Source organism: Pseudomonas sp. CFBP 8771 (genome assembly GCF_014841695.1).
GTDB classification, from domain to species: domain Bacteria; phylum Pseudomonadota; class Gammaproteobacteria; order Pseudomonadales; family Pseudomonadaceae; genus Aquipseudomonas; species Aquipseudomonas baltica.
On record NZ_JACYUJ010000006.1, the window covers coordinates 57,672 to 113,610 of the forward strand.

Sequence of the window (55,939 nt, forward strand, 5' to 3'; positions counted from 1 at the left end):
CGCGGCAAAATGCCGCCCTGACGGTTCAGCCGATAAATGTATCCATTTGTGACGGCAAATGAAACCGGTTTCAGCCTACCTGTGCTCAGTCTTCACCTCTGTCGTTGCTCGAACGACTCACGTCTTGATGCCCAGATCGAGCAACAGCGCTTCGATACCCGCCTCGCTGCCAGCGAAGCTCTCGACCAGTTCCGCAAAAGGTCGCGTCCCTCCCGATGCCAGAATCAAGCGTTCGAAATCCCCGCCGACCTGACTCGAGAACAGCCCCTCACGCTTGAAGCGGGCGAACAGATGAGCGGCCAGCACCTGCGCCCAGACATAGCTGTAGTACCCGGCGGCGTAGTCGGCACCGGTGAACAGATGGGCGAAAGTGTTGAGCCAACGAACATAGGGCGGATGACGGACGATCTGCGTCTGCTCCAGCACCTGTTCGCCAATCTGCCGCGCCGACAGCGTGTCGCTGTGGCTGTGCAGGCGATAGTCGACCAGAGCGTATTCGAGTTGCCACAGCAGGGCCTGGCCACGAAAGCGGGCCTGGGCCGCGAGCGCCCGCTCGACGAAGGCGGTACCGATGGCTTCGCCGGTCCGGTGATGTCGCGACATCGATTGCAGAACTTCAGGCTGCATGGCCCAGTGCTCGAACACGCCGCTGGGCAATTCCACCGCATCTTCGGCCACGCCCTTGATGCCAGAGACGCTGCCATGGTCGATGCGGGTCAGTACATGGTGCAGCGCATGCCCCAGCTCGTGGAAGAACGTCTGGATGTCGCCCAGGCTCAGCAGGCAGGGAAACGCTGGCGTGTCGGCGGCGAAATCACACCCCACGTGGGCGATGGGCAGCTGCAGCCGACCATCGGCGAAACGGTGGCGGTCACGCAGGGCTTCCATCCAGGCACCCGCGCGTTTCTTCGGCCGAGTGTGCAGGTCCAGGTAGATATGGCCCAAGACCTGTCCCTGCTCGCTGAGTTGAATCAGGTGCACCGATGCAGGCTGGCGCGGTGCTGGCGGGCATTGCAGCCACTGCACGTCGAACAGCTGCTCGAGCAGACGCTGCAGCCCATCGAGCACCGCCTGCACGGGAAAGTACTCACGCACCTTGAGCTCTGTCACCCCATGATGGATCTGCAGGTATTTCTCCTGATAGTAATTGCAGTCCCAGGGCTGCAGCGCCGGCACTCCGAACAGCGCGGCCAGTTCCTGCAGCGGGGCGAACTCCGCCTGCGCCGCAGGGCGGACCTTGTCGATCAATTGCAGCAAGAGCTGCTCCACGTCCGCGGCCTCGTCGAACATGCGCGTGGCCTGGGCCAGCGAGGCATAGCTGCGATAGCCACCCGCTTCGGCCAGCTCGGCGCGGGCGGCAAGGATGCGTTGCAGCACCGGTCCATTGTCATAGGTTCCGGCCTGCGGGCCTTGCTCCGAAGCCTGGGTGTAGAAGGCGCGGTACACCTGCTCGCGCAGCGCGCGGTCATGAGCCTGGCTCAATACCGCCAGCACCAGCGGCAGCTCCAGTGGCAGCCGCCAGCCCGACTGGCCGGCCTCGCGCGCGCATAGCGCCATGCTGGCAAGTACCGCGGGAGCAATGCCTGCCAGAGCGGTTTCGTTGTCGAACGCCAAGGCCCCGGCTTCGCTGGCTGCACTCAGGTTGTCGGCAAAGGTTTGGTACAACCCGGCCAGCTCCATCTGCAGACGCCCAATGCGCTTCTGGATCGACGGCTGTGTGCCTACCCCGGCCAGGCGCGAAGCACGCAACGCATGGTTCAATGCAGCCTGCTGGGTCGGATCGAAATCGAGCGCCTGCGGGCTCTGCTGCAACAGCTGCAGCACGGCATGCACGGTACGGTTGTGCTTGATGGCCAATTCATAGGCCTGCACCCGATCGCGGCAGCGCGCATAGGCGTCGATCACCGCCAAGTGCTGATGACGACTGAGCAACTGCTCGGGCTGCAGCACCGCCAGCAGGCGCTGGTGCATGTCTTCCAATGGCTTGACCAAGCCTTCCCATGTAGGTGCCGCGAGCTGCTCGGGGAGCAATTGCGCCAGCTGCCGGAGGTTGGTCTGGATCACATGCTCGATCGCCGGCTCGACGTGTTCGGCCCTGATCAAGTGGTAGGGGATCACATCGTGATGGCCCAGCAGGGGGTTTTCGGCAAGCAGGGCGGGGAGTGCAGCGAGGTGCGCAGCGGTCATGTTCGATTCCTTGAATGACGCCTGAGTGGCGCGCCAGTCTAGGAACGGGAACGAAGCATGACGTGGTAGCCGGCTATTGCCGTCGGCCTGCCCTTGCGGCAAGTCGGCGGCACGCCTGGCTCAAGGCTTCTTGAGCTTGGGGTTGGGAAAGAACTGCACCGGTTGCGACGTGGGCCGGGCAACCTTGACGGCGACCTTGTTGACCCGCGTGCCCAGCTCGCTGGGCACCGACTGGCCCTGCGCGTTCAGCGTGTCGCTGTAGCCACAGGCCACGCACTCGCGATGCGGGACTTCGTCGACGCTCCACATCATCAGCTTGTCCGGCTCGCTGCAGGCCGGGCAGACGGCCCCGGCGATGAAGCGTTTCTTGGTGATCATGCTGCCGCTTCCTCGCTCAACCCGCTGTGGCGCAGCAGCGCATCGATGGAGGGCTCGCGACCGCGAAAGTCGACGAACAGCACCATCGGTGCCTGCGACCCACCACGGGCCAGAATGGCTTCGCGGAACGCGCGGCCAGTGTCGGCGTTGAGCACGCCGTCTTCCTCGAACTTGCTGAACGCGTCGGCCGACAGCACTTCGGCCCACTTGTAGCTGTAGTAACCGGCCGCGTAGCCGCCGGCGAAGATGTGCGCGAAGCTGTTGGGAAAGCGGTTGTAGGCCGGTGGACGCATGACCGAAACCTCGTCGCGGACACCGTCGAGCACTTCCATCACGCTGCGGCCGTCGCCGTGGGACGCATGCAACTCGAAGTCGAACAGCGAGAACTCGATCTGCCGGACCATCATCAAGCCGGACTGGAAGTTCTTCGCCGCCAGCATCTTCTCCAGCAGGTCCTGGGGCAAAGGCTCGCCGGTTTCGTAGTGACCCGAAATCAGGGCCAGGCCTTCGGGTTCCCAGCACCAGTTTTCCATGAACTGGCTGGGCAACTCGACTGCGTCCCACGCCACGCCGTTGATACCCGAGACGCCCACATGCTCGACCCGCGTCAGCAGGTGGTGCAGGCCATGGCCGAACTCGTGGAACAGGGTGGTGACTTCATCGTGGGTCAACAGCGCGGGCTTGCCGGCATCGGCCGGGGTGAAATTGCACACCAGATTGGCCACCGGGCTCTGCAACTCGCCGGCCTCGGTGCGACGCCGGTCGCGCGCGCCGTCCATCCAGGCGCCGCCGCGCTTGTTGGCGCGCGCATAGAGATCGAAGAAGAAGCGGCCTACGTGCTGGCCGTTTTCCTTGATCTCGAACAGGCGTACATCGGGGTGCCAGGTGTCGAAGCCTTTCTGCTCGGCGATCTCGATGCCGTACAGGCGCTGCACGATGGCGAACAGGCCGCCCAGCACCTTGTCGATGGGGAAGTAGGCGCGCAGCGCCTCTTGGGAAACGCTGTAGCGCTGTTCGCGCAGCTTTTCGCCATAGAAGCCGCTGTCCCAGCTTTGCAGGTCGGCACAACCCTGTTCGGCGGCGTAGGCTTTGAGCTGTTCCAGATCCTGGGCTGCGAACGGCTTGCTGCGCTGAGCCAGATCACGCAGGAAGGTCAACACCTGATCGGTCGATTCGGCCATCTTGGTGGCCAGGCTCAACTCCGAATAGCTGACGTAGCCCAGCAGCTGCGCCAGCTCCTGGCGCAGGTCGAGGATCTCGCGCATCACCGGCGTGTTGTCGTTCTGGCCAGCATTGGGGCCTTGGTCCGACGCGCGGGTGCAGTAGGCCGCGTAGAGTTCTTCACGCAGGGCACGGTCGTGAGCGTAGGTCATGACCGCGTAGTAGCTGGGGAACTCGAGGCTGATCAGCCAGCCGTCCAGGCCCTTGGCCTGCGCCGCTGCAGCCATCTGCGCCTTGGCCGAATCGGTCAGGCCAGCCAGGACCGCTTCGTCGGTGACGTGCTTGGTCCAGGCCTGGGTGGCATCGAGCAGCTGGTTGGAGAAACGGCTGCCCAGTTCCGAGAGCTTGCTCTGTACCTGTGCGTAGCGCTGCTGCTGATCCACCGGCAGATCGATACCGGACAGGCGGAAATCGCGCAGCGAATGCTCCAGAATGGTTTTCTGGGCAACGTCGAAGCTCGCAGCTTCAGGGCTGTTGGCCAGGGTTTCGAAAGCCTGGAACAGTTCGCGGTTCTGGCCCAGCTCGGTGGAGTAGGCACTGAGCGCTGGCAGGCACGCTTCATAGGCCTGGCGCAGTTCGGCACTGTTGCACACGGCATTGAGGTGGCTGACCGGGCTCCAGGCGGCGCCCAGGCGGTCGTTCAGCTCGTCCATGGCCAGCACCAGGCCGGCCCAGGTAGGCTGGCTGCCCTGGGTTTGCAGAATGTGGGCAATGGCCGCGCGGTTGTCGGCCAGGATCTGTTCAATCGCCGGTTGTACGTGCTCGGCACGGATCGCCGAGAACGGCGGCAGGTCGTAGGACTGCAGAAGGGGATTCGCGCTCACGGTTAAACACCTTGGCTATTGAAGAAACACTGGGACATCTTAATTACAATTGCGATTCACCGCAGCTATCGACAACACAGAGGATGCCTATCGTGGCTATTCGCACATTCCAGCAGCATACGCCGCGCCTTGGCGAACGCGCCTTCGTCGACCGCTCGGCGGTGGTCATCGGCGACGTCGAGATCGGCGCCGACAGTTCGATCTGGCCGCTGACCGTGGTGCGCGCAGACATGCACCGCATCCGCATCGGCAAGCGCACCAGCGTGCAGGATGCCAGTGTGCTGCACATCACCCATGCCGGCCCGTTCAATCCGGACGGTTTTCCATTGCTGATCGGCGATGATGTCACCATTGGACACAAAGTCATGCTCCACGGCTGCACCCTGGGCAATCGCATTCTGGTCGGCATGGGCAGTACCGTCATGGACGGCGCGGTGGTGGAAGACGACGTGATCATCGGCGCCGGCAGCCTGGTGCCGCCGGGCAAGCGCCTGCTCAGCAGCTTCCTGTACGTGGGCAGCCCGGCTCGGCAGGCGCGGCCGCTGACCGACAAGGAACGCGCGTTCTTCACCTACACCGCTGGCAACTACGTGAAGCTCAAGGACCAACACCTGGCCGAAGGCTTCGACAAGGACTGATTCCGTGCACTATCAAAATATCCTGTTCGACCTCGACGGCACCCTGACCGACCCGCGCGAGGGCATCACCCGCTCCATCCAGTATGCCTTGGCCAAACTGGGCATCGACGAACCCGACCTGCGCAACCTGGAGCATTTCATTGGCCCACCCCTGCTGGAGCAGTTCATGCACGCCTATGGTTTCGACGAAGCCCGTGCCTGGCAGGCAGTGAATTACTACCGCGAGCGTTTCCGCGTCACGGGCCTGTACGAAAACCAGATCTTCGCCGGTGTCATCGCGTTGCTCGAAACATTGCAGGCGCAGGGTCGGCATTTGTACATCGCCACGTCCAAACCCTGGGAGTTCGCCCGGGAAATCGCCCGCCATTTCGATTTCGCCAGGCACTTCAAGGTCATCTACGGCAGCGAGCTCGACGGCACGCGAACCGACAAGGTGCAACTGATCGCTCATATCCTCGAGCAGGAAGGGCTGCAGCCGACGCAGACCTTGATGGTCGGCGACCGCAAGCATGACCTGATCGGCGCCCGCCTCAATGGCCTGGATTGCGCGGCGGTGGGCTATGGGTTCGGCTCGCGGGAAGAGCTGGTCCTGGAAAATCCGACGTATCATTTCGATACGTTGCAGGCGCTGCATGAGGCGTTCTTGCAAGGCGCGGGATGATGCGGTGAAGGCGCGGGCCTCTTCGCGGCCACTGGCCGCTCCTACGGGGATTCGTGCAGCGGTACAGATACCGGGTTACGCAAGGCCTCGTGTAGGAGCGGCCAGTGGCCGCTCCTACGGGGATTCGTGCAGCGGTATAGATACCGGGTTACGCAAGGCTTCGTGTAGGAGCGGCCAGTGGCCGCGAAAGGGCCCGAGAAACCACTGCAACCTTCATCTGCCCAACCGATTCAACTCGGTCCTGCGCTGGTCCATCGGCAACTTGCCCAGCTTTTCCGCTTGGGCATAGAACGCCTGCCAATCACCATTGACCTGCCGGAACAGGCCGGCGAACGCCGGCACCCATTGGTCGTACAATCCGAACGGCAGCAGCTTGGCATTGTTCATCGGCCCGTTCATCCAGGCATCGAAACGCCGGTCGCCACCCCAGCGTCCATCGCGCAACTGGCGATACTCGCGGCGCAGGTGCTCGAACTCGGCAGCCTTGCCTGCGCGCATGGCCTCCGCCGACAGCGGCTGTGCGTACAGCGCACCCAGGCGTTCGCGGGTCTCGAGCACCAGCCGGGTGAACTGCTCACGTTGTAGTGCAGGTGTGCCTGCCGCCTTTGCCAAACCGCGCCAGGCCCGCCACTGCCGAGTGCCCTCCTGCTCGACGAAGGTGGCGAAGGACTCGTTGAACTCGGTGTCGTCCTGCACATACACGCGCTGATGCGCCAGCTCATGGAAGATCAGCGTGGCCAGGCGCTCGTCGCCCCAGCCCAGCATGGTGTTGAGAATCGGATCATCGAACCAGCCCAAGGTCGAGTAGGCTTCGACGCCGCCGATGTACACATCCCGGCCCGCCAGCTTCTGCAGCGCCGCTTCGCCCCGCGCGCCGGACTGGCTGTAGTAGCCGCGGTAGGCAACGCACCCCGCGATGGGAAAGCAGTGGGTCAACGGGGCGAGGGAAAACTCGGGCGTGGCGAACACGTTCCACACCACCAGCGGCCGACCGATGTCGGCATACAGCCGATAGCTGCGGTTGTCCGGCAGGTGCAGATGCACGCTGGCGAAATCGCGAGCGGCCTGGGCACGCTGCAACTGCTCGCGCAGGCGCGGGTCGCGCGCGGGGTCTGCGATGATCCGCGTGACCGGCTCGCGTGCCTGCAACAGCTGCCACTGGCCCTGCATCAGCTGGCCGTAATAGCCGACGCTGGTGCAACCGCTGAGCAGGAACAGCAGGCACAGGGGAACAAAAGCGCGCAAACCGCGGTCGAGTGCGGCAAGAATGGAACGACGAACAACAACGAATTCATGCATGTGGTTTTCCATGGCCAGGCCCGCCAGCGAGCAGGTGTTATCGGCGCTGACCCTGCATCTTACGATCCCATCAGGAGAATTCCATGCGCGCATTGATCATTGCTGGCGGCATGCTGGCCCTTGCCGGCTGCGCCGGTCTGCCCGACCCGGACCCCAACCAGGCCTGGATCGATCTGCAGGCCAACGGGCACAACGCCCTGCAGGCGACGCAAGTCGACGAGCGGGAATGGGGCGACACCCGTTATTTCGAAGTCGAACCCGGCAGCCATGAGCTGACCGTGCGCTTGCAGTTCCCCGTGCAGCCGACCAACATCGGCCCAGTCCCCGCGCCGCTGTGGCGCAACTGCGAACTGAACCTCACCTATGCCGGCTTCGACGCGGGGCAGCGGTATTTCCTGGAAGCCGGCAGCGTCGGCTTTCGCCCGTGGGCCAGGCTCTACGACGAGCAGCGCAAACTGGTAGGCCAGGCGCAACCTGCGGGCTGCCAGAGCGCCTGAGCACTGGCCTGAACATGGCCACCGTCGGCGGCGACTCGCAGCGCCGACGCAAAGCTTCTAGACTCGACCTTTGTCCTGCTCACTTTCTTCCTGCAGCCAAGGAGCTTCCATGCGCGCCGTGCTCGCCCTGTTGACCCTCGCCACGCTTGCTGGCTGCGCCAATCCGCCGTTGCCGGCCGTTGACCCTGGCAAGGCCTGGATCGAGATGTTCACCACGACCGGTCGCCTGGTCATGGCAGAAAGTCTGGATGGTCGCAAACTCAATGACGGCCGCTACTTCCAGGTAGATCCCGGCAGCCATGAGCTGGAAGTGCGTTTTGACTACGAAATGTACGCCGGTGGCGGGCTGGTCAACGACCCGTTCGACCGTACCTGCTACTTGACCGTGCGCTATGACGGTTTCAAGGCAGGTCAGCGCTACCGCCTGGAGGGCAGGGCGATTGCCATGCAGGCCAGTGCGCGTTTGTACGATTCGAGCCGGGAGATTGTTGCCGAAGACCGGGCGATTCACTGCATTCCCTGAATCCAGGCGCAACGGTGCACCACTGAATCACAGCAGCGGATGCTGCGGGATCAGGTGTCGTTCTTTTGATAGATGATCTTGCGCATGCCATTGTCGCAGGAACCCACCACCATGCTCGGGTCCTTGGCGTCCAGATTGTCGACAATTTCCAGGGTGTAGGACGCAACGCCTGCCGCCTGGATCTTTTTTTCGATCTCGGCCTTCAATTCTTCGCACGACACGGGTGCAGCCGACGCCGAGGTTGCCAGGACACTGCATGTCATCGCCAAAATGAATCGTTTCATGGGCAATTCTCCAGGTGAGTGAGCAGTGTACGGCAACCGGGCGCAACCCTACCTCAAGATTCCAGCTTAGCGTCCAGGGTGATCTGGGCGTTCAGCACTTTCGACACTGGGCAGCCTTCTTTGGCCTTGTTGGCCAGTTCTTCGAACTTGGCCTGGTCGATGTTGGGGATCTTCGCCGACATGGTCAGTTTGATGGCGGTGATCGCGAAGCCTTCGCCTTCCTTGTCCAGCGTGACCTCGGCCGTTGTGTTGATCTGGTCTGGCGTGAAGCCTTCGCCACCCAGGATCATCGAGAAGGCCATGGAGAAGCAGCCGGCGTGGGCCGCGCCGATCAATTCTTCCGGGTTGGTGCCTGGCTGGCCTTCGAAGCGGGTGTTGAAACCATAGGGGTTGCTTTTCAGGGCGCCGCTTTGCGTCGAGATCTCGCCCTTGCCGGTTTTCAGATCGCCTTTCCAGACAGCCGATGCGGTTTTCTTGATGCTCATAAAGCCTCCTTGATGGGCGCGACGGGTTCGCGCGGTGACAAGTGTTCAGAGGCCACGGCGCGAGGCAAGTTCAGCGCCGTTCTGACCGCTGGCTATTGAATCCGAACCATAAGCCCATATTGATTACACACTCGGTAGCAAAGATGCGCGGGGCATCCCACCTGCCACATACCCACAGGATGCCAATGATCATGACTGGTTTGACCGATACGAAATACTCCGTCCTCGACCTTGTACCGGTGCGTGCCGACCACGGCCCGGCGCGGTCGCTGCACAACGCGCTGGACCTGGCACGCCACGCCGAAGGCTGGGGCTACAACCGTTTCTGGGTGGCCGAGCATCACAACATGGACGGGATCGCCAGCTCGGCGACCTCGGTGCTGCTGGGCTATCTGGCGGGGGGCACTTCGTCGATCCGCGTCGGCTCGGGCGGGGTGATGCTGCCCAACCATGCGCCGCTGGTGATCGCCGAGCAGTTCGGAACCTTGGAAAGCCTGTATCCGGGGCGCATCGACCTGGGCCTGGGCCGCGCGCCGGGGTCGGACCAGATGACGGCGCGCGCGTTGCGCCGTGAGCGCTCCGGCAGTGCCGACGATTTCCCCGACGACGTCCGCGAGTTGATGGCCTACCTGGGGCCACGCACTCCGGATCAGAAGGTGATTGCGGTGCCGGGCAGCGGCACCAACGTGCCGGTCTGGTTGCTGGGCTCCAGCTTGTTCAGCGCGCAGCTGGCCGGCATGTACGGCCTGCCGTACGCCTTCGCTTCGCATTTCGCGCCGCGCTACATGCATGAGGCAATCCGGGTCTATCGCGCCCACTTCCAGCCCTCCGAGGTGCTCGACAAGCCTTATGTGATGCTCGGCGTGCCCTTGGTGGCAGCCGACAGCGACGAGCACGCCGACTACCTGGCAACCTCGGTCTACCGCCGCATCCTCAACCTGATGCGTGGCCAGACCCTGGTGCAGCAACCACCCGTGAAAAGCATGGAAGGGTTGTGGTTGCCCCATGAAAAGGCCGCGGTCGGGGACTTTCTGGGCTTGGCGATGGTGGGAGGACCGGCGAAGATCCGCGCCAAGCTGGACGTGCTGAAGGAACAGACTCAGGCAGATGAGCTGATCTTTACCTGCGATCTGTACGAGCATGCCGACCGGTTGCGGTCGTATGAGCTATTGGCGCAGGTGATGCGGGGCTGAGCCTTGCACCGACCTGGTGTATTGCGGGGTTCGTTTCGCGGCCGCTGACCGCTCCTACAGGGGATTTCGTTTTCTGTGGGAGCGGGTGGCGGCTGCAATCTTCAGCGCTTGTAGACGATAGCCTTGGTACCGCCTTCACACGAACCGACTACCTGGAAACCGGCATCCGGAGTGACGTTGTCGACCACTTCCAGCGTGTAGCCCGACACGCCATTGGCGTCGATCTTCGCGGCGATTTCGCCCTTGAGTTCTTCACACGACTTGCCCGCAGCGAACGCGCCGCTTGCCAGGCTCAACAAACCCACAGCCAATAAAACTCGCTTCATCGCTTACATCCTTGGTCTGATAGTGCCGGTTTAAAGACAAACGGCGGGCCGCCTGGATTCAGGTCGACACGCCGGTAATGTGTTGTAACTCAACCTATGGCATTCGGCCAGTCGGAAGATTCCGTGTTTTCTGTCAGCTGTTCTGGATACGGAAGCCGACTTTGAGTGTGACCTGGAAATGCGCCACGCGACCGTCTTCGATATGGCCACGGGTTTCGGTCACTTCGAACCATTCCATTTTCTCGATGCTTTTGCTCGCTTCGGCCAACGCATTGTTGATGGCGTCTTCGATGGTAGTGGTCGAGGAACCTACCAGTTCAACCTTCTTGTACGTGTGGTGATCGCTCATGATGCTCTCCGTTAGGGTGGCTACTGAAGTGGTTGTCTACCTGTGTGGGGATTTCTGCGCTAAAAGTTCACACGCACTGCACTTTCATCTTGCAGCGCAGTCGGAATCTACACACGCTATTCACCACAATGAAGGAGAGTTACCCATGGCAATTTCGTCACGCAAAGCTTCGCTGCAGAGCATGGAAGCAGAAATCGAAAGCCTGCTCCGCTCCCTGGAAAGCCTGAAAGAAGATTCCACCGAGGAATCGCGCAAGGTGCTCAAGGCGCTGAAAGCCAACGCAGAATCCGCGCTGAGCCATTCGCGCAGCCTGATCAGCGACGCGTATGAAGAAGTGAAGGTCAAGACCAAGGAAACCGGTATTGCCACCCGTGACTACGCTCAGGAGCACCCTTGGGCCGCCGCTGGCGTAGCCGTTGGCGCGCTGGGCCTGATCGCCGCCTACCTGATGTGCAATCGCAGCAACTAATCGACCTGGCGTTCGAGCTCTTGCGCAAGCCATAGCGCCAGTTGTCGGGCGCGCCCGTCTGCGGCGCGTCGCGGGACCCAAAGTGCCAGCCGCGCCGGGGTTTGCGTAAACCCCCAGGGCGCGGCCAGGCGCCCGGCACGCAGGTCATCGACCACCAGCGGCTCGGGCGCGATGGCAATGCCCAGCCCGGCCACCGCTGCCTCCAGCAAATAATACAAATGCTCGAACCCCTGTCCCATGGTCAACGCCTCGGGATCCAGGCCGTTGCGCCGTGCCCAGCTGGGCCAGGCCTGTGGCCGCGATGTGGTGTGCAGCAACGAGTGCCCGAGCAAGTCGCTGGCCGTACGGCTCTGCAAGGCTTCGAACCCTTGGAAGCGCGGGCTGAGTACCGGGCCGATACGCTCTTCGGCCAGCTCGAACACGTCCATGTCGGCGGGCCAGGGCGGCTCGGCGAACATCAGCAAGGCGTCCAGCCCGGGACGGCGGGGGTCCAGGTCGCCTTCGCCGGCCGAGAGGTGCAGGCGCAAATCCGGCAGCTCGCTGTTCAGCCGACCCAATCGAGGTATGAACCAGCGCGCCAGCAAGCTTCCCGAGCACCCCAGAACGAACGGTGCCTGGGCCTGGGCCTGGCTGAGCTCCGTACAGACCAGACGCAAACGCTCGAAGGCCTCGGCGCTGGCATCGCGCAGTCGAATGCCGGCATCTGTGAGTTTCAAGCCACGCCCCTGCTTGACGAACAACGCGATGCCCAGATGCTCTTCAAGCACTTTCAACTGTCTGCTCACGGCACCGTGGGTAACGCTCAGGTAGTCAGCCGCCTTGCTGACGCTGTTCAGCCGGGCAGTGGCTTCGAACGCTTTGAGGGCATTCAGCGGGGGCAGGTCACGGCTCATGGTATTGTGAGAAATCCTGACAGGTTGTCGAGATCTTATCGGTTTTCTTCGATCGTTGTCGTGGGTACAGTGGCTACATCGTCATTCAATTCCCCTGGAGCTTCGCATGACCCAGACCAATCTTCGCAGTGGCCCTGACAGCAACGGCCTGTTCGGCGCCTTCGGTGGCCGCTACGTCGCCGAAACCCTGATGCCGCTGGTGCTGGAGCTGGCTCGCGAATACGAAGCCGCCAAGGCCGATCCCGAATTTCTCGAGCAGCTCGCCTACTTTCAACGCGACTACATCGGCCGGCCCAATCCGCTGTATTTCGCCGAGCGCCTGACCGAACACTGCGGCGGGGCGAAAATCTACTTCAAGCGCGAAGAGCTCAACCACACCGGCGCGCACAAGGTGAACAACTGCATCGGCCAGGTGCTGCTGGCCAAGCGCATGGGCAAGAAGCGCCTGATCGCCGAGACCGGCGCCGGCATGCACGGCGTGGCCACGGCCACGGTGGCGGCTCGGTTCGGCTTGCCTTGCGTGATCTACATGGGTGCCACGGATATCGAGCGCCAGCAGGCCAACGTGTTCCGCATGAAGCTGCTGGGCGCTGAGATCGTGCCGGTCACTTCCGGTACCGGCACCTTGAAAGATGCCATGAACGACGCCTTGCGCGATTGGGTCACCAATGTCGACGACACCTTTTACCTGATTGGCACGGTGGCCGGCCCGCACCCTTACCCGGCCATGGTTCGCGACTTCCAGTCGATCATCGGCAAGGAAACCCGCGAGCAGTTGCAGGAGAAGGAAGGGCGCCTGCCCGACAGCCTGGTGGCTTGCGTAGGTGGCGGTTCCAATGCCATGGGCCTGTTCCATCCTTTCCTGGATGACAGCAGCGTGGAAATCATCGGTGTCGAAGCCGCCGGCCATGGCGTGGATTCCGGCAAGCATGCCGCCAGCCTCAACGGCGGCGTGCCCGGCGTACTGCACGGCAACCGTACCTATCTGCTGCAGGACGACGATGGGCAGATCACCGACGCGCACTCCATCTCGGCCGGCCTGGACTACCCCGGTATCGGCCCTGAACACGCTTTTCTGCATGAAATCAAGCGCGTGAACTACACCAGCATCACCGATGAAGAGGCGCTGGCCGCGTTCCACGCCACCTGCCGCCTGGAAGGCATCATCCCGGCGCTGGAAACCGCCCACGCCCTGGCCGAGGCCATGAAGCGCGCGCCAACATTGCCCGCCGACCATCTGATGGTGGTGTGCCTGTCCGGCCGCGGCGACAAGGACATGCAAACCGTCATGAGCCATATGGGCGCCCACCCGCAGGAGACACTGGCATGAGCCGCCTCGAACAACGCTTCGCCGACCTCAAGGCCGAAGGCCGCGCCGCGCTGGTGACGTTCGTCACGGCGGGCGACCCAGGCTACGATGCTTCGCTGTCCATCCTCAAAGGCTTGCCGGCTGCCGGCGCCGATGTGATCGAACTGGGCATGCCCTTCACCGATCCGATGGCCGACGGCTTGGCCATCCAGCTGGCGACCCTGCGCGCGCTCAACGCCGGGCAGACGCTGGCGAAAACCTTGCAGATGGTCCGCGAATTCCGCGTCGACGACAGCACCACGCCGATCGTGCTGATGGGTTACTACAACCCGATCCACCGCTTCGGCGTCGAAGCCTTCGTGGCCCAGGCCAAGGAAGCCGGCGTCGACGGCCTGATCATCGTCGACCTGCCGCCCGAGCACGACGGCGAACTCGCCACCCCGGCGCAAGCCTCGGGTATCGACTTCATTCGCCTGACCACCCCCACCACCGATGATGCGCGCCTGCCACGGGTGCTGGAGCGCAGCTCCGGCTTCGTCTACTACGTGTCGGTGGCCGGCGTGACCGGTGCAGGCTCGGCCACCACCGAGCATGTCGGCGCTGCCATCGAGCGACTGCGCCGGCACACCCACCTGCCGATCAGCGTCGGCTTCGGCATCCGCACCCCTGACCAGGCCGCCGCCATCGCCCGGCTCGCGGACGGCGTAGTGGTCGGCTCGGCCCTGGTCGACAAGATCGCCAACGCCCAGCATCACGGCCAGGCCGTAGAGGATGTGTTGTCGCTGTGCAGTGCCCTGGCCCAAGGCGTACGCAGTGCTCGTGTGCAGTGAATCCGAGAGTATTGACCCAGGGCACACTCCTGGCCCGTGCAAAGCCAGCGGCCAGAGCGACATAGAAGGGTGAAAGGAACAGGCAGCTATCGCCCGCCTTGTTCCTCCATCACCCAATCCAGAAAGCGCTGCACCATCTGCCCGCGGCGCTTGCGTTGCGGGACGACCACGTAATAGCCCAACGCCGATGTTGCGCTGCCCTGAAGAGGGCGGCACAGCAGCTCTTGATCCAGCAGCGCATCCACCAAGTGCCGCCAACCGATGGCGACGCCCTGACCAGCGATGGCCGCCTGGATCAGCAAGGTGTAGTTATCGAAACGCAACTGGCCGGGGGCAGGCACACCTGGAATGTGCAGCGCGCGAAACACGTCGTTCCAGTCGAACCACTGGCTGCTGTGCTCGCCGCGCAGGTGCAGCAACGGCAACTCGATCCAGGCATCCAGCGCCAACGGCTGACGGTAACCGGCCAGCAGGCGCGGGCTGCACACTGGATACACCTCTTCGTTGAACAACCAATGGCTTTCGCCCTGGCGAAACCGACCATCGCCAAACAGCACCGCGACGTCGATATCGGGCCGGAGCAGGGCGTGACTGCGCTCGCTGGTGACCAGGCTGACATCGACCTGTGGATAACGTTGATGGAAGCGGTGCAGCCGCGGCATCAACCAGTACGCCGCAAAGGCGAAGTCAGTCGACACCTGCAGCACCTCGTGCTGAGTCTGCGCGGTGATTGCCTGCAAGCCGTCGTCGATGCGTTGCAGCCCCGCCTGGACCGCCTCGAACAGCGCAAGGCCGGCGTCCGTCAGGACGATGCCACGGTAGATGCGATCGAACAGGCGAGTGCCCAGCTGTTCCTCCAGACGCTTGATCTGCTGGCTGATGGCTGGCTGAGTGGTGCCCAATTCGACAGCCGCTGCCGTGAAGCCATGCAGACGCGCCGCTGACTCGAAGGCACGCAACAGGTCGAGGGACAAACCGCCGATACTTTCATACATAAGCTGCGCTTATCCTAGGCATTGTCGACAGCAGGCTTTACCGGGCTGGGCAGGGGCCGCATTCTGAATCGAAGCAAATTCGCATTACTCCCGACTATGGAATGCCCTGAGCCGATGAAGCGCAAGAACATTCTTTTCATCATGGCCGATCAGATGGCCGCACCCATGCTGCCGATCTACGCGCCATCACCGATCAAGCTGCCGAACATCAGCCGTTTGGCCGAGACCGGGGTGGTCTTCGATGCGGCCTACTGCAACAGCCCGCTGTGCGCGCCTTCGCGCTTCACATTGGTCAGCGGCCAGTTGCCGAGCAAGATCGGCGCCTACGACAACGCTGCCGACTTTGCCGCCGACGTGCCGACCTATGCCCACTACCTGCGGCGCCTGGGTTACCGCACCGCACTGTCGGGCAAGATGCATTTCTGTGGCCCGGACCAGCTGCACGGCTACGAGGAACGCCTGACCAGCGATATCTACCCGGCCGACTACGGCTGGGCGGTCAATTGGGACGAACCCGACGTTCGCCCCAGCTGGTACCACAATATGTCCTCGGTGTTGCAGGCTGGCCCGTGCGTGCGCACCAACCAGCTGGATTTCGATGAAGAGGTGGTCTTCAAAGCCCAGCAGTACCTGTTCGATCACATTCGCGAAGACGGCGATCGGCCATTCTGTCTGACGGTTTCGATGACCCATCCGCACGACCCTTACACCATTCCCAAGCCGTTCTGGGACCTGTATCGCGACGAAGACATCCCACTGCCTCAGGATGTACCGGACCAGGCCGCGCTGGACCCCCACTCGCAACGCCTGCTCAAGGTCTATGACCTGTGGGACAAGCCCCTGCCCGTGAACAAGATCCGCGATGCACGCCGCGCCTACTTCGGTGCGTGCAGCTACATCGATCACAACGTCGGCAAACTGCTGCAGACCCTGGAAGAAACCGGGTTGGCCGACGACACCATCATCGTCTTCTCCGGCGATCACGGTGACATGCTCGGCGAGCGTGGGCTCTGGTACAAGATGCACTGGTTCGAGATGGCCGCGCGGGTGCCGCTGCTGGTTTGCGCGCCCGGGCAGTTCAAGCCAGGGCGAGTGCAGGCCGCAGTGTCTACCGCCGACCTGCTGCCGACCTTCGTCGAGCTGGCCGGTGGCGAACTGGAACCCGGCCTGCCGCTGGACGGACGTTCGCTAGTGGCCCATCTGCAGGGTGAAAAGGGGCATGACGAAGCGTTCGGTGAATACATGGCCGAAGGTACCCACAGCCCGTTGATGATGATCCGCCGTGGCGCGATGAAATTTATCTACAGCGAGGTCGACCCTTGCCTACTCTATGACGTGGATAACGACCCACGCGAACGTGAAGACCTGAGCCAGTCACCCCCGCACCGGGCACTGTTCGAGGCTTTCCTGAGTGAAGCCCGCCGCAAATGGGACATGCCGGCGATACACCAACAGGTGCTCGCCAGCCAGCGCCGGCGCCGCTTCGTGGCCGGCGCACTGGCCCAAGGCAAGCTGAAGAGCTGGGACCACCAGCCGCTGGTGGACGCCAGCCAGCAGTACATGCGCAACCATATCGACCTGGACGACCTGGAGCGCAAGGCACGTTATCCACAACCCTGCCCATAACATTCGAAGCTCTGAGGGGAAGTCGCATGAAGGTCACCATGAAGATATCCACAGCCCTGGCCGCCGGTTGGCTGGCCGTTGCCGGAACCACGGCGGTCGCCGACGAACAACGGTGCGAGACGGTGAAGATGGCCGACCCGGGCTGGAGCGACATTGCCGCCACCAACGCGCTCACCAGCCTGGTGCTGGAAGGCATGGGTTACCGGCCCAAGATCGACACGCTGGCGGTGCCGATCATCTTTGGCGGTCTCAAGGATGGCCAGGTGGATGTCTTCCTCGGCAACTGGATGCCGGCCCAGCAGGGTTTCTACGACAAGTTCGTGGCCAATGGTGACGTGGTGCAGTTCGCCAAGAACCTGGACGGCACCGAGTTCACCCTGGCCGTCCCCGACTACGTGTATGACGCGGGTGTAAAGGATTTCGCCGACCTGGACAAGCACGCCGACAAGTTCGGCAAGAAGATCTACGGGATCGGTTCAGGGGCACCGGCCAACCTATCGCTGGCCGAGATCATCAAGAAGGACGAATTCGGCCTGGGTGACTGGAAACTGGTCGAGTCCAGCGAGCAGGCGATGCTGACCGAGGTCAATCGCAACGTGAAGAAGAAGTCGTTCGTGGTCTTCCTCGGCTGGACGCCGCACCCGATGAACGTGCAGATCAAGCTCAAGTACCTCACCGGCGGCGAGAAGTATTTCGGCTCGACCGGCACCGTGCACACCCTGACCCGCAAGGGCTATGCCGAGAGTTGCCCGAACACCGGCAAGCTGCTCAGCAATCTGGTGTTCACCCAGGACATGGAGAACAGCATCATGGCCGATGTGGCCAATAGCAAGAAAACCAGCGCACAGGCGGCGCAGGCCTGGCTGAAAGCCAATCCGGCGGTGTTGGAGAAGTGGCTGGAAGGTGTGAAAACGCTGGATGGCAAGGACGCGCTGCCGGCGGTACGCGCGAAGCTTTGATTTGACGGGCTTTGATTTGATGGGTGTCAGTCATGGCCCCTTCGCGGGCAGAGAGCTCGCCGCCCGCGAAGAGGCCTTCACTGACACCCTTCAATCAACTCAACCCGCCGCCATTTCCCGGCGCAGCTGGCTCAGCACCGGTGCCGTATCCACCGCCACACCACGCCAGTAGGTGAACGCTTCGGCTGCCTGCTCGACCAGCATCCCGAAACCGTCCAGCGACAGCCGTGCGCCGTGTTCGCTGGCCCAGCGGCAAAACGGCGTTGGCTCCTTGCCATACATCATGTCGTAGCAGACCGTCACACCGGGCTCGATCAGGCTGGCGGCGATCGGTGGCAGATCGCCCGCCAGGCTCGCCGAAGTGGCGTTGATGATGATATCCACCGGTTCTTCCAGCCAATCGAAGCCACTGGCCGCCACCGGCCCCAGGTCAGCGAACAGCTGCGCCAGCTGTTCGGCTTTCTCGACCGTGCGGTTGGCGATCACCAGTGACAGTGGCTGCTGTTCGAGCAACGGCTCGACCACTCCACGCACCGCGCCGCCGGCACCCAACAGCAGAATGCGCTTGCCCTGCAAGGTCACGCCGGCGTTGTTGACCAGGTCGCGCACCAGCCCCACGCCGTCGGTATTGTCGCCACGCAGGCTGCCATCGGGCAGCCGACTGAGCATGTTCACCGCGCCGGCGCGCTGCGCGCGCGGGGTCAGTACGCTGCACAGGCCGAACGCCTGCTCCTTGAACGGTACGGTGACGTTGGCGCCCAGCCCTTCTTCGAAAAAACCCAAGGCACTGCGGGTGAAGTCGTCGATGGGCGCCAGCCGTGTGTCGTATACCAGCGCCTGGCCCGTCTGCTCGGCAAACAAACGGTGAATGGCGGGTGATTTGCTGTGCCCCACCGGGTTGCCGAAAACCACGTAACTGTCCATGCGAATCGGTTCCTGAATCATAGGGGAGGGGTCTGCGCCAGCCAGTCGCGATCCTGCAGAAAGTAGTCGGTGAGCCGCGCTTCTTCGCTGCCAGGTACGGCTTTCCAGTCATAACCCCAACGCACCTGCGGCGGCAGCGACATAAGGATCGACTCGGTACGGCCACCCGACTGCAGGCCGAACAGCGTACCGCGGTCGTAGACCAGGTTGAACTCGACGTAGCGCCCGCGGCGAAACTCCTGGAATTCACGCTGCTGCGCGGTGTACGCCATGGCCTTGCGCCGCTGCACGATGGGCAGGTAGGCGTCGATGAAGGCATCGCCGATGGCGCGCATGAAGGCGAAGCTGGTGTCGAAATCCCATTCGTTCAGGTCATCGAAGAACAGGCCGCCCACGCCCCGCGGCTCGCCCCGGTGCTTGAGGTGGAAATAGCGGTCGCACCAGGCCTTGTAGCGTGGATAGACATCGGCGCCAAAAGGCTCGCAGGCTTGTTGCGCAACACGATGCCAGTGGATGCAATCTTCCTCGTGAGCGTAGTAGGGCGTCAGGTCGAAGCCGCCGCCGAACCACCAGACGGCCTCTTCGCCTTCCTTTTCGGCAATGAAGAACCGCACGTTGGCGTGGGAGGTGGGCACGTGCGGGTTGTGCGGGTGGATCACCAGCGACACGCCCAGTGCCTCGAAGCCGCGGCCGGCCAGCTCCGGTCGATGGGCGCTGGCCGAAGGTGGCAGGCCGGTGCCGAATACATGGGAAAAGTTGACCCCGCCTTTCTCGATCAACTCACCGTCTGCAATCACCCGGGTGCGCCCGCCGCCGCCCGCTGCGCGCGTCCAGGCATCTTCGACGAAGTGCGCGCCGCCGTCTTCGGCCTGCATGGCGTGGCAGATTCGATCCTGCAGATCGAGCAGATAGGCCTTTACGGCCTCTGTGCGGGTAGTCATGGCATCACCTTGAAAAAGGGCAAATACCGCCAGCGGCCTGGGAACACGCCTGACCGGCGATCAAGTCGGCGCGTAGCATAGCATCGCTCACCGCGTGCGGCAGTTGACGTCGATCAAGCAAAGGCGTCCGATAGGCCCTCGCCCAACGACAGCAGGAGTGAGCAGATGGCAAAGCGTATCCAGTTCGGTTCCACCGGCGGCCCGGAAGTCCTCGAGTTCGTCGACTTCGAGCCCAGGCAACCGGGCCCGCAAGACATTCGCGTACGCAATCACGCCGTGGGCGTGAACTACATCGACAACTACTTCCGCAGCGGCCTGTACCCGACGCCACTGCCTTCGGGCCTGGGCACCGAGGCCGCTGGCGTGGTCGAGGCGGTCGGCAGCGAGGTGGACCGGTTCAAGGTCGGCGACCGTGTGGCCTACGCAGGTGGCCCCCTGGGCGCCTACAGCGATCTGCACGTGCTGCCAGCGGCCATGGCTGTACGCCTGCCCTCGAGCATCAGCTTCGAACAGGCCGCTGCGGTGATGCTCAAGGGCCTGACCGTGCAATACCTGCTGCGTCAGACCTACAAGGTCGAGGCTGGCGAAACCATCCTGTTCCATGCCGCCGCCGGTGGTGTGGGCTCGCTGGCCTGCCAATGGGCGGCAGCACTGGGCGTGAAGCTGATCGGCACCGTCAGCTCGCCCGCCAAGGCCGAACGGGCCAAGGCCCTGGGTGTCTGGGAGGTGATCGACTACAGCCACGAAGACGTGGCCAAGCGAGTGCTCGAATTGACCGACGGCAAGAAATGCCCGGTGGTGTACGACGGTGTCGGCAAGGACACTTGGGAAACCTCGCTGGACTGTCTCCAGCCGCGCGGCTTGATGGTCAGCTTCGGCAATGCGTCGGGTGCGGTCAGTGGGGTCAACCTGGGCATCCTGTCGCAGAAGGGCTCGCTGTACGTGACTCGCCCGACCCTGGCCAGCTACGCCGTGCCCGGCGCAGTACAGGGCATGGCCGACGAGCTGTTCGAGATGATCGCCAGCGGCAAGCTCAAGGTCGACGTCAGCCAGCAGTACGCACTGAGCGATGCCGCCAAGGCGCAGACCGCACTCGCCGCGCGCGAAACGGTGGGCTCGACCATCCTGCTGCCATGAAACCAGGCAGGGAGCCCCGTGAACGCGGCGCCCTGCCTGGCCTCAGGGCCTGATCACTTCACCGGTGATCAGGTCGCGAATCACGCTCGGGCTCTTGCGCCCGCCCAGCGCGCCGCCCAGCACGACGTCCACTTCGCCACGAAAGTATTGCTCGACGCGCAGGCGGCTGCGCGCGGCCGGGCGGCCTTGGCGATTGGCAGAGGTCGACACCAGCGGCCCGACCAGCGCGCACAGCTCCCGCACCTGCGGGTGATCGCTCACGCGCAGGGCCACGGAATCGTGGATACCGGTGATCCATTCGGGTAGCAGGCCCTGGTGAGGCACCAGCCAGGTGTTCGGGCCGGGCCAGGTACTGGCCATGCGATCGATCCACTCTTCGGGAAAATCCTCGAACAGAAAGTCGAACTGCCGGATGTTGTCGGCGATCAGGATCAGGCCCTTGTCGACCGAGCGCTCCTTGATGGCCAGCAAGCGATACACCGCTTCTTCGTCCCATGGATCGCAACCCAATCCCCAGACAGCTTCGGTAGGGTAGGCGATCACCGCGCCCGCTCGGATCTCGCGCGCCGCTTGCTGCACACGCCAACTGCTCACCATCTGCTGTCACTCCCATTGAAGACTGCCGCCAGTGTACTTAGCTGGCCCGTGCAAACCAACGCCCCGCCTGGCTGACCACGCGCCCCTGCATCTCCAGCTCGGTAAGTTGCGCCATCACCCGCGGCAACGGCCATCCCAACGCCGTGGCCAAGCCTTCGGTGGTGTGCGCGGCGGCCACCAGTACCTCGAGCAGCGGATCGGCGGGCTGGGCTGGCGCCGCCGGCAGGACCGGTGGCAGACGCTGCCAGCCCTGCAACCCTTCAAGAATATGATTGATAGTCTCGACCAGTTGCGCGCCATCGCGGATCAACTGATGACAACCGCGTGCGCCGGGGTGATGAATGGAGCCGGGCAGCGCCCACACCTCGCGGCCATGCTCGGCGGCCAGCCTTGCGGTGATCAGCGAACCGCTGGCCGGGCTGGCCTCGATGACCAGCACACCCAGCGACAGACCGCTGATGATCCGATTGCGTCGAGGAAAGTTGCCCGGCTGCGCCTGCGCGTCGAGGGGAAACTCGGAAACCAGCGCACCCTTGCGCTCGACGATTGCCTGGGCGAGCGCGCGATGCTTCTGTGGATAAAGTTTTTCCAGACCGGTGCCCAATACCCCGATGGTGTGCCCACCCACCTCCAGCGCACCTTGATGCGCCGCCCCGTCCACACCCAGGGCCAGGCCACTGGTGATGGCAAATCCCGCCGCTGCCAGGCTGCGGGCGAAAGCCCGGGCGTTGTCCAGGCCGGGCGGCGAAGCGCGGCGACTGCCGACCACGGCGATCTGCGGCCGCTCCAGCACACCGGGGTCGCCGCGTACGAACAACAGCGGCGGTGGATCGGCGATTTCCTTGAGCAGGGCGGGGTAGTCGGCGTGGTCCCACATCAGCAAATGCTGATGCGGACGCTCTAGCCAGGCCATTGCAGCCGCCGCGTTGCGATGGATGCAGGGGTCGCGGCGGGCCTGGGCACTGGCGTCGCTGCCGCCGGCCCCGCGCCATTGCCCGACTGGCGCAGCAAGCGCCGAACGCGCGCTGCCGAAGTGCGCAACGAGCTTGTGGAAGCGTTGCGGGCCGATTTCCGGCAGCACGTGCAAGCGCAGGCGCGCCTCGAGTTCGGAAAGGGTCTGAGCAGTGGTATCGAAAAGCGGCATCCGATCATCCTTGAATCGGCAGGCTCGCAGACAGCTGGACAAGCTGTGGATAACTCTGTGCACAAAAGTATCGGAAAGCGCCCGGGCGTGACCTCGTCATGCCCGGTGCCCTATGCGCTACGGGTTGCCTACCTTGTCCATCACTGCCAACGAGCGGTTGGCGTTGAGGATCAAACCATAGCTCAGCTTTTCATAAGTGCGGAACACCATAAGCAGCCCGGAGCGCTCGTCGGGGACCTTGACCTGCTCGCCGGTGATACGATCGCGCACTGTCTCGCCGGTCTTGTACACCGCGAGAACGTTGCCCTCGCGCAGTCCGTCGCGCGTTCCGCGGTTCAAGGTGACCACGTCGTACTTGCCGATCTGTGTAACACCTCGTGGCACATCAATGATCACACCACGAATGTCAGTCTCTGGCGCGCTGGGGAAAAACGTCGAATTGACCGCGCGTTGTTCATCGCTGAACAGCCGGTCGCCCAGGCGGACCTCTTCGCGCGAGCGTTGCAGTACCAGGGTAGAGATATCCCCCTCGGTCGCGACGATCTCGCCGCCGCCGATGTTGTCGGCGTTGATACCCAGAAATTCCTGGGTGTCGGGGTCGATGTAGGTCTTGCCCTGGCGGAAGATGCCGTACACCGACTGCGCCGGGTCGAAGGCGCCACGTGCGTAGATGCGGTCGCCCATGCCACTGAGCACGCGCTCGGCATTGCCGGCCACGATGTAGGGGGCGGCGTTGAATTGCTCGACCGAATCCATGATGCGGTTGGTCAGCAGGAAGCTGTTGATCGATTCCAGCGGGATGCTGGGTATGGCCTCGGCCACGGGCGTGGTGCGCACCCTGGGCGAAAGCTTGATGGTGCCGCGCGAGGCGCCACGTTCGAGCATCAGCTGCGGCTGGCCGTTGACGAAGCCCAGCACCAGCGAATCGCCAGGGTAGATCAGGTCCGGGTTGGCGATCTGTGGGTTGGCGTGCCAGAGGTGTGGCCACTGCCACGGCTGGCTGAGAAACTTCCCGGAAATGTCCCACAATGTATCGCCACGCACCACCGTGTAGCGCTGTGGATAGCCGTCCCTGAGCTGCACTTGCGCCTGCGCCAGGCCGGCCATTGCCAGCATCAGCAGGGCGAGTAGTGATTTCCTCATGCCGTGAATCCCTTTATCATGTCTGCTCACGCGAAATAACGACTTTACCTCACAGTGCAGCACATACGCATATGGCTATTTTAAACATCCTCGAATTTCCAGACCCGCGCCTGCGTACCGTCGCCAAGCCGGTCACGGTGGTGGACGACAGCGTTCGCCAGCTTGTCGATGACATGTTTGAAACCATGTACGACGCCCCTGGCATCGGTTTGGCCGCCACCCAGATCAACGTGCACAAGCGCATCGTGGTCATGGACCTGTCCGAAGATCGCAGCGAACCACGGGTGTTCATCAACCCCGAGTTCGAGTCGCTGACCGACGAGATGGACCAGTACCAGGAAGGTTGCCTGTCGGTGCCCGGCTTCTACGAGAACGTCGATCGCCCGCAGAAGGTCAAGGTCACCGCGCTGGACCGCGACGGCAAATCCTACGAACTGATCGCCGAAGGCCTGCTGGCCGTGTGCATCCAGCACGAGTGCGATCACCTCAACGGCAAGCTGTTCGTCGACTACCTGTCCAACCTCAAGCGCGACCGCATCAAGAAAAAGCTGGAAAAACTGCACAAGCAGCAGGCCTGATTCCGGTGCCCTTGTAGGAGCGGCTAGTAGCCGCGAACAACGCACCTCGGTGCGTCAGGAAGGGCCCCTTCGCGGCTGCTAGCCGCTCCTACAAAGGGTTGCGGCCCACCCCCAACAGCGAGAACTCCATGCGCATCGTCTTCGCGGGCACTCCCGAGTTTGCCGCCGAACACCTCAAGGCCCTGCTGGCCACTTCGCACGACATCGTTGCCGTATACACCCAGCCCGATCGCCCCGCCGGGCGGGGGCAGAAACTCATGCAAAGCCCAGTCAAGCAATTGGCCCTGGAGCACGGCATTCCCGTCCTGCAGCCAGCGACCCTGCGCGACCCCCAGGCCCAGGCCGAGCTGCGCGCGCTGACGCCGGATTTGATGGTGGTGGTCGCCTATGGCCTGATCCTGCCGCAGGCGGTGCTCGACATCCCGCCGCTGGGCTGCATCAACAGTCATGCCTCGCTGCTGCCGCGCTGGCGCGGAGCGGCGCCGATCCAGCGGGCGATCCAGGCGGGCGATACCGACAGCGGCGTTACCGTGATGCGCATGGAGGCGGGTCTGGATACCGGCCCGATGCTGCTCAAGGTCAGCACCCCGATCGCCGCCCACGACACCGGCGGCAGCCTGCACGACCGCTTGGCGCAGATGGGCCCACCGGCCGTGGTCCAGGCCATTGCCGGCCTGGCCGCCGCTACCCTGCAGGGCGAGGCGCAGGACGACAGCCTGGCCAACTACGCCCACAAGTTGGACAAGAACGAAGCGCGCATCGACTGGGCCCAACCGGCCGTGGTGCTCGAGCGCCAGGTGCGGGCGTTTTTCCCTTGGCCTGTCTGCCACAGCACCTTGAATGGCGAAGCGCTGAAGGTGCTGGCCGCCAGTTTGGCCGAAGGCAGCGGCCGGCCAGGCGAAATCATCCAGGTCGACAAGGACGGGCTGACCATCGCCTGCGGTGAACAAGCCCTGCGCCTGACCCGCCTGCAGTTGCCGGGAGGCAAGCCGCTCGACTTCAGTGATCTGTTCAACAGCCGCCGCGACCGGTTCGTGGTCGGCACGGTGCTGGGCCAATGAACCCGCGCCTGGCGGCAGCCCGTGCACTGGCCGCAGTACTCAACGGCAAGGCCTCGCTCAACAGCTCCCTGCCCAGGGAGCTGGACAAGGTCGAGGCGCGCGACCGTGGCCTTACCCAAGACCTGGCATTCGGCACCGCCCGCTGGCAGCCCCGTCTCGACGCGCTGGCCGAGCGCCTGCTGCAGAAGCCTTTCAAGGCCGCCGATGCCGATGTACATGGCTTGCTCCTGGTCGGTCTCTACCAGTTGCTGTACACCCGCATTCCAGCCCATGCCGCGATCGGCGAAACCGTCGGCTGCGCCGACAAGCTGAAGAAGCCCTGGGCCAAGGCGCTGCTCAATGCCGTGCTGCGCCGAGCCCAGCGTGAGAGCGAGGCCATTCTTGCCGAACTCGAGCGTGACCCGGTGGTGCGCACGGCGCACCCGCGCTGGCTGCAGAAATCGCTGAAAGCCTTCTGGCCCGAGCAGTGGGAAGCCATCTGTGCCGCCAACAACGCGCATCCGCCGATGATCCTGCGGGTCAACCGTCGCCATCACCCGCGTGATGCCTACCTGGGCCTGCTTGCCGAACAAGGCGTGGCCGCCCAGGCATGCGTCTACAGCCGTGATGGCATCGTCCTGGCAGAAGCCTGTGACGTGCGCGGGCTGCCCGGTTTCAGCGAAGGCTGGATCAGCGTCCAGGATGAAGCGGCGCAGCTGGCCGCCGAGCTGCTCGACCTGAAGCCCGGTCAACGGGTACTCGACGCCTGCTGCGCGCCGGGCGGCAAGACCTGCCACATTCTGGAGGCCGAACCGACCCTGGCCGCTGTGGTAGCGGTCGATCTCGAGGAAAAGCGCCTGGTCCGGGTTCGCGAAAACCTGCAACGGTTGGGGCTGCAAGCCCAGCTGATCGCGGCCGATGGCCGCGATACCCAAGCCTGGTGGGACGGCCAGCCGTTCCAGCGGATCCTGCTCGACGCCCCCTGTTCGGCCACTGGCGTGATCCGCCGCCATCCCGACATCAAGCTGACCCGCCAGCCCGACGACATTCCGGCCCTGGCCGTGCTGCAAGGGCAGTTGCTCGACGCCCTGTGGCCAACCCTGGAGGTCGGCGGGGTGCTGCTCTATGCCACCTGCTCGACACTGCCCACGGAAAATACCGAAGTCATCGAAGCGTTCCTGGCGCGCACGCCCGGCGCCCGCGAACTGGACCTGGCCACGTCCGCCGGCATCAAGCAGGCTCATGGCCGCCAATTGCTGGCACAAGAAGGCGGTCACGATGGCTTCTACTATGCCAAGCTGATCAAGATCGCCGCCGTACGCGGCCACTGACGGGGAGTAATGGATGAAGATCATCATCCTGGGCGCAGGTCAGGTGGGCGGCACGCTGGCCGAGCACCTGGCCGGCGAGGCCAATGACATCACCGTGGTCGATACCGACGCCGAACGCCTGCGCAACCTTGGCGATCGCCTGGACATCCGCACCGTGCAGGGCCGCGGCTCGTATCCGACAGTGCTGCGCCAGGCCGGTGCCGACGATGCCGACATGCTGGTGGCGGTGACCAACAGCGACGAGACCAACATGGTCGCCTGTCAGGTGGCCTACACCCTGTTCCATACCCCCACCAAGATCGCCCGGGTGCGCGAGTCGGCCTATCTCACCCGCGCCGGCCTGTTCAACAACGACGCCATCCCGGTGGATGTGCTGATCAGCCCGGAACAGGTGGTGACCAACTACATCAAGCGCCTGATCGAGTACCCCGGCGCCCTGCAGGTCATCGACTTCGCTGGCGGCAAGGCACAGCTGGTGGCGGTCAAGGCCTACTACGGCGGCCCGCTGGTGGGTCAGCAACTGCGGCAGATTCGTCACCACATGCCCAAGGTCGATACACGGGTGGCCGCCATCTTCCGCCGCGACCGGCCGATCCTGCCACGCGGCGACACGGTCATCGAAGCCGACGACGAGGTGTTCTTCATTGCAGCCCGCGAAGACATTCGCGCGGTGATGAGCGAACTGCGCCGGGTCGACCAGAGCAACAAGCGGGTGGTCATCGCCGGCGGCGGGCAGATCGGCGAGCGCCTGGCCGAGGCCATCGAAAGCCGCTACCAGGTGAAGATCATCGAGATGAACCCGGCACGCTGCCGCTACCTCTCCGATACCCTGGACAGCACCGTGGTGTTGCAGGGCAGCGCGTCCGACCGCGACCTGATGCTCGAAGAGAACATCGCCCAGGCCGATATCTTCCTGGCCCTGACCAACGACGACGAAGCCAACATCATGTCCTCGTTGCTGGCCAAGCGCTTGGGCGCGCGCAAGGTCATGACCATCATCAATAACCCGGCCTACGTGGACCTGGTCCAGGGAGGCGAGATCGACATCGCCCTGAGCCCGCAGCTGGCAACCATCGGTACCCTGCTGGCGCACGTACGGCGGGGCGATATCGTCAGTGTGCATTCGTTGCGCCGGGGCGCCGCGGAGGCCATCGAGGCCATCGCCCATGGCGACGCGCGCTCGAGCAAGGTGATCGGCAAGCCCATCGAAACCATCGATCTGCCTCCGGGAACGACGATCGGCGCGATCATTCGCGATGACCAGGTGATCATCGCGCACAGCGACACGGTGATCGAGGCCGGTGACCACGTGATCCTGTTCGTCGTGGACAAGAAATACATCCGCGACGTCGAGAAGCTCTTCCACGTCGGCCTGAGCTTCTTCTGACGCCCGGCCTCGCTCATCCAAAAAGCGGGCCGTCCAGGAGCCCGCTCTGTGAAAGCTGGTCTAGTGCAAGCATGCCCTGTAGGAGCGGGTCTCTGCCCGCGAAGAAGCTCCCACGCCGGCCGCTAGCTCAATACCACCTGGCCTCACCCGCCGGCCGCTTCTTGAAGCGCTTCATGCTCCACATATACTGGCTCGGATAGGCCCGCACGTACTTCTCGACCACCGCGCTCATGGCTGCCACCGAGGTGTACGTGTCGGTGCTGTACATGCCCTCGGGTGCCGCTTCCAGGATCACCTTGTAGCCCGAACCATCGGGCAGGCGCACGGCATGCAGGAACACGCCGACGGCCTTGCCGCCGGCGAGCATGTTGGGCACGAACTTGCTGGTCAGCGCCAGGGTGCCGAGAAACGGCACGAACAGCCCGGCCGATTCGGCCGGTTCCGGGTCGGCCGGAATGCCCACCTGGCCGCCCTTGCGCACCTCCTTGATGACACTGAGGATGCCTTCCTTGGTCGAGGCCGCAACGCGGTTGCCCAATTGCACCCGTTGCTTGCGCAACAGCTCGTCCACCGCCTTGAGCTTGGGTGGACGGTAGAAAATGATCGGCTTGCACTGGTTGCAGTAGAAGTGATTGAGCACTTCCCAATTGCCCAGGTGGCTGGTGATGCCGACCACGCCCTTGCCCGATGCCAGGGCATCCTTGAGCACGTCCAGCCCCTCGACCTCGCGCACCAGGTCGAGCGAGCGCTGGGCCGGCCAGATCCAGGCACAGGCGCTTTCGGTCAGGGTCTTGCCGATGTCCATCAGGCTGCGTCCTGCGAGGCGCTCGCGCTCGGCAGCGTCCATGTCCGGAAAACACTTGGCCAGGTTGATACGCACCACCTCGCGAGAGCGGTTGGGCAGCTTCCACATCAACCAGCCGATGGCCGTGCCGACCCACTGCACGGTGCGCCACGGCAGCAGCGCGAACAACCGCAAGGCACCGACCATCAGTGCCCCTTTGAACTTATCCACAGATCACTCCTTAATTGCCCAGACGCCCATTCTAGCCTCAGCCGACCAGCTCGGCGTAGCGGTCGCAATCCTGGGTGTGGTCCATGACCATGCCCGAGGCCTGCATGAAGGCGTAGCAGATGGTCGGCCCGACGAAGGTGAAACCGGCTTTCTTCAGGGCCTTGCTCATGGCCCGGGCTTCTTCGGTTTCAGTGGGGATCTCGCTGCGATCGCGCCGATGGTTGACCCGCGGCTGCCCACCGACGAACGACCAGAGGAAGGCTGCCGGGTCTTCGAGCTGCAACCAGGCGCGGGCGTTCTTGCGTACACCGTTGAGTTTGAGCCGATTGCGTACGATGCCCGGATCCTGCATCAGCCCCTCGATCTCTTCGTCACTGAGCTGCGCGAGACGTTGCGGGTCGAAGCCGTGGAGCACCTGCCGATAGCGTTCACGCTTGCGCAGCACGGTGATCCACGACAGACCGGCCTGGAACCCTTCCAGCGCAAGCAACTCGAACAGGGCGCCCGCCTCGCGCAGCGGCACGCCCCATTCAAGGTCATGGTAGGCCTGGTACAAGGGGTCTTCGGTACACCAAAAGCAGCGAGGCATTAGGGCTCCATGGGTAGAGGCGCCGCGGATTCGCGGTATACTCCCGCTCTTTATATTCGCAGCCCTAGAAACAGGTGAATTTCGTGAGCCAGCCTACGCCAGCCGTGCGTACCTTCCAAGACTTGATCCTCGCCCTCCAGCAATACTGGGCCGAGCAAGGTTGTGTGGTGCTTCAGCCCTACGATATGGAAGTGGGCGCCGGCACTTTTCATACCGCCACGTTCCTGCGCGCCGTGGGCCCGGAAACCTGGAATGCCGCTTACGTGCAACCCAGCCGCCGTCCGACTGACGGCCGCTATGGCGAGAACCCCAACCGCCTGCAGCACTACTATCAGTTCCAGGTGGTTCTGAAGCCCAACCCGGACAATTTCCAGGAACTGTACCTGGGCTCGCTCAAGCACATCGGCCTCGATCCGCTGGTGCACGACGTCCGCTTCGTCGAAGACAACTGGGAGTCGCCGACCCTGGGCGCCTGGGGCCTGGGCTGGGAAGTCTGGCTCAACGGCATGGAAGTCACCCAGTTTACCTATTTCCAGCAGGCTGGCGGCATCGAATGCTACCCGGTCACCGGCGAGATCACCTACGGCCTGGAACGCCTGGCCATGTACCTGCAGGGCGTCGACTCGGTCTACGACCTGGTGTGGGCCGATGGCCCGTTCGGCAAGGTGACCTACGGCGACGTGTTCCACCAGAACGAGGTGGAGCAGTCCACCTACAACTTCGAGCACGCCAACGTCGACAAACTCTTCGAGCTGTTCGATTTCTACGAAAGCGAAGCCAAGCGCCTGCTCGAACTGGACCAGCCACTGCCGCTGCCCAGCTATGAAATGGTCTTGAAGGCGTCCCACACCTTCAACCTGCTCGATGCTCGCCGCGCCATTTCGGTCACCGCGCGCCAGCAGTACATCTTGCGCGTGCGGACCCTGGCCCGTGGTGTGGCACAGGCCTACCTGATGGCCCGTGCCAAGCTGGGTTTCCCCATGGCAACCCCCGATCTGCGAGATGAAGTATTGGCCAAGCTGGAGGCTGCGCAATGAGTGCTCAAGATTTTCTGGTCGAGCTGGGCACCGAAGAGCTGCCACCCAAGGCCCTCAACACCCTGGCCGACGCCTTCCTGGCCGGCATCGAGAAAGGCCTGCAGGCCGCCGGCCTGAACTACAGCGCCAAGAACGTCTACGCTGCGCCACGCCGCCTGGCCGTGCTGATCACCGGCCTGGATACCCAGCAGCCGGACCGCAGCATCAATCTCGACGGCCCGCCGCTGCAGGCCGCCTTCAATGCCGAAGGCGAGCCGACCCAGGCTGCACTGGGCTTTGCCAAGAAATGCGGAGTGGATCTCAGCGAGATCGACCGCAGCGGACCCAAGCTGCGCTTCAGCCAGAACATCGTCGGCAAGCCGACGGCCAGCCTGCTGCCGACCATCGTCGAAGATTCCCTCAACGACCTGCCGATTCCCAAGCGCATGCGCTGGGGCGCGCGCAAGGAAGAGTTCGTGCGGCCAACCCAGTGGCTGGTCATGCTGCTGGGCGACGACGTCATCGATTGCACGATCCTGGCCCAGAAGGCAGGCCGTGAATCGCGTGGTCACCGTTTCCATCACCCGCAGAACGTGCGCATCAGCTCGCCTGCTGGCTACCGCGAAGACATGCGCAAGGCCTACGTACTGGCCGATGCCCACGAACGCCGTGAACTGATTGCCCGACGTACCGCCGAGCTGGCCACCCAGCAGGAAGGCAGCGCCATCGTGCCACCGGCGCTGCTGGACGAAGTGACGGCCCTGGTCGAGTGGCCCGTGCCGCTGGTGTGTTCGTTCGAGGAACGCTTCCTGGATGTCCCGCAGGAAGCGCTGATCACCACCATGCAGGACAACCAGAAGTATTTCTGCCTGCTCAACGCCGACGGCAAGCTGCTGCCGCGTTTCATCACCGTGGCCAACATCGAGAGCAAGGACCCGCGCCAGATCGTCGAGGGCAACGAGAAAGTCGTGCGTCCACGCCTGACCGATGCCGAGTTCTTCTTCAATCAGGACAAGAAGCAACCGCTGGAAGCCTTCAACAAACGCCTGGAAAACGTGGTGTTCCAGGCGCAGTTGGGCAGTGTCTACGACAAGGCCGTGCGGGTTTCCAAGCTAGCGGCCTACATTGCCTCGCGCATTGGTGGCGATGCCCAGCGCGCGACGCGGGCAGGCCTGCTGTCGAAGTGCGACCTGGCCACGGAAATGGTCGGCGAGTTCCCGGAAATGCAGGGCGTGGCGGGCTATTACTACGCGCTCAACGCCGGCGAACCCGAAGACGTCGCGCTGGCACTCAACGAGCAATACATGCCTCGTGGCGCCGGCGCCGAGCTGCCCAGCACCCTGACCGGTGCGGCCGTGGCCATCGCCGACAAGCTCGACACCCTGGTCGGCATCTTCGGCATCGGCATGCTGCCCACTGGCAGCAAGGACCCCTATGCCCTGCGTCGCGCGGCCCTGGGCGTGCTGCGCATCCTGATCGAAAAGCAGCTGGACCTGAACCTCAACGAAGCCGTGAGCTTCGCCGTCTCGGCCTTCGGCACCCAGGTCAAGTCGGCCGGGCTTGCCGAACAGGTGCAGGAGTTCATCTTCGATCGCCTGCGCGCTCGCTACGAGGACGAGGGCATCGATGTGGCCACTTATCTTTCGGTGCGCGCCCTGCAACCCGGTTCGGCACTGGACTTCGATCAGCGCGTGCAGGCTGTCCAGGCGTTCCGCCGGTTGCCTGAGGCCGCCGCCCTGGCAGCCGTCAACAAGCGTGTCTCGAACCTGCTGAGCAAGGCCGAGGGCAAGGTTGCTGCCACCGTGGAGCCCAAGTACTTCGACAACGCCAACGAGTTTTCGCTGTACTCGGCCATTACCCAGGCCGATCATGCGGTGGCGCCGATGGCTGCCGAGCGTCGCTACAACGAAGCCTTGACCCGTCTGGCCGCCCTGCGCGAGCCAGTGGATGCGTTCTTCGAAGCGGTGATGGTCAATGCCGAAGATGCCAATGTGCGGGCCAACCGCTATGCCTTGCTGGCACGTCTGCGCGGTCTGTTCCTGGGCGTCGCCGACATTTCGTTGCTGGGGTAGGCCTTGAAACTGCTGATTCTCGATCGCGACGGGGTCATCAATCATGACTCCGACGCCTACATCAAATCAGTCGCCGAATGGCTGCCATTGCCTGGAGCGATCGAGGCCATTGCACAGTTGCACCAGGCTGGCTGGACGGTGGCCGTCGCTACCAACCAGTCTGGCCTGGCGCGCGGTTACTACGACCTGGCCACCCTCGATGCCATGCACGCCCACCTGCGCGCGCTGGTCGCGGAGCAGGGCGGCGAGGTTGGCCTGATCGTGCATTGTCCCCATGGTCCGGATGACCAGTGCACCTGCCGCAAACCGCGGCCGGGTTTGCTGCAGCGCATCGCTGCCCACTATGACGCGCCCCTGACCGGCGTCTGGTTCGTCGGCGACAGCCTGAGCGATCTGCACGCCGCAACGGCAGTGGCTGCTCAACCCGTGCTGGTGAAGACCGGCAAAGGGCTACGGACCTTGACCCAGGACCTGCCCGAGGGAACCCTGATTTACGATGACCTGGCGGCAGTCGCCAGGCACCTTATCCACACTTGACGGTATCCACCGCTATGTCGATCCTGCGGGCAATCAGAATCTTTGCCTTTTATCTGCTTCTGGGCAGCAGCGCCTTGCTGTGGTGCACCCTGAGCTTTTTCATCGCGCCCTTTCTGTCCTTCAAGGCGCGCTACCGTTTCATCAACGTCTACTGGTGCCGCTGTGCGCTGTGGCTGACGCGCGTCATGCTGGGTATCGACGTACGGGTGAAAGGTGCGGAAAACGTTCCGCAAACTCCATGCGTCATCGTTTCCAACCACCAGAGCACGTGGGAAACCTTTTTCCTTTCCGCCTACTTCCAGCCCCTGAGCCAGGTGCTCAAGCGCGAGCTGCTGTTCGTGCCGTTCTTTGGCTGGGCCATGGCCATGCTGCGCCCCATCGCCATCGACCGCGACAATCCCAAGTCGGCACTCAAGGAAGTCGCCAGCAAGGGCGACACGCTGTTGAAGGACGGCGTCTGGGTACTGATCTTCCCGGAAGGTACCCGTGTGCCATACGGCCAGATCGGCAAATTCACCCGCAGCGGCAGTGCCTTGGCGGTGAACGCGCAGTTGCCGGTGTTGCCCATTGCGCACAATGCCGGGCGCTACTGGCCCAAGGAAGGCTGGAACAAGCATCGCGGTACCATCGAGGTGGTCATCGGGGCACCCATGTACGCCGAAGGCACCGGACCGCGGGCCATTGCGGCCTTGAACGAGCGCGTCCAGGCCTGGAACGAGCAAACTCAACAAGCCATGGGCGCGCTGCCGGAGTATCCGGAAATCGCACCCACGCCGGTTATCTAGTTTCTGTGGATAACTTGTGTATTGTTTCTCGTGCAAAGTCTTTGAAAGCTGCGTAACCCTATGTTGGCTATGCAGTTTTCAAAACCCATCAAAACCCGGCAATTGGTGCATAAGTTTTTTGCACGGCGGTGAAAGGCTCGTCTTTTCGAGCCTTTCACCGCTGGGTTTTCAGCCAGACGTCAGACCTTGTCCAGGTCCACGTGCCGGGTTTCCTTCAAACAGAACATCCCCACCACGAAGCTGATACCGGTCACCAGTACCGGGTACCACAGTCCGTAGAAGATATCCCCCGTGTACACCACCAGCGCGAACGAGACCGTGGGCAGGAATCCGCCGAACCAGCCGTTGCCAATGTGGTAGGGCAGGGACAAGGACGTGTAGCGAATGCGGGTGGGGAAGAGCTCGACCATCACCGCCGCCAGCGGCCCATAGGTCATCGTAGCAATCAGGATCATGGCAACAATGATCAACACCACCATGGGTTGATTGACCAGGCTCGAATCGGCCTTGGCGGGGTAGCCTGCCTGAGCAATGGCCGCGCGCAGGGCTGGCTCATCGTAGCCGTTGATCCGTTGCTCACCGACCGTGATTGCCACATCCGTACCGTCGACCGGGGCCGCCGAGCTGTACGGCACACCCGACTTGATCAGCAACGTCTTGACCTTGTCGCAAGGGCTGTCGAATTTGGCCTTGCCCACTGGGTCGAACTGGAAGGTGCACGTAGAAGGGTCCGCCATCACCGTGACCGGCGAGTTGCGGGTGGCATTGTCGATCTGCGGGTTGGCGTAGTGGCTCAAACCCTTGAACAGGGGGAAGTAAGCAAAGGTCGCCAGCAGCAGGCCAAGCATCAGGATGGGTTTGCGCCCGACACGGTCGGACAGCCAACCGAAGAACACGAAGAATGGCGCACCGATAACCACACTGATGATCAGCAGCTGATTGGCCAGTGCCGGGTCCATCTTGAGCATCTGCGTCAGAAAGAACAGCACGTAGAATTGCGCACAGTAGAACGTTACGGCCTGCCCAGCATTGATGCTGAACAACGCGGTCAACACGATCTTCAGGTTCTGCCAGGAACCGAACGACTCGCGGATCGGCGATTTACTGGTCTTGCCCTCGGCCTTCATCTTGGTGAAGGTGGGCGATTCGCTCAGGCTCAGGCGGATCCAGGTGGAAATGCCCAGCAGTACGATCGACAGCAGGAACGGCAGGCGCCAGCCCCAGACTTCGAATTGATCGCCACTGATATAGCGGCTGCCCATCACCACCAGCAGTGACAGCAGCAGGCCGAGGGTGGCTGTCGACTGGATCCAGCCGGTGTGAAAGCCCCGTTTTTTCTGCGGCGCATGTTCGGCCACGTACGTCGCTGCGCCGCCATACTCGCCGCCCAGGGCCAGGCCCTGAAGCATGCGCAACAGCACCAGGATGATCGGCGCGGCAATGCCGATGCTGGCATAGGTCGGCAGCAATCCCACTGCAAAGGTCGAGACGCCCATCAGGATGATGGTCATGAGGAAGGTGTACTTGCGCCCGATCATGTCACCCAGGCGCCCAAACACCAAGGCGCCAAAGGGTCGCACCAGGAAGCCTGCGGCAAACGCCATCAGGGCGAAGATGAAGGCTGTGGTCTCGTTCACTCCGGCGAAGAACTGCTTGCTGATCACCGCAGCCAGGGCGCCGTACAGGAAGAAGTCGTACCATTCGAAAACCGTCCCCAGCGACGATGCGAAGATGATCTTCTTCTCGTCCCGGTTCACGGCAGGCGCAGCCGCCGCGCCGTGTTGCAGATAATCCGCCATATTGCCATCCTCAGTGATTATTGTTGTTGTTCCACTGTTGCCTTTTCCGAGTACTGCCTGCACTCGGTCAAATCGTTTCCGGCACCTGCAGCGCAGTGGCCGGCACGGCCTCCAGCGGCTGCGGATGCAGAATCATCTGCGCTGCCTTTTCTGCAATCATCACCGTCGGTGAGCAGGTATTGCCCGAGACGATTTCCGGCATGATCGACGCGTCTGCCACACGCAGACCCTGAACGCCACGAACCTTGAGTTGCGCATCAACCACCGCCAGGGTGTCGTTGCCCATGCGACAGGTACCGGCTGGATGAAAGATAGTCGTTCCTATGCGTCCTGCTGCCGCGCGCAGCGCTTCTTCACTCTGCACGTCCGCGCCTGGCAGGTATTCCTGCGGGGCAAAGCCTTGCAGGGCCGAGCCCTGGACGATCTTGCGCGTCAGGCGTATGGCATCGACCGCCACCTGCACGTCGTCGGGATGGCTGAGATAGTTGGGATCGATCAACGGCGCTGCGTCCGGATCGGCCGAGCTGATATCGACCCGCCCGCGGCTCTTGGGCCGCAGGTTGCACACCGAAGCGGTAAACGCAGGAAAGCGGTGCAGCGGCTCGCCGAAGCGTTCCAACGACAGCGGCTGCACGTGGTATTGAAGATTAGGGGAGGGCTGCTCGGGGCTCGAGCGCACGAAGGCGCCCAGCTGACTTGGCGCCATCGCCAACGGCCCGCTGCGGTCATAAAGGTAACGCACACCCATGCCGAACTTGCCCCACAGGCTGTTGGCAACCTGGTTGAGGGTGCGCGCGTTGCTGACCTTGTACACCAGCCGCAGCTGCAGATGATCCTGCAAATTGCCACCCACGCCAGGCAGCTCGTGCTGCACATCGATACCCAGGCGTTCGAGCAAGGGGCGGGGGCCAATGCCGGAGCGCTGGAGAATGTTCGGCGAACCGATGGCGCCGGCGCACAGAATGATCTCACCGCGCGTCTCGAACCGATGGTCGGCGCCCTGCCAGCGGGCAGCCACCGCATGGGCACGGCCGTCTTGCAGCAGCACCTTGTCCACCCGCACGCCCGTATGCACCGTCAGATTCGACCGCTTCAGCGCAGGGCGCAAGAACGCCTTGGTCGAATTCCAGCGCACCCCGGACTTCTGATTGACCTGGAAGTAACCGCAACCCTGGTTGTCTCCGGTGTTGAAGTCTTCGATGCTGGCGATCCCGGACTCGGCCGCCGCACTGCGGAAGGCGTCGAGAATGGGCCAGCGATAGCGCTGCTGCTCGACTCGCCACTCGCCCTGGGCGCTGTGGAACTCGGAGTCGCCGGCATGATGGTTTTCGCTCTGGCGAAACAGCGGAAGGACGTCTTTCCAGCCCCAGCCGGGATTGCCTTGGGCCTCCCAGCGATCATAGTCGCTGGACTGGCCGCGCATGTAGATCATGCCATTGATCGACGAGCAGCCGCCGAGGACCTTGCCCCGAGGGTAGTTGAGGCTGCGGCCGTCGAGGCCTGGTTGTGGCTGGGTCTTGAAACACCAGTCGGTGCGGGGATTACCGATGCAGAACAGATAACCGACCGGGATGTGGATCCAGGCATAGTTGTCCCGGCCACCTGCCTCGAGCAACAGCACCTGTACCGAAGGGTCGGCCGACAGTCGATTGGCAAGCAGACAACCTGCAGGACCTGCGCCGACAATGATGTAGTCATAGACGGATGGGACTGATGGCATGGTGTACTCCGCGCCGTTTTATTGTTCTTGTCGTTCTCCATGTTATTGATTAGCTTCGTGGTGAAAACTAAAGATTTCACCCAGGGGCTGAGCGTTTTCGCACAGTCCAGAGCGCAGTTGATTAACAAGGGAAAATCAATGTTCGACTGGAACGACCTGCGCTTCTTCCTCGAGCTGCAACGCAGCGGCCGATTGCTGACCGCTGCCAAGCGCCTGCATACCACGCACAGTACGGTCGCCCGGCACATCGAAAGCATCGAGCGCCACCTGGGCACGCCGCTGTTCGTGCAGAACGCCCACGGCTACGAACTGACCCCGGCGGGGCAGACGCTGCTCAAGCACGCCGAGGCCATGGAGAACCTGGCCCTGCGCGCGCAGGAGGACATTACGCAGTCATTCAATCCGCTGGGCAAGATCCGCCTGGGCGTCACCGAAGGCATCGGTATCGCCTTCATCACACCACGCCTCGGCGAACTGTTCCGGCGTTATCCAGGCTTGGAAGTGGAGCTGGTGGCTGTGCCGCGCTTTGTCAGCATTCTCAACCGCGAAGCCGAAATCAGCGTGCACCTCGAGCGTCCCAATGCCGATCTGCTGATCACCCGCAAGCTCACCGACTACAACCTGGCACTGTATGCCAGTGCCGATTACCTGGCTGCTGCCGAGCCGCTGCGCAATCGTGAAGACCTGGCACAGCATCGCTGGATCGGCTATGTCGATGACCTGCTGTTCAGCCAGGAGCTGTTATTGCTCAACAGCTTCTGTCGCAATCCGGTCGTGGCCTTTCGCAGCACCAGTGTGCTGGCTCAACAGGAGGCTGCATGCATCGGCCTGGGCATCGCCGTGTTGCCCGTGTACATGGCTGCCAAGGATCCACGGCTGGTGCGCGTACTGCCCGACGAAACCATCCAGCGCAGCTACTGGATCAGCACCCGACGCGAGCTGCACAAATCGGTACGGCTGCGCGTGGTCTGGGATTTCCTTCTGCAACTGTGCGCCGACCAGCAGGCTACCTTGCTCGCCACCTGAAACCCATGCCCGGCTCCCACATGGCACTGAATGTTGCCTTCATGTGGGAGCGGGCTCTGCCCGCGAAGACGCCAGCCGAGTCGCCACAGATCCAACCGGCTCAAACAACCACCGGCTGCCCACCATGAACAGCTTCCCCCGCATCGCCATGCAGGGAAATCTTCGACGTCTCCGGCAGTGCCAAGCCACCGGCGAGCGCCAGCACCGAAACCGCCATCAAGTAAAACGCTGGCGACAGGTTGCTCCCCGTCATACCGATCAACCAGGTCGCCATCAGCGGCGCCGTTCCGCCAAACACCGTGTAGGCCAGGTTGTAGGTGATCGCCGAGGCCGTGTAGCGGGTTCGGGTCGGGAAGGTTTCCGACAACAGTGCTGCAGTCACCACACCACTGAGCACTGCACCGACCGCCAGCATCATCACCCCGATGACGGAAGCGACGAACGAGCCTGAGCTGGCGAGCAGGAACGACGGATACACCACCGCGATGATCAACACCCCAGCGGTCCCCACCGTTACCCGACGCCCGACCTTGTCGGAGAATGCTCCCGCAACGGGACACATCAACGCGGCAAACACCAAGGCGATCACCGAGATCAACAACGCCGTGGCCCGGCTCAAGCCACCCACCACCTGCAGATAAGTCGCAAAGTAGGTAGTGAACATATAGAAGGAGAGGGCGGTCAGCGACACGAATGCACCCAGGCACAGGATCGCACCACCGTGGCTGCGCAGGGTGTCCTTGAGCGGTGAATGGGCAACGTCGTGTTCTTGCTTGACCGCCTGGAACGCTGGCGTTTCATCCAGCCGCCAGCGCAGGTAAAGCCCCACCAGGCCCAGCGGCGCCGCTATCAGGAACGGCACCCGCCAACCCCAACTGGCCATCGCCTCGGGCGACAGCGAAGCGTCCAATGCGTAGGCCATTACCGCAGCACAGGCAAACGCGCTGAAGGTCGACACCGGGATGAAGCTCCCATACCAGGCACGTTGGGTACGCGGCGCATGCTCCATGAGATAGGCACAGGCGCCGGCATACTCACCGCCGGCAGAAAAACCCTGAGCGCAGCGAATCAGCGTCAGCATGATCGGCGCAGCAATACCGATGGCGGCATAGGTGGGCAACAAACCGATCAGCGTCGTTGCACCAGCCATGAGCAGGATGGTCATGGCCAGCACCTTCTTGCGCCCGATTCGGTCGCCGAGCATGCCGAAAACGATTCCGCCCAGGGGCCGAAACGCAAACGCCACGGCGAACACTGCAAAGGTTTTCAACAAGCCCGTGGCAGCGTCACCACTGGGGAAGAACTGTTGGGCAATGGCCGTGGCCAGAAACCCGTAGACGGCAAAGTCGAACCATTCCACGAAGTTGCCTACGGCAGCGGCGCAGATCACCTTTTTCAACGTCGCGGGGGATACCCGCCCCTCCATTGCATGGTCCATGAGCTTTACCCCTGTGCAGACGTGACGAGCCATTGATTATCGGGCGCGGGCTGTGACACTCCTGCCGAAAAGCGGCATTGACGTAGTCATGCCCGCAGCGCACCTGCAATAAGCCTGCGCAAGATCCACGCCAGGGCTGTTCGTCCGTTCTCGGCGTGAGGCATTGGATACGCACACCCATAAAAAAACCCCGGGCCAAGGGCGCCGGGGTTCGATGGGTGGGTCTAGCCTCAGAAGTCGAGGTTCGACACCGCCAGTGCATTGCTTTCGATGAACTCGCGACGGGGCTCGACCGCATCACCCATCAGGGTGTTGAATATCTGATCGGCGCCGATCGCATCCTCGATGGTGACCTTGAGCATGCGTCGCACGCTTGGGTCCATCGTGGTTTCCCACAACTGGTCTGGGTTCATCTCACCCAGACCTTTGTAGCGCTGGATGGTATGGCGCTTGGTGCTTTCGGTCATCAGCCACTCGAGGGCTTCCTTGAACTCGACCACGGCCTTCTTGCGCTCGCCCCGTTTAACGTAGGCGCCTTCGTCCAGCAGACTGGCCAACTGTGCGCCCAGAGCAGTCACGGTCTTGTAGTCGTTGCTGCCGAAGAAATCGCGGTTGAAGGTGATGTAGCTCGCCAGGCCGTGGGAGGTGATCTCCACCTCTGGCAGCCAGACGTTGCGCTCACGGTCTTCACGCAGACTGGCCTTGTACACCAAGCCCGATTTCTCGCTGGTGCGCAGACGTGCGTCGAACTTGGCCAACCAGGCCTGCATGGCCTCGTGGTCGCCCAGCTGCTCGAGTGCCACCGCCGGCAGGTACACGAAGTGCTCGGTCAGCTCCTGCGGGTACAGACGCGACAGACGCTTGAGCGTCTTCATGACCATACGAAAATCGTTCACCAGGCGCTCCAGCGCTTCCCCGGAAATACCGGGCGCCGAATCGTTGAGGTGCAGGCTCGCATCTTCCAGGGCCGACTGCGTCATGTACTCCTCCATGGCGTCGTCGTCCTTGATGTACTGCTCCTGCTTGCCCTTCTTCACCTTGTACAACGGCGGCTGGGCAATGTAGATGTAGCCGCGCTCGATCAGCTCAGGCAACTGACGGAAGAAGAAGGTCAGCAACAAGGTACGGATGTGCGATCCGTCAACGTCGGCATCGGTCATGATGATGATATTGTGATAGCGCAACTTGTCGATGTTGTACTCTTCGCGACCGATACCGCAGCCCAGTGCCGTGATCAAGGTGCCCACTTCCTGGGAAGAGATCATCTTGTCGAAGCGTGCTTTCTCGACGTTGAGGATCTTGCCCTTGAGCGGCAGGATCGCCTGGGTCTTGCGATTGCGGCCTTGCTTGGCCGAACCACCGGCGGAGTCACCCTCCACCAGGTAGAGTTCGGAAAGGGCAGGGTCCTTCTCCTGGCAGTCGGCCAATTTGCCTGGCAGGCCAGCGATGTCCAATGCACCCTTGCGACGGGTCATCTCGCGCGCCTTGCGGGCAGCTTCACGAGCACGGGCGGCGTCGATCATCTTGCCCACCACGGCCTTGGCTTCGTTCGGATTCTCCAGAAGGAAATCCGAGAAGTACTTGCCCATCTCCTGCTCGACCGCAGTTTTCACTTCGGACGAAACCAGCTTGTCCTTGGTCTGCGAGCTGAACTTGGGGTCAGGCACTTTCACCGAAATGATTGCGGTCAAGCCTTCACGTGCATCGTCGCCGGTGGTCGAGACCTTGTTCTTCTTGGCCAGGCCTTCCTGCTCGATGTAGTTGTTCAGGTTGCGCGTCAGCGCCGAGCGGAAGCCCACCAGGTGAGTCCCGCCATCGCGCTGGGGAATGTTGTTGGTGAAGCACAACAGGTTTTCGTTGAAGCTGTCGTTCCACTGCAGTGCCACTTCAACACCTACGCCGTCGTCGCGTTGCACATTGAAGTGGAACACCTGATTGACGGGCGTCTTGTTGGTATTGAGGTATTCGACGAATGCCCGCAGACCGCCTTCGAACTTGAACAGCTCTTCCTTGGCGGTGCGCTCATCCTTCAGCAGGATACCCACGCCAGAGTTGAGGAAGGACAATTCGCGGATACGCTTCGCCAGAATGTCCCAGCTGAAGTGGATGTTCTTGAAGGTGTCGGCCGATGGCTTGAAGTGGATCTTGGTACCGGTGGTTTCGCTTTCACCGACGATTTGCATCGGCTCCTGCGGTACGCCATGCACGTAGAACTGCTCCCACAATTTCCCAGCGCGGCGCACTGTCAATTGCAGGCTTTCAGAGAGTGCGTTCACCACGGACACACCAACACCGTGCAGGCCGCCGGAAACCTTGTACGAGTTATCGTCGAACTTACCACCGGCGTGCAGCACGGTCATGATGACCTCGGCCGCAGATACGCCTTCTTCCTTGTGCACATCCACTGGAATGCCGCGACCGTTGTCGGTTACGGAAATGGATTCGTCTGGATGAATGGTGATGGTGATTTCATCACAGTGGCCGGCCAGTGCTTCGTCGATGGAATTGTCCACCACCTCGAAGACCATGTGGTGCAGGCCGCTACCATCATCGGTGTCGCCGATGTACATACCGGGACGTTTGCGTACGGCATCAAGCCCTTTCAGCACCTTGATGCTGGAGGAGTCGTACGTTTGGTTCTCGCTCATGCCTTCACTCCCGATGATCGTGGGTCTGGGTAATACCGCCATGTTCCACGTGGAACACGGCAACTGGCGTTTCCGTTTGCCAGCCTTCCCTCAATAATTCTTGATCCACACAGGTGATGAACACCTGGCAGCGTAATTCTTCCAGCAAGCGGCACAATGCGCGACGATGTTTCTCGTCCAGTTCGGAGGGCAAATCGTCTACCAGATAGATGCATTGCCCTCGGCGGGCCTGGCCTACCAGATGGCCCTGGGCAATGCGAAGTGCGCATACCACCAGTTTCTGCTGACCGCGCGACAAGATGTCAGCCGCATTATGGGCGCCCATTCTGAGGCGAAGATCAGCACGTTGAGGTCCAGCCTGGGTATGCCCCATCTGCTGGTCTCTCAACAACGAACCTGCCAATACATCGGCAAGCTCGCGATCCTTGTCCCAACCGCGGTAATAGCTCAGCGTCAACCCATCGAGCTGCACCAACTCGGCGAGTGTCTGTTCGAACACAGGCTTCAGCGCCTTGATGTAAGCACGGCGGTACTCGTCGATTTCTGCACTGGCAAGACAGAGTTCACGGTCCCACGCCGCTTGCGAAGCAACGTCAAGTGTACCATGCCGAAGCCACGAGTTCCGTTGCTTCAAGGCCTTCTGCAGGCGCTGCCAGGTCGACATGAAGCGAGGTTCCACGTGGAACACACCCCAGTCGAGAAACTGTCTGCGAATTTTAGGCGCGCCTTCCAACAGCCGAAAGCTGTCGGGATTTATCAACTGCAGCGGAAGTATCTGGGCAAGCTGGGCTGCGCTTCGCGCATTCTGGCCATCTATGCGAATGGTGAAATCGCCTTGGCGCTCTCTGGATATCCCCAGATTGCTCTGTCCACCTTCGGCCAGTTCGACTTGCCCGAACACCGTAGCGCTCGCCTGATCGTGCTGGATGATCGGCACCAGGCGCGTACTGCGGAAAGATCGAGCCAGACCCAGCAAGTGAATAGCTTCCAGAACACTGGTCTTGCCACTGCCGTTGGCGCCATAAAGAATGTTGATGCGCGGGGAGGGGGAGAAGGTCACCGGGTGCAGGTTGCGCACCGCAGTGACTGTGACGCGGGTAAGGGACATTCAGGCAGGGGTCAGAGGCGCATCGGCATGACGACATATGCCGAGTCGTCGTTGTCCGATTCCTGCACCAAGGCGCTGCTGTTGGAATCGGACAGAATCAGGCGCACCTGCTCCGTCGTCATCACGCCCAGCACGTCGAGCAGATAACTGACGTTGAAGCCGATCTCCAGCGCGCCGCCGTTATAGTCCACGGCCACTTCTTCTTCCGCTTCTTCCTGCTCGGGGTTGTTGGCCTGGATCTTGAGCTGACCGGCCGCCAGTTGCAAACGGATGCCGCGGTACTTTTCGTTGGACAGAATAGCGGTGCGGCTGAACGCTTCACGCAATGCCTGGCGATCTCCGACCACCAACTTGTCGCCACCTTTGGGCAACACGCGCTCGTAGTCGGGGAACTTGCCATCGACCAGTTTGGAGGTGAAGGTGAACTCACCGGTGGTAGCACGGATGTGGTGCTGGCCCAGCACGATGCTGACGTTGCCATCAGGCTCGGTCAGCAGGCGGGCCAACTCCAGGATACCTTTGCGCGGCACAATCACCTGATGCCGATCGGCCTGGCCAATGTCGGCTTGCATCGAGCACATGGCCAAGCGGTGTCCATCGGTTGCGACGGCGCGGATGATACCTGCCGATACTTCCAGCAGCATGCCGTTGAGGTAATAGCGAACGTCCTGTTGAGCCATGGCGAAACTGGTGCGCTCGATCAACCGGCGCAGCTTGCTCTGGACCAGGCTGCACGTCAGCGAACCCGGGCCTTCCTCGACCGTCGGGAAATCATTGGCCGGCAATGTCGACAAGGTAAAACGGCTGCGCCCGGCTTTGACCACCACCTTCTGTTCATCGACCTTGATGTCGATCAGGGCGTCGTTGGGCAAGCTCTTGCAGATGTCCATCAACTTGCGCGCGGGCACCGTGATCTCGCCAGGCTCGGCGGGCTCTTCCAGCTGTACGCGGCCAACCAGTTCCACTTCCAGGTCGGTACCGGTCAGGGACAACTGCTGCCCCTGAACGACCAGCAGCACGTTGGAAAGCACAGGCAAGGTCTGGCGGCGTTCGACGACGCCGGCGACCAGCTGCAGGGGTTTCAACAGGGCTTCGCGTTGAATGGTGAAATGCATGGTCTAGTCCCTTGCCTCAAAAGCTGCGTAGTGAATGTTCACGTGGTCAGGGTACGCAGCAGGTTCTTGTAGTCCTCGCGGATATCCGCGTCGGATTCCTTGAGTTCGTTGATCTTGCGGCAGGCGTGCAACACGGTGGTGTGATCACGGCCACCAAACACATCGCCGATTTCCGGCAGGCTATGGTTGGTCAGTTCCTTGGACAACGCCATGGCCACCTGCCGCGGTCGCGCCACCGAGCGTGAGCGGCGCTTGGACAGCAGATCGGAAATCTTGATCTTGTAGTACTCGGCCACCGTGCGCTGAATGTTATCCACACTCACCAGCTTGTCTTGCAGTGCCAGCAAATCCTTGAGCGACTCGCGGATCAGCTCGATGGTGATTTCTCGGCCCATGAAGTGCGAGTGCGCAATGACCCGCTTGAGGGCACCTTCGAGTTCGCGGACGTTGGAGCGAATCCGCTGGGCAATGAAGAACGCCGCGTCATGGGGCAACTCAACCTTGGCCTGATCCGCCTTCTTCATCAGGATCGCGACTCGCGTCTCGAGTTCCGGTGGTTCGACCGCCACTGTCAAACCCCAGCCAAAGCGCGACTTCAGGCGCTCTTCGAGCCCTTCGATTTCCTTGGGGTAGCGATCGCTGGTCAGGATGACCTGCTGGCCGCCCTCGAGCAGCGCATTGAACGTATGGAAGAACTCCTCCTGGGAGCGCTCCTTGCGAGCGAAGAACTGAATGTCATCGATCAGCAGCGCATCGACCGAACGATAGAACCGCTTGAATTCGTTGATCGCGTTCAGCTGCAGCGCCTTGACCATGTCGGCCACGAATCGCTCGGAATGCAGGTAGACGACCTTGGCATTCGGATTCTTCTTGAGCAGATGGTTACCCACAGCATGCATCAAGTGCGTTTTACCCAGACCCACACCGCCATAAAGGAACAGCGGGTTGTAGCCATGCTTGGGATTGTCCGCAACCTGCCAGGCAGCGGCGCGCGCCAACTGGTTGGATTTACCTTCGACGAAGTTTTCGAAGGTAAAGGTGCGATTCAGATAGCTGGTGTGCTTGAGCGCACCTTCTACCTGCACGGTGCGCTGCTCGGCACGTACGGGTGCCGGTTGCGAGCTGGCGCCGGCCATGGGGTCGAAACTGTCCCGCGAGGGTTCCTCACTGACCGAAGGCTTGGAAACAGCCTCTACAGGCGCAACTGCAGGCACGGCAGTCACCGGGGCCGCCTGCGCCTGGCTTGCCGCTGCAGAGGCTGCCAGCGGGGCGTTGAATGCAGCGCGGGGCGTCGAGCTGCGGCGGCTGCCGATCAGCAACGAAAGCGCCGGCGCGAGTCCGTTGCCGTGCTCACCCAACAGTTCGAGAAGTCGTGTCAGGTACTTCTCGTTTACCCAGTCCAGCACAAAGCGGTTGGGCGCGTAGACCCGCAACTCGTCGCCTTCGGCTTCGACCTGTAGCGGACGGATCCAGGTGTTGAATTGCTGGGCAGGCAGTTCATCGCGCAGGAGTTCCACGCACTGCTGCCAAAGTTCCACTGACACAGGTATCCCCTGAATTGAAAGCCGGCAAGGCAAAAACAACCCCCATTGTACCGACGCTCAGCACACTTATCCACATGTAGGTCCGACCACTGGCCTGGAAAGCGTGAAAAAACCGCTGTTCAATGCCTCGAAATCTGATTCCTGAGCTCTGTGGATAATCTGGCTTGAGATCTATGCACAAGTGGGGGTCGAGATCTGTGGATAACAGCCCTGTGGATATCCTCGTCTTTAATCCACAGGTTGTCCTTAGCATCGACACAGGCGCAGCACCTCTTCTGGACAGGGTTGCGAATCCCCAGGACGCACGGGCAGCAAGGGCTGAAGGTAGTTATCCACAGAAAAGGGCCTCACTAAGATCTATAAGCATTACAGAAAAGCTTTAAATAAGTCCCTTCTCTATTTCTATATTTGATCGGCTCTGGTGTGTCATACGCAGGCTTGGAAACAGGAGGCGGATGAATCGAAGGTGAGGGTCGATGTCTACGTGCAGCGCAGGGTTCTGATAAACGATGCAAAAGTAATAGCTGGTTGGAAATTGACCTTCTGCCGCGCTTTCACTAGAATCGCCGGTCTCTTAAAACGGGGTCCATTCCGGCCCGTTGTGGACGAACCAGGTAACAACCATGAAACGTACTTTCCAACCCAGCACCATCAAGCGCGCTCGCACTCACGGTTTCCGTGCCCGCATGGCTACCAAGAACGGCCGTACCGTCCTGTCGCGTCGTCGCGCCAAGGGCCGCAAGCGTCTGGCAGTTTGATCCTTCGGCACAGGTGGTGAGTCAGGACTACGGTCGGGAAAAGCGTCTGCTGACAGCCCGGCATTTCAAAGCAGTCTTCGACTCGCCGTCTGGCAAGGTACCCGGCAAGAACTTGCTGCTCCTTGCGCGTGAGAACGGCCTCGAACATCCCCGTCTGGGGCTGGTCATCGGTAAAAAGAGCGTCAAGCTCGCCGTTCAACGCAATCGCTTGAAACGTTTGATGCGTGACTCGTTCCGTCTGCACCAGGACATACTGGCTGGCTGGGACATCGTCATCGTCGCGCGCAAAGGTTTGGGCGACGTGGAAAACCCTGAATTGCATGAGCATTTTGGCAAGCTCTGGAAGCGCCTTGCACGTAACCGGCCCGCTCCAGTGGTGAAGACCGAACCTGCAGGAGTGGACAGTCAAGATGCGTAAACTGGCAATCGTTCCGATCCAGTTCTACCACTACGCCATCAGCCCTCTCATGGCGAACCACTGTCGTTTTTATCCCAGTTGTTCTTGCTACGCGCTCGAAGCCATCGAGATCCACGGCCTCTTGCGTGGAAGCTGGCTGACCGTTCGTCGCCTTGGCCGCTGTCACCCATGGAATGCCGGTGGTTTCGACCCGGTTCCAGACGCCCCATCACCCCGTTCTTCTTCGATAGCCGAGTAATCATGGATATTAAACGCACGATCCTGATCGTCGCCCTGGCAGTCGTGGCCTACGTCATGGTCCTGAAATGGAACCAGGACTACGGTCAAGCCGCCTTGCCGACTCAGAATATGGCTACCCAGAACCCGACCCCGGCATTGCCGGAAACGGTACCGGGCACCAACACTCAAGCCAGTGCCGATGTACCCAGCGCCAATCCTGATGCCAATCTGCCTGTGCCGACCCCTGTCGTGGTCAGCAAGGACCTGATCTGGGTCAAGACCGACGTGCTCAACTTCGCTATCGATCCTACCGGTGGTGATATCGTCCAGCTGAACCTGCCCGAGTACCCTCGGCGCCAGGACATGCCGAACATTCCATTCCAGTTGTTCGACAACGGTGGTGAACTGACCTACCTGGCCCAGAGCGGCCTGACCGGTGCGAACGGCCCGGATGCGCGTTCCACAGGGCGCCCCGTGTACAGCGCGACGCAAAAAAGTTATCAACTGGCCGAGGGTCAGAACCAGCTGGTAGTCGACCTGACCTACAGCGACAACGGCGTCAACTACGTCAAGCGCTTCACGGTCGACCGCGGCGAATACGACCTGAAAGTCGGCTACCTTGTGGATAACCAGAGCGCGCAGAACTGGAGCGGGAACATGTTCGCCCAGCTCAAGCGAGACAACAGCGCCGATCCATCGTCGACTACGGCCACCGGTACCGCGACCTACCTGGGTGCGGCCCTGTGGACAAGTGGCGAGCCTTACAAGAAAGTGTCGATGAAGGACATGGACAAGGCCGGCCTCAAGGAAACCGTGCAAGGTGGTTGGGTAGCCTGGCTGCAGCACTACTTCGTGACGGCCTGGATCCCTGCTCCCGGTGACAGCAACAACGTCATGACGCGCAAGGACAACCAGGGCAACTACATCATCGGCTACACCGGTCCGACGTTGTCCGCCGCACCAGGTGGCAAAGTCGAAACCACAGCCACCCTGTATGCCGGTCCGAAGGTACAGGACAAGCTCAAGGAGTTGTCCCCAGGCCTGGAGCTGACCGTCGACTACGGCATCCTGTGGTTCATCGCACAACCGATCTTCTGGCTGCTCAAGCACATCCACGCGATCCTGGGTAACTGGGGCTTCTCGATCATCTGCCTGACCATCCTGATCAAGCTGCTGTTCTTCCCCTTGTCGGCCGCCAGCTACCGGTCGATGGCGCGCATGCGCGCCGTTGCGCCGAAACTGGCATTGCTCAAGGAGCAGCATGGCGACGATCGCCAGAAGATGTCGCAGGCCATGATGGAGCTGTACAAGAAAGAGAAGATCAATCCGCTGGGTGGCTGCCTGCCGATCCTGGTGCAGATGCCGGTCTTCCTGTCCCTGTACTGGGTACTGCTGGAAAGCGTCGAGATGCGTCAGGCACCTTGGCTGCTGTGGATAACCGACCTGTCGATCAAGGATCCGTTCTTCATCCTGCCGATCATCATGGGCGCGACCATGTTCATTCAGCAGCGCTTGAACCCAACGCCTCCGGATCCGATGCAGGCGAAGGTGATGAAGATGATGCCGATCGTGTTCACCTTCTTCTTCCTCTGGTTCCCGGCCGGCCTGGTACTGTACTGGGTAACCAACAACACCCTGTCGATTGCCCAGCAGTGGTACATCACGCGCGGTATCGAGAAAGCTGCGGCAAACAAACCTGCCGTTTAACGGGTTGCTCGACTAACCTGTGCACAAAGCGCCCCCTCGTGGGGCGTTTTGCTATCTGAAATTCGACCGGAGTATCTGCATGAACGTCGTTCGCGAAACCATCGCTGCCATTGCCACAGCCCAAGGTCGCGGTGGAGTGGGGATCGTGCGTATCTCCGGACCACTGGCCAGCGCGGCTGCCCAGGCGATCATCGGCCGTGTGCCAACGCCTCGCTACGCTCACTACGGCCCAATGCTCGACGCGCAGTGCCAGGTCATCGACGAGGGCCTGAGCCTGTACTTCCCCGGGCCCAATTCGTTCACCGGCGAGGACGTGCTCGAGCTGCAAGGCCACGGTGGGCCTGTGGTGATGGACATGCTGCTGCAGCGCTGTCTGCAATTGGGCTGCCGCCTGGCACGTCCGGGCGAATTCAGCGAGCGTGCATTCCTCAACGACAAGCTCGACCTGGCCCAGGCCGAGGCCATTGCCGATCTCATCGAAGCCAGTTCCGCCCAGGCGGCGCGCAACGCCGTGCGTTCGCTGCAAGGGGCGTTTTCCCGCCGTGTGGATAACTTGACCGAGCAGCTCATCGCGTTGCGTATCTACGTCGAGGCCGCTATCGACTTTCCCGAGGAGGAAATCGATTTCCTGGCCGATGGTCATGTACTGAGCCTGCTCGACAAGGTACGGGGCGAGTTATCCACCGTGCTGCGGGAAGCCGGGCAGGGGGCCTTGCTGCGTGATGGCATGAACGTGGTCATCGCCGGTCGACCGAATGCCGGCAAGTCGAGCCTGCTCAACCTGCTGGCCGGACGCGAAGCCGCGATCGTGACGGAGATTGCCGGCACGACCCGGGACGTGTTGCGCGAACATATCCACATCGATGGCATGCCGTTGCACGTGATCGACACCGCGGGGCTACGCACCACGGCCGATGAAGTCGAGCAGATCGGCGTGCAGCGAGCGCTGAAGGCCATTGCCGAGGCCGATCGTATCCTGCTGGTGGTGGATGCGACGGCCGCCGAAGCGGCCGACCCGTTTGCGCTCTGGCCGGAGTTCCTCGAGCTCACGCCCGATATCGGCAAAGTCACGGTGATTCGCAACAAGGCGGACCTGAGTGGGGAACCCATCGGCCTGCAGCAGGACGGCGACGGACACGTCACCTTGAGCTTGACTGCCAAGGGGGCGGGCGAGGGGCTGGAGTTGCTGCGCGAACACCTCAAGGCCTGCATGGGGTACGAACAGACCGCAGAAAGCAGCTTCAGCGCACGTCGACGTCACCTCGAAGCCTTGCGCCATGCCGGCGACCACCTTGACCATGGACGTGATCAATTGACCCTGGCCGGTGCCGGCGAGCTGTTGGCCGAAGACCTGCGCCTGGCGCAGCAAGCCTTGGGTGAAATCACCGGAGCATTCAGTTCAGATGATCTGCTGGGACGCATCTTTTCGAGCTTCTGCATCGGCAAGTAGGCGTGCAAGCACCGCCACGACCCTCGCGTGAAACCGATCAACAGCCGCCTTTCGAGGCGGCTTTTTTTTATACATGCTTCAGGAGCCCTGTGGAAAAGCCCGCCTGAGCCAGGTTGATAAGCGGGTCCGAAAGCTGATGATAAATCCGCCTGTGGGTAAGCAACCGTGTTACCCACAGGTTAATTTCGGTTATACACCGGGCTCATGAACAGCTGAACACAACCTTTAATTTCTCTATACAGCACGAGTACAGAGGGTTTCAGAACCTTATCCACAGATTTGTCGTTGCATAGTAATAAACATAAAAACAAAGCTTTAATAAATCTCTCTCTTTTAATTTCTATTACTCGGTCTATCCACAGCTGGTTATTTTTTGTGCAGAAGGGTTCTTTAGCCGAGGCAAATTCCCTATACTGCGCCGCTATCCCAATTACCCACATTGAACAGGCACGAGGTGCGTGGTGGATTTCCCTTCCCGTTTTGAAGTGATCGTCATCGGCGGCGGTCATGCCGGTACCGAGGCAGCACTGGCCTCAGCACGCATGGGTGCAAAGACCCTGCTGTTGACGCACAACGTGGAAACCCTCGGTGCCATGAGTTGCAACCCGGCCATCGGCGGCATCGGCAAGAGCCACTTGGTAAAGGAGATCGATGCGCTCGGCGGTGCCATGGCACTGGCTACCGACAAGGGTGGCATTCAGTTTCGCGTGCTCAACAACCGCAAGGGCCCAGCGGTACGGGCCACCCGTGCCCAGGCCGACCGGGTCCTGTACAAGGCGGCGATCCGCGAAATCCTGGAGAATCAACCCAACCTGTGGATATTCCAGCAGCCGGCAGACGACCTGATCGTCGAGCAGGACGAGGTAAAGGGCGTGGTCACCCAGATGGGCCTGCGCTTCATGGCCGATTCCGTGGTGCTCACCACCGGTACCTTCCTGGGCGGGCTCATCCACATCGGTTTGCAGAATTATTCGGGTGGGCGTGCGGGCGATCCGCCGTCGATTGCCCTGGCCCATCGCCTGCGTGAACTGCCCCTGCGAGTAGGCCGGTTGAAGACCGGTACACCGCCGCGCATCGACGGCAAGTCCGTGGACTTTTCGGTGATGACCGAGCAGCCGGGCGATACCCCGATCCCGGTGATGTCGTTCATGGGATCCAAGGCACTGCATCCGCGCCAGGTCAGTTGCTGGATCACCCATACCAACGCGCGCACCCATGAAATCATCGCGGCCAACCTCGATCGCTCGCCGATGTATTCGGCAGCCGGTGAAATCGAAGGCGTAGGTCCACGGTACTGCCCGTCGATCGAAGACAAGATTCACCGCTTCGCCGACAAGCAGAGCCATCAGGTGTTCATCGAGCCGGAGGGGCTGACCACCCACGAGCTGTACCCGAACGGTATTTCCACGTCCCTGCCGTTCGATGTGCAGCTGCAGATCGTGCGTTCGATCCGTGGCATGGAAAACGCACACATCATGCGTCCCGGCTACGCCATCGAATACGACTACTTCGATCCGCGCGATCTCAAGTACAGCCTCGAAACCAAGGTGATCGCCGGTCTGTTCTTCGCTGGGCAGATCAACGGCACCACCGGCTACGAAGAGGCCGGCGCGCAGGGGTTGCTGGCCGGCGCCAACGCGGCGTTGCGTGCACAGGGCAAAGACGCCTGGTGCCCGCGCCGGGACGAGGCCTACATCGGCGTGCTGGTCGATGACCTGATCACCCTGGGCACCCAGGAGCCGTACCGGATGTTCACTTCGCGGGCCGAGTATCGCCTGATCCTGCGCGAGGACAACGCAGACCTGCGCCTGACCGAAAAGGGTCGCGAGCTGGGCCTGGTCGACGACGCCCGTTGGGCAGCGTTCAGTGCCAAGCGCGAAGCCATCGAAATCGAGGAACAGCGGCTCAAAAGCACCTGGGTCCGACCGAACACTGCCGTGGGCGATGCGCTTGCCGAGAAATTCGGTACGCCGTTGACCCATGAATACAACCTGCTTAACCTGCTCAGCCGTCCGGAAATCGACTATGTCGGTCTGGTCGAAGTCACCGGTGGCGGCGCGCAGGATCCACAGGTGGCCGAACAGGTCGAGATCAAGACCAAGTACGCCGGGTACATCGATCGTCAACAGGACGAGATCGCCCGGCTGCGTGCCAGCGAAGACACTCGTCTGCCTGTGGATATCGACTACGTCGGCATCTCCGGGTTGTCCAAGGAAATCCAGGGCAAGCTGGGCGCCACTCGTCCCGAGACCCTGGGTCAGGCATCGCGTATACCGGGTGTGACGCCCGCTGCCATTTCGCTGTTGATGATTCATCTGAAAAAACGCGGCGCAGGCCGTGAGTTGGAGCAAAGCGCTTGAGTTCCATGGTCACCGAACAGCACCGCGAAGAGTTGTCCACAGGCGCCCGGCAATTGGGCGTCGAACTGTCCGAAGCCCAGCGCGAGCAGCTGTTGGCCTACCTGGCCCTGTTGATCAAATGGAACAAGGCGTACAACCTGACGGCGGTGCGCAATCCCGACGAGATGGTTTCCCGGCACCTGCTCGACAGCCTGAGCATCCTGCCGTACCTGGCAGCGGCCGACAGCTGGCTGGATGTCGGCAGCGGCGGCGGCATGCCAGGCATCCCGCTGGCGATCATGTTTCCTGAAAAACGGATCGCCACGCTCGACAGCAATGGCAAGAAAACCCGCTTCCAGACCCAGGTGAAACTGGAGTTGGGATTGGCCAACCTGAAAGTTATCCACAGCCGCGCCGAAACCTTCGTCCCCGAGCAACCTTTCGCCGGTATCGTTTCCCGCGCGTTCAGCAGCCTGCACGATTTTGCCCACTGGACACGCCACCTGGGCAACGGCGACACGCGCTGGTTGGCGATGAAAGGGCTGCATCCAGCTGACGAACTGGTAGCATTGCCAGCGGACTTCCACCTTGATAGCGAACACGCCTTGGCCGTCCCCGGTTGCCAAGGCCAACGCCATCTGCTGATACTGCGCCGCACGGCATGATTGGGAACACGAGCAATAATGGCTAAGGTATTCGCGATAGCGAACCAGAAAGGTGGTGTGGGCAAGACCACCACCTGCATCAACCTCGCAGCATCGCTGGTCGCGACCAAGCGCCGCGTGCTGCTGATCGACCTCGATCCGCAGGGCAACGCCACCATGGGTAGCGGAGTGGACAAGCATGCACTTGAAAACTCCATCTACGACGTGCTGATCGGCGAGTGCGACCTGGCCCAGGCCATGCACTTCTCCGAGCACGGCGGGTATCAGTTGCTGCCGGCCAACCGCGACCTGACGGCGGCCGAGGTGGTCCTGCTGGAAATGCAGATGAAAGAGAGCCGGCTGCGCAGTGCGCTGGCGCCGGTGCGCAACAACTACGACTACATTCTGATCGACTGCCCGCCCTCGCTGTCGATGCTGACCCTCAATGCGCTGGTGGCGTCCGATGGCGTGATCATTCCGATGCAGTGCGAGTATTTCGCCCTGGAAGGGCTGAGCGACCTTGTGGACAACATCAAGCGCATCGCCGAACTGCTGAATCCGGACCTCAAGGTCGAGGGTTTGCTGCGGACCATGTACGACCCGCGCCTGAGCCTGATGAACGATGTGTCGGCGCAGCTCAAGGAGCACTTCGGCGACCAGCTCTACGATACCGTCATCCCGCGCAACATTCGTCTGGCCGAAGCTCCCAGCTATGGGATGCCGGCGCTCACGTACGACAAATCGTCACGCGGCGCCCTGGCCTACCTGGCACTGGCTGGCGAGATGGTTCGTCGGCAGCGTCGCCAATCTCGCACCGCTGCAGTCATTTAAGGAATCCAATGGCCGTCAAGAAACGTGGTCTCGGGCGTGGGCTGGATGCGCTGCTCAGCGGTTCGACCGTCAGTGCGCTCGAAGAGCAGGCCGTCACGGTCGACCAGAACGAGTTGCAGCATTTGCCCCTGGACGTCATCCAGCGCGGTAAATACCAGCCACGTCGGGACATGGACCCGCAGGCGCTCGAAGAGTTGGCGCACTCGATCAAGACCCAGGGCGTGATGCAACCGATCGTGGTACGGCCGGTGGCCAACTCGCGGTTCGAGATCATCGCCGGGGAGCGCCGCTGGCGCGCCGCGCAACAGGCCGGCCTGGAGACCATTCCGGCCATGGTTCGCGATGTGCCCGACGAAGCCGCGATCGCCATGGCATTGATCGAAAACATCCAGCGCGAAGACCTCAACCCGGTGGAAGAGGCCATTGCCCTGCAACGCCTGCAGCACGAGTTCCAGTTGACCCAGCAGCAGGTGGCCGATGCGGTGGGCAAGTCGCGGGTCACCGTGGCCAACCTGCTGCGCCTGATCGCCTTGCCTGAAGTGATCAAGACCATGCTGTCCCACGGCGATCTGGAAATGGGGCATGCGCGCGCGTTGCTCGGTCTGCCGGACGAACAGCAGGTCGAAGGGGCGCGACACGTTGTCGCACGCGGTTTGACCGTGCGCCAGACCGAAGCCCTGGTCAGGCAGTGGCTCAGTGGCAAACCTGAGCCCGTGGAGCCGGCCAAAGCCGACCCGGACATCACCCGGCTGGAACAGCGCCTGGCCGAGCGGCTGGGCTCTGCGGTGCAGATTCGCCACGGACAGAAGGGCAAGGGCCAGTTGGTGATCCGCTATAACTCGCTGGACGAGTTGCAGGGTGTGCTCGCACACATTCGCTGAAACAATTCCCTATGTAGCGCGCAGTCGGAAATCACTACCCGGCAGTTGAATAGGGGCGGAAGCGCCCCTATACTCTGCGCGCATTTTGTCGGCACAATTTATGCCAAGTTAA

Annotated in this window: 53 protein-coding genes; 29 read left to right on the forward strand and 24 right to left on the reverse strand. The window is 62.1% G+C overall.

Annotated features, from left to right (window positions below; genetic code table 11):
* Window positions 1–117: 117 nt before the first annotated feature.
* The 3 genes from IFT80_RS14740 to prlC form a co-directional block, all read right to left on the reverse strand.
* Window positions 118–2,187: a M3 family metallopeptidase gene (locus IFT80_RS14740; RefSeq protein ID WP_192137790.1), complete on the reverse strand. Its 2,070-nt coding sequence runs from the start codon at window positions 2,185–2,187 to the stop codon at window positions 118–120.
* Between the two features lie 120 nt (window positions 2,188–2,307).
* Window positions 2,308–2,565, reverse strand: coding sequence for a YheV family putative zinc ribbon protein (locus IFT80_RS14745; RefSeq protein ID WP_043191945.1), 258 nt, complete (start codon window positions 2,563–2,565; stop codon window positions 2,308–2,310).
* Complete coding sequence (gene prlC / locus IFT80_RS14750; RefSeq protein ID WP_192137791.1) at window positions 2,562–4,610, reverse strand: oligopeptidase A; 2,049 nt, start codon at window positions 4,608–4,610, stop codon at window positions 2,562–2,564. The genes IFT80_RS14745 and prlC overlap by 4 nt, the downstream gene beginning before the upstream one ends.
* 92 nt (window positions 4,611–4,702) lie before the next feature.
* Here prlC and IFT80_RS14755 point away from each other — a divergent pair, with 92 nt between their 5' ends.
* Window positions 4,703–5,248 (forward strand): gamma carbonic anhydrase family protein, encoded by a 546-nt coding sequence (locus IFT80_RS14755; protein ID WP_192137792.1) that lies wholly within the window; start codon window positions 4,703–4,705, stop codon window positions 5,246–5,248.
* A 4-nt stretch (window positions 5,249–5,252) separates the two neighbouring features.
* Window positions 5,253–5,909 (forward strand): HAD hydrolase-like protein, encoded by a 657-nt coding sequence (locus tag IFT80_RS14760; RefSeq protein ID WP_192137793.1) that lies wholly within the window; start codon window positions 5,253–5,255, stop codon window positions 5,907–5,909.
* A gap of 213 nt (window positions 5,910–6,122) precedes the next feature.
* Here the strand turns inward: IFT80_RS14760 and IFT80_RS14765 are convergent, their stop codons facing one another.
* Window positions 6,123–7,208, reverse strand: a complete 1,086-nt coding sequence (locus IFT80_RS14765; protein ID WP_192137794.1) for an aminopeptidase — start codon at window positions 7,206–7,208, stop codon at window positions 6,123–6,125.
* Between the two features lie 83 nt (window positions 7,209–7,291).
* On the opposite strand from IFT80_RS14765, the gene IFT80_RS14770 reads away from it, so the two are divergent.
* Window positions 7,292–7,705: a PA0061/PA0062 family lipoprotein gene (locus IFT80_RS14770; RefSeq protein ID WP_192055205.1), complete on the forward strand. Its 414-nt coding sequence runs from the start codon at window positions 7,292–7,294 to the stop codon at window positions 7,703–7,705.
* A gap of 109 nt (window positions 7,706–7,814) precedes the next feature.
* Entirely contained in the window at window positions 7,815–8,228 is a 414-nt protein-coding gene (locus IFT80_RS14775; protein ID WP_122480073.1) for a PA0061/PA0062 family lipoprotein, read from the forward strand.
* 50 nt (window positions 8,229–8,278) lie between these two features.
* Here IFT80_RS14775 and IFT80_RS14780 read toward each other — a convergent pair whose 3' ends face one another.
* Window positions 8,279–8,512, reverse strand: a complete 234-nt coding sequence (locus IFT80_RS14780; RefSeq protein ID WP_192059250.1) for a DUF1161 domain-containing protein — start codon at window positions 8,510–8,512, stop codon at window positions 8,279–8,281.
* A gap of 53 nt (window positions 8,513–8,565) precedes the next feature.
* Complete coding sequence (locus IFT80_RS14785) at window positions 8,566–8,991, reverse strand: OsmC family protein (protein WP_122480139.1); 426 nt, start codon at window positions 8,989–8,991, stop codon at window positions 8,566–8,568.
* Between the two features lie 197 nt (window positions 8,992–9,188).
* Between IFT80_RS14785 and IFT80_RS14790 the strand changes: the two genes are divergently transcribed.
* A complete protein-coding gene (locus IFT80_RS14790) occupies window positions 9,189–10,190 on the forward strand; it encodes an LLM class flavin-dependent oxidoreductase (RefSeq protein ID WP_192103027.1) in 1,002 nt (333 codons plus the stop codon).
* Between the two features lie 101 nt (window positions 10,191–10,291).
* Here the strand turns inward: IFT80_RS14790 and IFT80_RS14795 are convergent, their stop codons facing one another.
* On the reverse strand, window positions 10,292–10,516 hold the full coding sequence (locus IFT80_RS14795) for a DUF1161 domain-containing protein (protein ID WP_122480071.1): 225 nt from the start codon (window positions 10,514–10,516) through the stop codon (window positions 10,292–10,294).
* Between the two features lie 133 nt (window positions 10,517–10,649).
* Window positions 10,650–10,865, reverse strand: coding sequence for a dodecin (locus IFT80_RS14800; RefSeq protein ID WP_043191958.1), 216 nt, complete (start codon window positions 10,863–10,865; stop codon window positions 10,650–10,652).
* Between the two features lie 145 nt (window positions 10,866–11,010).
* On the opposite strand from IFT80_RS14800, the gene IFT80_RS14805 reads away from it, so the two are divergent.
* Window positions 11,011–11,334: a DUF883 family protein gene (locus tag IFT80_RS14805; protein ID WP_122480070.1), complete on the forward strand. Its 324-nt coding sequence runs from the start codon at window positions 11,011–11,013 to the stop codon at window positions 11,332–11,334.
* On the opposite strand, the gene IFT80_RS14810 is transcribed toward IFT80_RS14805, so the two are convergent.
* Window positions 11,331–12,227, reverse strand: coding sequence for a LysR family transcriptional regulator (locus IFT80_RS14810; protein ID WP_192137795.1), 897 nt, complete (start codon window positions 12,225–12,227; stop codon window positions 11,331–11,333). The two genes, IFT80_RS14805 and IFT80_RS14810, sit on opposite strands and share 4 nt — an antisense overlap.
* Window positions 12,228–12,333: 106 nt before the next feature.
* On the opposite strand from IFT80_RS14810, the gene trpB reads away from it, so the two are divergent.
* Window positions 12,334–13,557 (forward strand): tryptophan synthase subunit beta, encoded by a 1,224-nt coding sequence (trpB, locus tag IFT80_RS14815; RefSeq protein WP_122480068.1) that lies wholly within the window; start codon window positions 12,334–12,336, stop codon window positions 13,555–13,557.
* Complete coding sequence (gene trpA, locus IFT80_RS14820; protein WP_185794612.1) at window positions 13,554–14,366, forward strand: tryptophan synthase subunit alpha; 813 nt, start codon at window positions 13,554–13,556, stop codon at window positions 14,364–14,366. The genes trpB and trpA overlap by 4 nt, the downstream gene beginning before the upstream one ends.
* Before the next feature lie 86 nt (window positions 14,367–14,452).
* On the opposite strand, the gene IFT80_RS14825 is transcribed toward trpA, so the two are convergent.
* Window positions 14,453–15,361, reverse strand: a complete 909-nt coding sequence (locus IFT80_RS14825; RefSeq protein WP_122480066.1) for a choline sulfate utilization transcriptional regulator — start codon at window positions 15,359–15,361, stop codon at window positions 14,453–14,455.
* Between the two features lie 114 nt (window positions 15,362–15,475).
* Between IFT80_RS14825 and betC the strand changes: the two genes are divergently transcribed.
* Window positions 15,476–16,987, forward strand: coding sequence for a choline-sulfatase (betC, locus tag IFT80_RS14830; protein ID WP_192059261.1), 1,512 nt, complete (start codon window positions 15,476–15,478; stop codon window positions 16,985–16,987).
* Between the two features lie 38 nt (window positions 16,988–17,025).
* The gene (gene choX, locus IFT80_RS14835) at window positions 17,026–17,946 is read left to right on the forward strand and encodes a choline ABC transporter substrate-binding protein (RefSeq protein WP_192137796.1); all 921 of its coding nucleotides are present in this window, start codon (window positions 17,026–17,028) and stop codon (window positions 17,944–17,946) included.
* A gap of 99 nt (window positions 17,947–18,045) precedes the next feature.
* On the opposite strand, the gene aroE is transcribed toward choX, so the two are convergent.
* Entirely contained in the window at window positions 18,046–18,870 is an 825-nt protein-coding gene (gene aroE / locus IFT80_RS14840; protein WP_122480137.1) for a shikimate dehydrogenase, read from the reverse strand.
* A gap of 17 nt (window positions 18,871–18,887) precedes the next feature.
* Window positions 18,888–19,811, reverse strand: a complete 924-nt coding sequence (hemF, locus tag IFT80_RS14845) for an oxygen-dependent coproporphyrinogen oxidase (protein ID WP_122480063.1) — start codon at window positions 19,809–19,811, stop codon at window positions 18,888–18,890.
* A gap of 165 nt (window positions 19,812–19,976) precedes the next feature.
* Here hemF and IFT80_RS14850 point away from each other — a divergent pair, with 165 nt between their 5' ends.
* Window positions 19,977–20,948: an NADPH:quinone reductase gene (locus IFT80_RS14850; RefSeq protein WP_192137797.1), complete on the forward strand. Its 972-nt coding sequence runs from the start codon at window positions 19,977–19,979 to the stop codon at window positions 20,946–20,948.
* Between the two features lie 42 nt (window positions 20,949–20,990).
* On the opposite strand, the gene IFT80_RS14855 is transcribed toward IFT80_RS14850, so the two are convergent.
* The 3 genes from IFT80_RS14855 to IFT80_RS14865 all read right to left on the reverse strand — a co-directional run bounded on the left by IFT80_RS14855 (window position 20,991) and on the right by IFT80_RS14865 (window position 23,832).
* Window positions 20,991–21,545 carry an L-threonylcarbamoyladenylate synthase gene (locus IFT80_RS14855; RefSeq protein ID WP_122480061.1) on the reverse strand — a complete coding sequence of 185 codons (555 nt, stop codon included), beginning with the start codon at window positions 21,543–21,545 and terminating at the stop codon, window positions 20,991–20,993.
* A 37-nt stretch (window positions 21,546–21,582) separates the two neighbouring features.
* The gene (gene dprA, locus IFT80_RS14860) at window positions 21,583–22,689 is read right to left on the reverse strand and encodes a DNA-processing protein DprA (RefSeq protein WP_192137798.1); all 1,107 of its coding nucleotides are present in this window, start codon (window positions 22,687–22,689) and stop codon (window positions 21,583–21,585) included.
* A gap of 117 nt (window positions 22,690–22,806) precedes the next feature.
* Entirely contained in the window at window positions 22,807–23,832 is a 1,026-nt protein-coding gene (locus IFT80_RS14865) for a LysM peptidoglycan-binding domain-containing protein (protein ID WP_122480059.1), read from the reverse strand.
* Between the two features lie 71 nt (window positions 23,833–23,903).
* Between IFT80_RS14865 and def the strand changes: the two genes are divergently transcribed.
* From def to trkA, 4 genes are all read left to right on the forward strand, one after another.
* Window positions 23,904–24,410: a peptide deformylase gene (gene def, locus IFT80_RS14870; protein ID WP_122480058.1), complete on the forward strand. Its 507-nt coding sequence runs from the start codon at window positions 23,904–23,906 to the stop codon at window positions 24,408–24,410.
* Between the two features lie 128 nt (window positions 24,411–24,538).
* On the forward strand, window positions 24,539–25,471 hold the full coding sequence (gene fmt / locus IFT80_RS14875) for a methionyl-tRNA formyltransferase (protein WP_192137799.1): 933 nt from the start codon (window positions 24,539–24,541) through the stop codon (window positions 25,469–25,471).
* Window positions 25,468–26,781 (forward strand): 16S rRNA (cytosine(967)-C(5))-methyltransferase RsmB, encoded by a 1,314-nt coding sequence (rsmB, locus tag IFT80_RS14880; protein ID WP_192137800.1) that lies wholly within the window; start codon window positions 25,468–25,470, stop codon window positions 26,779–26,781. Before fmt ends, rsmB begins: the two co-directional genes overlap by 4 nt.
* A 13-nt stretch (window positions 26,782–26,794) precedes the next feature.
* The gene (gene trkA, locus IFT80_RS14885) at window positions 26,795–28,168 is read left to right on the forward strand and encodes a Trk system potassium transporter TrkA (RefSeq protein ID WP_122480055.1); all 1,374 of its coding nucleotides are present in this window, start codon (window positions 26,795–26,797) and stop codon (window positions 28,166–28,168) included.
* Between the two features lie 127 nt (window positions 28,169–28,295).
* Here trkA and IFT80_RS14890 read toward each other — a convergent pair whose 3' ends face one another.
* Window positions 28,296–29,183 carry a lysophospholipid acyltransferase gene (locus IFT80_RS14890; protein WP_122480054.1) on the reverse strand — a complete coding sequence of 296 codons (888 nt, stop codon included), beginning with the start codon at window positions 29,181–29,183 and terminating at the stop codon, window positions 28,296–28,298.
* A gap of 37 nt (window positions 29,184–29,220) precedes the next feature.
* Window positions 29,221–29,772 (reverse strand): DNA-3-methyladenine glycosylase I, encoded by a 552-nt coding sequence (locus IFT80_RS14895; protein ID WP_192137801.1) that lies wholly within the window; start codon window positions 29,770–29,772, stop codon window positions 29,221–29,223.
* Window positions 29,773–29,855: 83 nt separating this feature from the next.
* On the opposite strand from IFT80_RS14895, the gene glyQ reads away from it, so the two are divergent.
* Genes glyQ through IFT80_RS14915 form a run of 4 tightly spaced genes read left to right on the forward strand, consistent with a single transcriptional unit; the run spans window position 29,856 to window position 34,182 of the window.
* Complete coding sequence (gene glyQ, locus IFT80_RS14900; protein WP_043193756.1) at window positions 29,856–30,809, forward strand: glycine--tRNA ligase subunit alpha; 954 nt, start codon at window positions 29,856–29,858, stop codon at window positions 30,807–30,809.
* Window positions 30,806–32,860 (forward strand): glycine--tRNA ligase subunit beta, encoded by a 2,055-nt coding sequence (glyS, locus tag IFT80_RS14905; protein ID WP_192059274.1) that lies wholly within the window; start codon window positions 30,806–30,808, stop codon window positions 32,858–32,860. Before glyQ ends, glyS begins: the two co-directional genes overlap by 4 nt.
* A gap of 3 nt (window positions 32,861–32,863) precedes the next feature.
* A complete protein-coding gene (gmhB, locus tag IFT80_RS14910) occupies window positions 32,864–33,397 on the forward strand; it encodes a D-glycero-beta-D-manno-heptose 1,7-bisphosphate 7-phosphatase (protein WP_192137802.1) in 534 nt (177 codons plus the stop codon).
* Between the two features lie 14 nt (window positions 33,398–33,411).
* Window positions 33,412–34,182 carry a lysophospholipid acyltransferase family protein gene (locus IFT80_RS14915; RefSeq protein ID WP_192137803.1) on the forward strand — a complete coding sequence of 257 codons (771 nt, stop codon included), beginning with the start codon at window positions 33,412–33,414 and terminating at the stop codon, window positions 34,180–34,182.
* A 179-nt stretch (window positions 34,183–34,361) separates the two neighbouring features.
* Here IFT80_RS14915 and IFT80_RS14920 read toward each other — a convergent pair whose 3' ends face one another.
* A complete protein-coding gene (locus tag IFT80_RS14920; protein WP_122716097.1) occupies window positions 34,362–35,981 on the reverse strand; it encodes an MFS transporter in 1,620 nt (539 codons plus the stop codon).
* A gap of 67 nt (window positions 35,982–36,048) precedes the next feature.
* On the reverse strand, window positions 36,049–37,701 hold the full coding sequence (locus tag IFT80_RS14925) for a GMC family oxidoreductase (protein ID WP_192059275.1): 1,653 nt from the start codon (window positions 37,699–37,701) through the stop codon (window positions 36,049–36,051).
* Between the two features lie 138 nt (window positions 37,702–37,839).
* Between IFT80_RS14925 and IFT80_RS14930 the strand changes: the two genes are divergently transcribed.
* Window positions 37,840–38,727 (forward strand): LysR family transcriptional regulator, encoded by an 888-nt coding sequence (locus IFT80_RS14930; RefSeq protein WP_192055181.1) that lies wholly within the window; start codon window positions 37,840–37,842, stop codon window positions 38,725–38,727.
* A gap of 100 nt (window positions 38,728–38,827) precedes the next feature.
* Here IFT80_RS14930 and IFT80_RS14935 read toward each other — a convergent pair whose 3' ends face one another.
* The 5 genes from IFT80_RS14935 to dnaA form a co-directional block, all read right to left on the reverse strand.
* Complete coding sequence (locus IFT80_RS14935) at window positions 38,828–40,165, reverse strand: MFS transporter (RefSeq protein ID WP_122480046.1); 1,338 nt, start codon at window positions 40,163–40,165, stop codon at window positions 38,828–38,830.
* Window positions 40,166–40,395: 230 nt separating this feature from the next.
* Window positions 40,396–42,813 carry a DNA topoisomerase (ATP-hydrolyzing) subunit B gene (gyrB, locus tag IFT80_RS14940; protein WP_122480045.1) on the reverse strand — a complete coding sequence of 806 codons (2,418 nt, stop codon included), beginning with the start codon at window positions 42,811–42,813 and terminating at the stop codon, window positions 40,396–40,398.
* Between the two features lie 4 nt (window positions 42,814–42,817).
* Entirely contained in the window at window positions 42,818–43,921 is a 1,104-nt protein-coding gene (recF, locus tag IFT80_RS14945; RefSeq protein WP_122480044.1) for a DNA replication/repair protein RecF, read from the reverse strand.
* A gap of 11 nt (window positions 43,922–43,932) precedes the next feature.
* Window positions 43,933–45,036, reverse strand: a complete 1,104-nt coding sequence (dnaN, locus tag IFT80_RS14950; RefSeq protein WP_122480043.1) for a DNA polymerase III subunit beta — start codon at window positions 45,034–45,036, stop codon at window positions 43,933–43,935.
* 38 nt (window positions 45,037–45,074) lie between these two features.
* A complete protein-coding gene (gene dnaA / locus IFT80_RS14955) occupies window positions 45,075–46,580 on the reverse strand; it encodes a chromosomal replication initiator protein DnaA (protein WP_192055176.1) in 1,506 nt (501 codons plus the stop codon).
* A gap of 623 nt (window positions 46,581–47,203) precedes the next feature.
* On the opposite strand from dnaA, the gene rpmH reads away from it, so the two are divergent.
* From rpmH to IFT80_RS15000, 9 genes are all read left to right on the forward strand, one after another.
* Window positions 47,204–47,338 carry a 50S ribosomal protein L34 gene (rpmH, locus tag IFT80_RS14960; protein WP_043192020.1) on the forward strand — a complete coding sequence of 45 codons (135 nt, stop codon included), beginning with the start codon at window positions 47,204–47,206 and terminating at the stop codon, window positions 47,336–47,338.
* Window positions 47,339–47,351: 13 nt separating this feature from the next.
* A complete protein-coding gene (gene rnpA / locus IFT80_RS14965) occupies window positions 47,352–47,756 on the forward strand; it encodes a ribonuclease P protein component (protein WP_049860458.1) in 405 nt (134 codons plus the stop codon).
* Window positions 47,749–47,994, forward strand: coding sequence for a membrane protein insertion efficiency factor YidD (gene yidD / locus IFT80_RS14970; RefSeq protein ID WP_192137804.1), 246 nt, complete (start codon window positions 47,749–47,751; stop codon window positions 47,992–47,994). The genes rnpA and yidD overlap by 8 nt, the downstream gene beginning before the upstream one ends.
* Window positions 47,995–47,996: 2 nt before the next feature.
* Window positions 47,997–49,682 (forward strand): membrane protein insertase YidC, encoded by a 1,686-nt coding sequence (yidC, locus tag IFT80_RS14975; protein WP_185794627.1) that lies wholly within the window; start codon window positions 47,997–47,999, stop codon window positions 49,680–49,682.
* A gap of 79 nt (window positions 49,683–49,761) precedes the next feature.
* On the forward strand, window positions 49,762–51,132 hold the full coding sequence (gene mnmE, locus IFT80_RS14980; protein ID WP_122480039.1) for a tRNA uridine-5-carboxymethylaminomethyl(34) synthesis GTPase MnmE: 1,371 nt from the start codon (window positions 49,762–49,764) through the stop codon (window positions 51,130–51,132).
* A gap of 461 nt (window positions 51,133–51,593) precedes the next feature.
* Window positions 51,594–53,492: a tRNA uridine-5-carboxymethylaminomethyl(34) synthesis enzyme MnmG gene (mnmG, locus tag IFT80_RS14985; protein ID WP_185794629.1), complete on the forward strand. Its 1,899-nt coding sequence runs from the start codon at window positions 51,594–51,596 to the stop codon at window positions 53,490–53,492.
* 5 nt (window positions 53,493–53,497) lie between these two features.
* On the forward strand, window positions 53,498–54,136 hold the full coding sequence (gene rsmG / locus IFT80_RS14990; protein WP_192137900.1) for a 16S rRNA (guanine(527)-N(7))-methyltransferase RsmG: 639 nt from the start codon (window positions 53,498–53,500) through the stop codon (window positions 54,134–54,136).
* Window positions 54,137–54,154: 18 nt separating this feature from the next.
* On the forward strand, window positions 54,155–54,946 hold the full coding sequence (locus IFT80_RS14995; protein WP_122480037.1) for a ParA family protein: 792 nt from the start codon (window positions 54,155–54,157) through the stop codon (window positions 54,944–54,946).
* 8 nt (window positions 54,947–54,954) lie between these two features.
* Entirely contained in the window at window positions 54,955–55,827 is an 873-nt protein-coding gene (locus IFT80_RS15000) for a ParB/RepB/Spo0J family partition protein (RefSeq protein ID WP_122716089.1), read from the forward strand.
* Window positions 55,828–55,939 lie beyond the last annotated feature (112 nt).

What these genes read in the sequence shown, in the direction of transcription:
- IFT80_RS14740 (WP_192137790.1), bottom strand. Translation starts at nt 2,187, where the DNA reads ATGACCGCTGCGCACCTCGCTGCACTCCCCGCCCTGCTTGCCGAAAAC.
- IFT80_RS14745 (WP_043191945.1), bottom strand. Translation starts at nt 2,565, where the DNA reads ATGATCACCAAGAAACGCTTCATCGCCGGGGCCGTCTGCCCGGCCTGC.
- IFT80_RS14765 (WP_192137794.1), bottom strand. Translation starts at nt 7,208, where the DNA reads ATGCATGAATTCGTTGTTGTTCGTCGTTCCATTCTTGCCGCACTCGAC.
- IFT80_RS14770 (WP_192055205.1), top strand. Translation starts at nt 7,292, where the DNA reads ATGCGCGCATTGATCATTGCTGGCGGCATGCTGGCCCTTGCCGGCTGC.
- IFT80_RS14775 (WP_122480073.1), top strand. Translation starts at nt 7,815, where the DNA reads ATGCGCGCCGTGCTCGCCCTGTTGACCCTCGCCACGCTTGCTGGCTGC.
- IFT80_RS14780 (WP_192059250.1), bottom strand. Translation starts at nt 8,512, where the DNA reads ATGAAACGATTCATTTTGGCGATGACATGCAGTGTCCTGGCAACCTCG.
- IFT80_RS14790 (WP_192103027.1), top strand. Translation starts at nt 9,189, where the DNA reads ATGACTGGTTTGACCGATACGAAATACTCCGTCCTCGACCTTGTACCG.
- IFT80_RS14795 (WP_122480071.1), bottom strand. Translation starts at nt 10,516, where the DNA reads ATGAAGCGAGTTTTATTGGCTGTGGGTTTGTTGAGCCTGGCAAGCGGC.
- IFT80_RS14800 (WP_043191958.1), bottom strand. Translation starts at nt 10,865, where the DNA reads ATGAGCGATCACCACACGTACAAGAAGGTTGAACTGGTAGGTTCCTCG.
- IFT80_RS14805 (WP_122480070.1), top strand. Translation starts at nt 11,011, where the DNA reads ATGGCAATTTCGTCACGCAAAGCTTCGCTGCAGAGCATGGAAGCAGAA.
- IFT80_RS14810 (WP_192137795.1), bottom strand. Translation starts at nt 12,227, where the DNA reads ATGAGCCGTGACCTGCCCCCGCTGAATGCCCTCAAAGCGTTCGAAGCC.
- trpB (WP_122480068.1), top strand. Translation starts at nt 12,334, where the DNA reads ATGACCCAGACCAATCTTCGCAGTGGCCCTGACAGCAACGGCCTGTTC.
- trpA (WP_185794612.1), top strand. Translation starts at nt 13,554, where the DNA reads ATGAGCCGCCTCGAACAACGCTTCGCCGACCTCAAGGCCGAAGGCCGC.
- IFT80_RS14825 (WP_122480066.1), bottom strand. Translation starts at nt 15,361, where the DNA reads ATGTATGAAAGTATCGGCGGTTTGTCCCTCGACCTGTTGCGTGCCTTC.
- betC (WP_192059261.1), top strand. Translation starts at nt 15,476, where the DNA reads ATGAAGCGCAAGAACATTCTTTTCATCATGGCCGATCAGATGGCCGCA.
- choX (WP_192137796.1), top strand. Translation starts at nt 17,026, where the DNA reads ATGAAGATATCCACAGCCCTGGCCGCCGGTTGGCTGGCCGTTGCCGGA.
- aroE (WP_122480137.1), bottom strand. Translation starts at nt 18,870, where the DNA reads ATGGACAGTTACGTGGTTTTCGGCAACCCGGTGGGGCACAGCAAATCA.
- hemF (WP_122480063.1), bottom strand. Translation starts at nt 19,811, where the DNA reads ATGACTACCCGCACAGAGGCCGTAAAGGCCTATCTGCTCGATCTGCAG.
- IFT80_RS14850 (WP_192137797.1), top strand. Translation starts at nt 19,977, where the DNA reads ATGGCAAAGCGTATCCAGTTCGGTTCCACCGGCGGCCCGGAAGTCCTC.
- IFT80_RS14855 (WP_122480061.1), bottom strand. Translation starts at nt 21,545, where the DNA reads ATGGTGAGCAGTTGGCGTGTGCAGCAAGCGGCGCGCGAGATCCGAGCG.
- dprA (WP_192137798.1), bottom strand. Translation starts at nt 22,689, where the DNA reads ATGCCGCTTTTCGATACCACTGCTCAGACCCTTTCCGAACTCGAGGCG.
- IFT80_RS14865 (WP_122480059.1), bottom strand. Translation starts at nt 23,832, where the DNA reads ATGAGGAAATCACTACTCGCCCTGCTGATGCTGGCAATGGCCGGCCTG.
- def (WP_122480058.1), top strand. Translation starts at nt 23,904, where the DNA reads ATGGCTATTTTAAACATCCTCGAATTTCCAGACCCGCGCCTGCGTACC.
- fmt (WP_192137799.1), top strand. Translation starts at nt 24,539, where the DNA reads ATGCGCATCGTCTTCGCGGGCACTCCCGAGTTTGCCGCCGAACACCTC.
- rsmB (WP_192137800.1), top strand. Translation starts at nt 25,468, where the DNA reads ATGAACCCGCGCCTGGCGGCAGCCCGTGCACTGGCCGCAGTACTCAAC.
- trkA (WP_122480055.1), top strand. Translation starts at nt 26,795, where the DNA reads ATGAAGATCATCATCCTGGGCGCAGGTCAGGTGGGCGGCACGCTGGCC.
- IFT80_RS14895 (WP_192137801.1), bottom strand. Translation starts at nt 29,772, where the DNA reads ATGCCTCGCTGCTTTTGGTGTACCGAAGACCCCTTGTACCAGGCCTAC.
- glyS (WP_192059274.1), top strand. Translation starts at nt 30,806, where the DNA reads ATGAGTGCTCAAGATTTTCTGGTCGAGCTGGGCACCGAAGAGCTGCCA.
- IFT80_RS14915 (WP_192137803.1), top strand. Translation starts at nt 33,412, where the DNA reads ATGTCGATCCTGCGGGCAATCAGAATCTTTGCCTTTTATCTGCTTCTG.
- IFT80_RS14920 (WP_122716097.1), bottom strand. Translation starts at nt 35,981, where the DNA reads ATGGCGGATTATCTGCAACACGGCGCGGCGGCTGCGCCTGCCGTGAAC.
- IFT80_RS14925 (WP_192059275.1), bottom strand. Translation starts at nt 37,701, where the DNA reads ATGCCATCAGTCCCATCCGTCTATGACTACATCATTGTCGGCGCAGGT.
- IFT80_RS14930 (WP_192055181.1), top strand. Translation starts at nt 37,840, where the DNA reads ATGTTCGACTGGAACGACCTGCGCTTCTTCCTCGAGCTGCAACGCAGC.
- IFT80_RS14935 (WP_122480046.1), bottom strand. Translation starts at nt 40,165, where the DNA reads ATGGACCATGCAATGGAGGGGCGGGTATCCCCCGCGACGTTGAAAAAG.
- gyrB (WP_122480045.1), bottom strand. Translation starts at nt 42,813, where the DNA reads ATGAGCGAGAACCAAACGTACGACTCCTCCAGCATCAAGGTGCTGAAA.
- recF (WP_122480044.1), bottom strand. Translation starts at nt 43,921, where the DNA reads ATGTCCCTTACCCGCGTCACAGTCACTGCGGTGCGCAACCTGCACCCG.
- dnaN (WP_122480043.1), bottom strand. Translation starts at nt 45,036, where the DNA reads ATGCATTTCACCATTCAACGCGAAGCCCTGTTGAAACCCCTGCAGCTG.
- rpmH (WP_043192020.1), top strand. Translation starts at nt 47,204, where the DNA reads ATGAAACGTACTTTCCAACCCAGCACCATCAAGCGCGCTCGCACTCAC.
- yidD (WP_192137804.1), top strand. Translation starts at nt 47,749, where the DNA reads ATGCGTAAACTGGCAATCGTTCCGATCCAGTTCTACCACTACGCCATC.
- yidC (WP_185794627.1), top strand. Translation starts at nt 47,997, where the DNA reads ATGGATATTAAACGCACGATCCTGATCGTCGCCCTGGCAGTCGTGGCC.
- mnmE (WP_122480039.1), top strand. Translation starts at nt 49,762, where the DNA reads ATGAACGTCGTTCGCGAAACCATCGCTGCCATTGCCACAGCCCAAGGT.
- rsmG (WP_192137900.1), top strand. Translation starts at nt 53,498, where the DNA reads ATGGTCACCGAACAGCACCGCGAAGAGTTGTCCACAGGCGCCCGGCAA.
- IFT80_RS14995 (WP_122480037.1), top strand. Translation starts at nt 54,155, where the DNA reads ATGGCTAAGGTATTCGCGATAGCGAACCAGAAAGGTGGTGTGGGCAAG.
- IFT80_RS15000 (WP_122716089.1), top strand. Translation starts at nt 54,955, where the DNA reads ATGGCCGTCAAGAAACGTGGTCTCGGGCGTGGGCTGGATGCGCTGCTC.